Source organism: Streptomyces sp. NPDC093252, from assembly GCF_040683675.1.
Classification (GTDB): Bacteria; Actinomycetota; Actinomycetes; order Streptomycetales; family Streptomycetaceae; genus Streptomyces.
Map to the genome: position 1 here is coordinate 172,220 of NZ_JBFBEM010000017.1, position 42,734 is coordinate 214,953.

Annotated in this window: 36 protein-coding genes (1 of these 36 cut by a window edge); 14 read left to right on the forward strand and 22 right to left on the reverse strand. The window is 73.1% G+C overall.

The window, feature by feature from the left end; all coding sequences use genetic code 11:
• From gnd to AB0O01_RS31260, 5 genes are all read right to left on the reverse strand, one after another.
• A protein-coding gene (gene gnd / locus AB0O01_RS31240; protein ID WP_365318619.1) for a phosphogluconate dehydrogenase (NAD(+)-dependent, decarboxylating) crosses the window boundary here: on the reverse strand, nucleotides 1-90 show its start. The gene continues 804 nt to the left of window position 1, outside the view; the window shows 90 of its 894 coding nt (coding positions 1-90); its start codon is at nucleotides 88-90; its stop codon lies beyond the left edge, outside the window.
• Between the two features lie 131 nt (nucleotides 91-221).
• Nucleotides 222-1,160 carry a glucose-6-phosphate dehydrogenase assembly protein OpcA gene (gene opcA / locus AB0O01_RS31245; protein WP_365318621.1) on the reverse strand — a complete coding sequence of 313 codons (939 nt, stop codon included), beginning with the start codon at nucleotides 1,158-1,160 and terminating at the stop codon, nucleotides 222-224.
• Nucleotides 1,157-2,716, reverse strand: a complete 1,560-nt coding sequence (zwf, locus tag AB0O01_RS31250) for a glucose-6-phosphate dehydrogenase (protein WP_365318623.1) — start codon at nucleotides 2,714-2,716, stop codon at nucleotides 1,157-1,159. Before zwf ends, opcA begins: the two co-directional genes overlap by 4 nt.
• A 92-nt stretch (nucleotides 2,717-2,808) precedes the next feature.
• Entirely contained in the window at nucleotides 2,809-4,059 is a 1,251-nt protein-coding gene (locus AB0O01_RS31255; RefSeq protein WP_365318624.1) for an Ig-like domain-containing protein, read from the reverse strand.
• A 768-nt stretch (nucleotides 4,060-4,827) separates the two neighbouring features.
• Nucleotides 4,828-6,924 (reverse strand): MMPL family transporter, encoded by a 2,097-nt coding sequence (locus AB0O01_RS31260; protein ID WP_365318626.1) that lies wholly within the window; start codon nucleotides 6,922-6,924, stop codon nucleotides 4,828-4,830.
• A 338-nt stretch (nucleotides 6,925-7,262) separates the two neighbouring features.
• Here AB0O01_RS31260 and AB0O01_RS31265 point away from each other — a divergent pair, with 338 nt between their 5' ends.
• Entirely contained in the window at nucleotides 7,263-7,724 is a 462-nt protein-coding gene (locus AB0O01_RS31265) for a VOC family protein (RefSeq protein WP_365318628.1), read from the forward strand.
• Between the two features lie 51 nt (nucleotides 7,725-7,775).
• Here AB0O01_RS31265 and AB0O01_RS31270 read toward each other — a convergent pair whose 3' ends face one another.
• Together AB0O01_RS31270 and AB0O01_RS31275 are read right to left on the reverse strand one after the other, a co-directional pair.
• A complete protein-coding gene (locus AB0O01_RS31270; RefSeq protein ID WP_365318629.1) occupies nucleotides 7,776-8,447 on the reverse strand; it encodes a response regulator transcription factor in 672 nt (223 codons plus the stop codon).
• Nucleotides 8,444-9,835, reverse strand: a complete 1,392-nt coding sequence (locus AB0O01_RS31275; RefSeq protein WP_365318630.1) for a histidine kinase — start codon at nucleotides 9,833-9,835, stop codon at nucleotides 8,444-8,446. Before AB0O01_RS31275 ends, AB0O01_RS31270 begins: the two co-directional genes overlap by 4 nt.
• A gap of 257 nt (nucleotides 9,836-10,092) precedes the next feature.
• On the opposite strand from AB0O01_RS31275, the gene AB0O01_RS31280 reads away from it, so the two are divergent.
• Both AB0O01_RS31280 and AB0O01_RS31285 read left to right on the forward strand, forming a co-directional pair.
• The gene (locus AB0O01_RS31280) at nucleotides 10,093-11,433 is read left to right on the forward strand and encodes a 6-phospho-beta-glucosidase (RefSeq protein ID WP_365318632.1); all 1,341 of its coding nucleotides are present in this window, start codon (nucleotides 10,093-10,095) and stop codon (nucleotides 11,431-11,433) included.
• 204 nt (nucleotides 11,434-11,637) lie between these two features.
• Nucleotides 11,638-12,531 (forward strand): sulfotransferase, encoded by an 894-nt coding sequence (locus tag AB0O01_RS31285; RefSeq protein WP_365318634.1) that lies wholly within the window; start codon nucleotides 11,638-11,640, stop codon nucleotides 12,529-12,531.
• A gap of 133 nt (nucleotides 12,532-12,664) precedes the next feature.
• On the opposite strand, the gene AB0O01_RS31290 is transcribed toward AB0O01_RS31285, so the two are convergent.
• Both AB0O01_RS31290 and AB0O01_RS31295 read right to left on the reverse strand, forming a co-directional pair.
• The gene (locus tag AB0O01_RS31290) at nucleotides 12,665-14,344 is read right to left on the reverse strand and encodes a carbohydrate binding domain-containing protein (protein WP_365318636.1); all 1,680 of its coding nucleotides are present in this window, start codon (nucleotides 14,342-14,344) and stop codon (nucleotides 12,665-12,667) included.
• Nucleotides 14,345-14,415: 71 nt separating this feature from the next.
• Nucleotides 14,416-15,558 (reverse strand): ATP-grasp domain-containing protein, encoded by a 1,143-nt coding sequence (locus tag AB0O01_RS31295; RefSeq protein ID WP_365318638.1) that lies wholly within the window; start codon nucleotides 15,556-15,558, stop codon nucleotides 14,416-14,418.
• A gap of 341 nt (nucleotides 15,559-15,899) precedes the next feature.
• Here AB0O01_RS31295 and AB0O01_RS31300 point away from each other — a divergent pair, with 341 nt between their 5' ends.
• Both AB0O01_RS31300 and AB0O01_RS31305 read left to right on the forward strand, forming a co-directional pair.
• Nucleotides 15,900-16,760 carry a metallophosphoesterase gene (locus AB0O01_RS31300; protein WP_365318640.1) on the forward strand — a complete coding sequence of 287 codons (861 nt, stop codon included), beginning with the start codon at nucleotides 15,900-15,902 and terminating at the stop codon, nucleotides 16,758-16,760.
• Nucleotides 16,757-17,512 (forward strand): 4'-phosphopantetheinyl transferase superfamily protein, encoded by a 756-nt coding sequence (locus tag AB0O01_RS31305; protein WP_365318642.1) that lies wholly within the window; start codon nucleotides 16,757-16,759, stop codon nucleotides 17,510-17,512. The genes AB0O01_RS31300 and AB0O01_RS31305 overlap by 4 nt, the downstream gene beginning before the upstream one ends.
• A 125-nt stretch (nucleotides 17,513-17,637) precedes the next feature.
• On the opposite strand, the gene AB0O01_RS31310 is transcribed toward AB0O01_RS31305, so the two are convergent.
• The 3 genes from AB0O01_RS31310 to AB0O01_RS31320 all read right to left on the reverse strand — a co-directional run bounded on the left by AB0O01_RS31310 (nucleotide 17,638) and on the right by AB0O01_RS31320 (nucleotide 19,412).
• Nucleotides 17,638-17,889 carry a hypothetical protein gene (locus tag AB0O01_RS31310; RefSeq protein WP_365318644.1) on the reverse strand — a complete coding sequence of 84 codons (252 nt, stop codon included), beginning with the start codon at nucleotides 17,887-17,889 and terminating at the stop codon, nucleotides 17,638-17,640.
• Nucleotides 17,890-18,177: 288 nt separating this feature from the next.
• Entirely contained in the window at nucleotides 18,178-18,699 is a 522-nt protein-coding gene (locus AB0O01_RS31315; protein WP_365318697.1) for a toxin-antitoxin system, toxin component, read from the reverse strand.
• Between the two features lie 50 nt (nucleotides 18,700-18,749).
• On the reverse strand, nucleotides 18,750-19,412 hold the full coding sequence (locus tag AB0O01_RS31320; protein ID WP_365318646.1) for a helix-turn-helix transcriptional regulator: 663 nt from the start codon (nucleotides 19,410-19,412) through the stop codon (nucleotides 18,750-18,752).
• A gap of 223 nt (nucleotides 19,413-19,635) precedes the next feature.
• On the opposite strand from AB0O01_RS31320, the gene AB0O01_RS31325 reads away from it, so the two are divergent.
• The 7 genes from AB0O01_RS31325 to AB0O01_RS31355 all read left to right on the forward strand — a co-directional run bounded on the left by AB0O01_RS31325 (nucleotide 19,636) and on the right by AB0O01_RS31355 (nucleotide 29,073).
• A complete protein-coding gene (locus AB0O01_RS31325; protein WP_365318648.1) occupies nucleotides 19,636-20,310 on the forward strand; it encodes a hypothetical protein in 675 nt (224 codons plus the stop codon).
• 374 nt (nucleotides 20,311-20,684) lie between these two features.
• Nucleotides 20,685-21,686 (forward strand): LacI family DNA-binding transcriptional regulator, encoded by a 1,002-nt coding sequence (locus AB0O01_RS31330; RefSeq protein ID WP_365318650.1) that lies wholly within the window; start codon nucleotides 20,685-20,687, stop codon nucleotides 21,684-21,686.
• 143 nt (nucleotides 21,687-21,829) lie between these two features.
• Nucleotides 21,830-23,185, forward strand: a complete 1,356-nt coding sequence (locus tag AB0O01_RS31335; protein ID WP_365318651.1) for a sugar ABC transporter substrate-binding protein — start codon at nucleotides 21,830-21,832, stop codon at nucleotides 23,183-23,185.
• A 6-nt stretch (nucleotides 23,186-23,191) separates the two neighbouring features.
• Nucleotides 23,192-24,148, forward strand: a complete 957-nt coding sequence (locus tag AB0O01_RS31340) for a sugar ABC transporter permease (protein WP_365318652.1) — start codon at nucleotides 23,192-23,194, stop codon at nucleotides 24,146-24,148.
• Entirely contained in the window at nucleotides 24,145-25,005 is an 861-nt protein-coding gene (locus AB0O01_RS31345; protein ID WP_365318654.1) for a carbohydrate ABC transporter permease, read from the forward strand. The genes AB0O01_RS31340 and AB0O01_RS31345 overlap by 4 nt, the downstream gene beginning before the upstream one ends.
• A 39-nt stretch (nucleotides 25,006-25,044) precedes the next feature.
• Complete coding sequence (locus tag AB0O01_RS31350; RefSeq protein ID WP_365318656.1) at nucleotides 25,045-26,652, forward strand: glycoside hydrolase family 13 protein; 1,608 nt, start codon at nucleotides 25,045-25,047, stop codon at nucleotides 26,650-26,652.
• Between the two features lie 369 nt (nucleotides 26,653-27,021).
• Nucleotides 27,022-29,073 carry a phosphocholine-specific phospholipase C gene (locus tag AB0O01_RS31355; RefSeq protein WP_365318658.1) on the forward strand — a complete coding sequence of 684 codons (2,052 nt, stop codon included), beginning with the start codon at nucleotides 27,022-27,024 and terminating at the stop codon, nucleotides 29,071-29,073.
• Here the strand turns inward: AB0O01_RS31355 and AB0O01_RS31360 are convergent.
• Both AB0O01_RS31360 and AB0O01_RS31365 read right to left on the reverse strand, forming a co-directional pair.
• Nucleotides 29,063-29,998, reverse strand: coding sequence for a DMT family transporter (locus tag AB0O01_RS31360; RefSeq protein WP_365318660.1), 936 nt, complete (start codon nucleotides 29,996-29,998; stop codon nucleotides 29,063-29,065). The two genes, AB0O01_RS31355 and AB0O01_RS31360, sit on opposite strands and share 11 nt — an antisense overlap.
• Nucleotides 29,995-30,795: a phosphatase PAP2 family protein gene (locus AB0O01_RS31365; RefSeq protein WP_365318661.1), complete on the reverse strand. Its 801-nt coding sequence runs from the start codon at nucleotides 30,793-30,795 to the stop codon at nucleotides 29,995-29,997. Before AB0O01_RS31365 ends, AB0O01_RS31360 begins: the two co-directional genes overlap by 4 nt.
• A gap of 237 nt (nucleotides 30,796-31,032) precedes the next feature.
• Here AB0O01_RS31365 and AB0O01_RS31370 point away from each other — a divergent pair, with 237 nt between their 5' ends.
• The gene (locus tag AB0O01_RS31370) at nucleotides 31,033-31,674 is read left to right on the forward strand and encodes a TetR/AcrR family transcriptional regulator (protein ID WP_365318662.1); all 642 of its coding nucleotides are present in this window, start codon (nucleotides 31,033-31,035) and stop codon (nucleotides 31,672-31,674) included.
• A 174-nt stretch (nucleotides 31,675-31,848) separates the two neighbouring features.
• Here the strand turns inward: AB0O01_RS31370 and AB0O01_RS31375 are convergent, their stop codons facing one another.
• From AB0O01_RS31375 to AB0O01_RS31385, 3 genes are all read right to left on the reverse strand, one after another.
• Nucleotides 31,849-33,189, reverse strand: coding sequence for a DUF2510 domain-containing protein (locus AB0O01_RS31375; protein WP_365318664.1), 1,341 nt, complete (start codon nucleotides 33,187-33,189; stop codon nucleotides 31,849-31,851).
• A gap of 68 nt (nucleotides 33,190-33,257) precedes the next feature.
• Nucleotides 33,258-34,424 (reverse strand): anhydro-N-acetylmuramic acid kinase, encoded by a 1,167-nt coding sequence (locus AB0O01_RS31380; RefSeq protein WP_365318665.1) that lies wholly within the window; start codon nucleotides 34,422-34,424, stop codon nucleotides 33,258-33,260.
• A 20-nt stretch (nucleotides 34,425-34,444) separates the two neighbouring features.
• Entirely contained in the window at nucleotides 34,445-35,779 is a 1,335-nt protein-coding gene (locus tag AB0O01_RS31385) for an MFS transporter (RefSeq protein WP_365318698.1), read from the reverse strand.
• Nucleotides 35,780-36,037: 258 nt separating this feature from the next.
• Between AB0O01_RS31385 and AB0O01_RS31390 the strand changes: the two genes are divergently transcribed.
• On the forward strand, nucleotides 36,038-38,716 hold the full coding sequence (locus tag AB0O01_RS31390; protein WP_365318666.1) for an AAA family ATPase: 2,679 nt from the start codon (nucleotides 36,038-36,040) through the stop codon (nucleotides 38,714-38,716).
• A 51-nt stretch (nucleotides 38,717-38,767) separates the two neighbouring features.
• Here the strand turns inward: AB0O01_RS31390 and pcaD are convergent, their stop codons facing one another.
• From pcaD to AB0O01_RS31415, 5 genes are all read right to left on the reverse strand, one after another.
• The gene (gene pcaD, locus AB0O01_RS31395; protein ID WP_365318668.1) at nucleotides 38,768-39,904 is read right to left on the reverse strand and encodes a 3-oxoadipate enol-lactonase; all 1,137 of its coding nucleotides are present in this window, start codon (nucleotides 39,902-39,904) and stop codon (nucleotides 38,768-38,770) included.
• Nucleotides 39,901-41,214: a 3-carboxy-cis,cis-muconate cycloisomerase gene (pcaB, locus tag AB0O01_RS31400; protein WP_365318669.1), complete on the reverse strand. Its 1,314-nt coding sequence runs from the start codon at nucleotides 41,212-41,214 to the stop codon at nucleotides 39,901-39,903. Before pcaB ends, pcaD begins: the two co-directional genes overlap by 4 nt.
• Nucleotides 41,211-41,816: a protocatechuate 3,4-dioxygenase subunit alpha gene (pcaG, locus tag AB0O01_RS31405; RefSeq protein WP_365318670.1), complete on the reverse strand. Its 606-nt coding sequence runs from the start codon at nucleotides 41,814-41,816 to the stop codon at nucleotides 41,211-41,213. The genes pcaB and pcaG overlap by 4 nt, the downstream gene beginning before the upstream one ends.
• A 5-nt stretch (nucleotides 41,817-41,821) precedes the next feature.
• A complete protein-coding gene (pcaH, locus tag AB0O01_RS31410) occupies nucleotides 41,822-42,595 on the reverse strand; it encodes a protocatechuate 3,4-dioxygenase subunit beta (RefSeq protein WP_365318700.1) in 774 nt (257 codons plus the stop codon).
• A 38-nt stretch (nucleotides 42,596-42,633) separates the two neighbouring features.
• Nucleotides 42,634-42,734: hypothetical protein (locus AB0O01_RS31415; RefSeq protein ID WP_365318702.1), on the reverse strand; the 101-nt coding region annotated here is incomplete at its 5' end.

Consider the following 42,734-nt stretch of genomic DNA (forward strand, 5'->3'; position numbering starts at 1 on the left):
GTCGTAGCCGACGACGGTGTGGCCCGCACGGCGGATCCGCTCGCGCATGTTGCCGCCCATCTTGCCCAGACCGATCAGACCCAGTTGCATGTCAGTTCGCTTTCCGTGAGTTCCATCAGTGCGGTGGTGGGGGTGGGGTGGGTGCGGGGGTGGGATGGGTGCGGGGTTCTGTCCCGTCTCGTCTCGTCCCGTCCCGTCTCGTTTCGTCTCGTTTCGGTTCGTCAGACGGATGCTCCGGTCTGTGCCGTCCGGGTCCCGCCGCGCAGGGCGACGGCGTACATCTCGTCGGCGTCGAGGCGGCGCAGTTCCTCGGCGATGAGTTCGGAGGTGGGCCGCACCTTCAGGGCGAGGGTGCGCGGGGGCTGGCCCGGCAGGGTGAGGGTGGCGAGCGGGCCCTCGGGGCGGTCGATGACGATGTCGCCGCCCGCCGTGCCCAGCCGTACCGCCGTCACCACCGGACCGCCGGTCACCACCCGGTCCACACTCACCCCGAGCCGGGCCTCCAGCCAGCGGGCGAGCAGTTCCGCCGCCGGGTTCTCCGCCTCCGCCTCCACCGCCGCCGACACGATGTCCACCCGCCCCTGGTCCAGGGCCGCGGCCAGCATCGAACGCCAAGGGGTGAGCCGGGTCCAGGCGAGATCGGTGTCACCGGGCGCGTAGGACCGCTTGCGGGTCTCCATCACCCGCATCGGGTTCTCCACCGCGTACAGATCGGTGATCCGGCGCTGCGCGAGCGCGCCCAGCGGGTCCTTGGCGGGGTTGTCGGGCGCGTCCGCCGGCCACCACACCACCACCGGCGCGTCCGGCAGCAGCAGCGGCAGCACCACGCTGTCGGCGTGGTCGGACACCTCGCCGTAGGTGCGCAGCACCACCGTCTCCCCGGTCCCGGCGTCGGCGCCCACCCGGACCTCCGCGTCCAGCCTGGACCGGGTGCGGTCGCGCGGGCTGCGGGCGTGCCGCTTGATCACCACCAGGGTGCGCGAGGGATGCTCGTGGGACGCCTCCTCGGCGGCCCGGATCGCGTCGTAGGCGTTCTCCTCGTCCGTGACGATCACCATCGTCAGGACCATGCCCACGGCCGGTGTCCCGATGGCGCGGCGGCCCTCCACCAACGCCTTGTTGATCTTGCTTGCCGTGGTGTCGGTCAGGTCGATCTTCATGGCCTGCGCCAGCTCCGTCCGTCTTGTGCGAGCATCTCGTCGGCTTCCGCGGGGCCCCAGGTGCCCGACGCGTAGCGCGCCGGGCGGCCGTGGGACGTCCAGTACTCCTCGACCGGGTCGAGGATCTTCCAGGACTCTTCCACCTCCTGGTGGCGGGGGAACAGATTGGCGTCGCCGAGCAGCACATCCAGGATCAGCCGCTCGTACGCCTCCGGGCTGGACTCGGTGAACGACTCGCCGTACGCGAAGTCCATCGTCACGTCCCGGATCTCCATCAAGGTCCCCGGCACCTTCGAGCCGAACCGGACCGTGACGCCCTCGTCCGGCTGGACCCGGATCACGATCGCGTTGCGGCCCAGCTCCTCGGTGGCCGTCGCGTCGAACGGGGAGTGCGGGGCGCCCTGGAACACCACCGCGATCTCCGTCACCCGCCGCCCCAGCCGCTTGCCGGTGCGCAGATAGAAGGGGACGCCCGCCCAGCGCCGGTTGTCGACCGCCAGCTTCAGGGCCGCGTAGGTGTCGGTGACCGAGGCGGGGTCCGTGCCGTCCTCGTCCAGATACCCGGGCACCCGTTCGCCGCCCTGCCAGCCCGCCGTGTACTGGGCGCGCACGGTGTGCCGCCCCAGGTCCCCCGGCAGCCGCACCGCCTTCAGCACCTTCAGCTTCTCCGCGAGCAGCGACTCCGCGTCGAACGCGGCGGGCTCCTCCATCGCGGTGAGCGCGAGGAGCTGGAGGAGGTGGTTCTGGATGACGTCCCGGGCCGAACCGATGCCGTCGTAGTAGCCGGCCCGGCCGCCGATGCCGATGTCCTCGGCCATGGTGATCTGCACATGGTCCACGAAACTGCGGTTCCAGATCGGTTCGAACAACTGATTGGCGAAGCGCAGGGCCAGAATGTTCTGGACGGTCTCCTTGCCGAGGTAGTGATCGATCCGGAACACCTGGTCGGGCTCGAACACATCGTGCACGATCGCGTTCAGTTCCCGGGCGCTCGCCAGATCGTGTCCGAACGGTTTCTCGATCACCGCCCGCCGCCACGCCCCCTCCGGCGCGTCCGCCAGCCCGTGCTTCTTCAGTTGCCGGACCACCTTGGGGAAGAACTTCGGCGGTACGGAGAGATAGAAGGCGTAGTTGCCGCTGGTCCCCCGGGAGGCGTCCAGCTCCTCGACCGCCGAGCGCAGCTCCTTGAACGCGATGTCGTCGTCGAAGTCGCCGGGGATGAACCGCATGCCCTCGGCGAGCTGCTGCCAGACCTCCTCGCGGAACGGGGTGCGCGAGTGCTCCGCGACGGCGTCGTGGACGACCTGCGCGAAATCCTCGTCGGCCCAGTCCCGCCGGGCGAACCCGATGAGCGAGAAGCCGGGCGGCAGCAGCCCCCGGTTGGCCAGGTCGTACACGGCCGGCATCAGCTTCTTGCGGGACAGATCGCCGGTCACCCCGAAGATGACCAGCCCGGACGGACCGGCGATCCTGGGCAGCCGCCGGTCGCGCGGATCGCGCAGCGGGTTGACCCACGCTTCCTGACGCTGCGTCTGCCTGCTCTGCGCGCTGCTCATCTGACGCCGGTCCCCTCACATCTCGCCGGAAGCGGTGACGACCGCTCGGTCCGATGTGTTCGACCTCAAAAGTCAGACCTTTATTCCCCCCGCTACAGGGCGCTGCCCGCCCGCCAGTCCGCCCAGGACAGGTTCCAGCCGTTGAGCCCGTTGGCCGGGTCGACCGTCACCTCACCGGAGTTCTCGACGATCACCACATCCCCGAGCATCGAGCTGTCGTAGAACCGGTAGCCGTCGGCGCGGGTGTCGTCGGCGCCCCGGGTGTCGTCCAGCGAGACACAGCCGTGGCTGGTGTTCTCGCTGCCGAACACCGAGGACGCGGCCCAGTAGTTGCCGTGCACGAAGGTGCCGGAGGTGGTGAGCCGCTGCGCGTGCGGTACGTCCGGGATGTCGTACTCGTCGCCGAGCCCGACCGTGGAGGACTCCATCCGGGTCTCCTTGGACCGCTCGCTGATCACCATGATCCCGGACCAGGTCAGATGATCGGGATCGCCGCCGGTGACCGGATAGGTGGCGAAGGTCTCACCGTCCCGGCGAACCGTCATCTCCCTGGCCGCCAGATCGACCGTGCTGATCTGCTCCCGCCCGATGTGGAAGGTGACGTCCTTGGCCTGGGTGCCGTACACCCCGTCCGCGCCCGCCACGTCCCGCAGCCGCAGCCCGAGGGTGATGGTGGTGCCGGAGGCCCAGTAGGTCTCGGGGCGGAAGTCGAGCCGGGTGTCGCTGAACCAGTGGCCGACGATCTCGACGGGCGGCTCGGCGGACACCGTGATCGCCCGCTGCACCGCCGCGCGGTCGGTGACGGCATGGGTGAAGTTCAGCGACACGGGCATGCCGACGCCGGAGGTCGAACCGTCCTCGGGCGTGAAGTAACCGAGGAAGGTCTCGCCGGGCCGGGTGGTGGTGAAGACGGCGACCGACTCCGTCCCGTCGTCGGCCACCGCCGTGACCGTGTACTCCGTCCCCGACAGCGGATTCCCGTCCGAGGTCCACGTCGTACGGTCCGCGCCGAACGACCCGGCCAGGGTGCTGCCGTCGCCGCCCGCCACCCGTACGGACGTCAGCGCGGCCCCGCCGTTGCGGACCGCCACCTCGACGGGACTGACGAAGGACGCCGCGGTGGTGCCGTCGGCCGGGATGACCGTGATCTCGGGGCGTTGCGCCGCGGACTCGGCGGTGGTGGCGTCTCCCGACCCCGTTGAGCCGGTGCCGCTCGCGTCCGCCGAGCCGGTGCACCCGGCGAGGGCGGCGGCTCCCGCCGCGCCCAGCAGGGAGATCACTCCCCGCCGCGACCACTCCTGCGGCTGCCGTCCGGACCGGTTCGGTATGTGCGGGACACCCACGGTGAGCCTTCCTGTTCGTACGACTCGTGCGAGTGCATGGTGCGTTGCTTGGCTGGGGGGAGGCTGTGAAGGGGGTTCCCTCCGGGGGTTCGGGGGCTTTTCCTGCTGGGGTGCTGGGGTGCTGGGGTGCTGGGGTGCTGGGGTGCTGGGGTGCTGGGGTGCCGGGTGAGGTGGGGGCGGGCGGGTGGGTGGTGTGAGGCGGAGAGGTGGGGGCGGGTGGTGAAGGGGGCGGGGGATGGGGTCGGGCGAGGGGGTGGGGGCGGCGAGAGGGGTGGGTCGGTGCGGGCGGGGGGAGCCGGTGGGTTCCCACCCCCGTGGGGGACCCACCGGGGGCATGGGCGTCGGCGAGGGGGCGCTCCGCCGTCCGGTCCACCGTTCCCGCCTCCCGCCTCCCGCTGCGGATGTGCGGATGTGCGGATCTCCGGGTCCCGGGACGGTCGCTCCAGTGCCCGACGGCGACCGGGAGCGCCGTACCGGTGACTGCGGCCGGAGTTACAGCTCCGGCGCTCCTTGCCGTGGGCGCCGACCGAACCCGGCGCACCTGCCGTGCCGCCGCGCAGGCACTCGGTGACGACCAGCGCGGGCCCCGCCTCCACCGCCGTGTGGGTGGCCCCCAGCCCCGGCGCCCGGCCTGACCCGCGCTCCGGCCCGCCAAGGCTCCCGCCCCGGCCTCTGCTCCCGGCCCGGCACCCCTGCCCTTGACCCGGCACTTCTGCCCCTACCCCCCACCCCCTACCTCCTGCCCCCGGCCCCTCCCCCTCCCCCCGGTTACAGCCGGGCCGGCTCCCGCTGTGGGGGTGCTTCGGTCAGGGCGATGCGGTCGTGGGCCCTGCGCAGAGGCCGGGGGGCCCACCAGGCGTAGCGGCCCAGCAGGGCCATCGTCGCCGGGACCAGGAGCATCCGGACGATCGTCGCGTCGATCAGGACCGCCAGGGTCAGGCCCAGGCCGATCTGGAGGATGGGGGCGAAACCGCCGGTCATGAACGCGCCGAAGACGATCGCCAGCAGCAGCGCGGCACAGGTCACCACCCGGCCCGAGCGGGCGAGCCCGGTGATCACGGCCTCCCGGTCGTCCCCGGAACGCGCCCGCGCCTCCCGCATCCGCGCCAGGATGAACAACTCGTAGTCCATGGCCAGTCCGAACGCGATCGCGATGATCAGCGGGGGCGCGGTGAGACTGAGCGCACCGAGTTCCTGCGAGCCGAGCAGCCCGGCCAGATGCCCGTCCTGGAAGACCCAGACGACGACCCCCAGCGCCGCGCCCAGACTGAGCAGCGTGGTGGCGATGGTGCGCAGCGGCAGCAGTACCGAACCGGTGAAGGCGAACAGCAGCGCGAAGATACCCGCCAGGACGGTCAGCGCGGCCCAGGGCGCCCGTTCGGCCAGCATCTCCCGGAAGTCGACCAGCCGTGCCGCCGTGCCGGTCACCGTCACCGGCTCCTCCCCGCGCAGCTCCCGTACCCGCTCGACGAGGGCGGTGGCCCCGTCGCCGTCGACCGGGCCGGGCGGGGGGAGTTCCACGACCGTGGCGCCGCCCGGCAGTTCCCTGCTCCCGGCGCGGGACGACAGCGCGCGGATCCGGTCGGCGGTCGCCGGGTCGGTGCCGGGCTCCATGACGACGGTGACGGGGGCCACCCCGGTACCGGGCGGGAAGTGCGCGCCGAGCGTGTCGTGGAGCTGCCGGGCCTCGGTGTCGGCGGGAAGCTGGGTCGCGTCACCGATGTTGATCCGCAGCCCGGAAACCGGCAGCGCCAGCACCAGCAGCGCCGGGACGGTCACCGCGATCACGGCCACCCTGCGCCGCGCGGCGAACCGGGCCAGCCGCGCGAACACCCGCCCCTCCGCGCCGTCCGGCCGCTCCTTCGCCGCCGGGATCCTCGCCCCGAACCGGGCCAGCAGCGCCGGCAGCAGGGTCAGCGCGGCCAGCATGTCGATGACGACGACGGCCGCCACCGCCAGCCCCATACTGCGCAGGAACACGCTCGGGAACACCAGCAGCCCGGTCAGGCTCACCGCCACCGTCAGCCCCGAGAACAGCACGGTCCGCCCGGCCGCCGCCACCGTCCGGTGCACCGCCTCCGTCACATCCGGTGTCGTCCGGCGCTCCTCACGGAACCGGACCAGCATCAGCAGCGCGTAGTCCACCGCGAGACCGAGGCCCAGCATGGTGGTGACCTGGATCGCGTACACCGAGATGTCGGTGACCTGGCTGAACACGAACAGCGCCAGGAACGCCCCGGCGATCCCGCTGACCGCGACCACCAGCGGCAGCCCCGCCGCGCGCAGCCCGCCGAAGATCACCAGCAGCAGCGCCAGCACCACCGGCAGCGAGATCAGCTCCGCGTTGCGCACATCCTCCTGCGCCTGACCGCCCAACTGGGTGCCCAGCAGCGGGCCGCCGCTGACATGCACCTCGGGCGCCTCGATCGCGTGGAGGCGCTCGGCCGTGGCGTCGATGACCCGTTCCTCGGCATCGTCGTCCAGCCCGCCGTCGAAGGTGACCGGGATCAGCAGCGCCCGCCCGTCCTCGGAGGCCAGCCCCGGCGTGGCGTACGGGTCGGGGACGGCGGCCACCCCGGAGAGCGACCGCAGCTCAGCCACCGCCCGCCCCACCTCCTCGCGCAGCGCGGGGCCGTCGACGGCGGGCCCCTTCACCACGGCGGTGATCGACTCGCCGTCGGGATCGGCCCGGTCGAGATACTGAGCCGCCGCCTCCGACTCGGTGCCCGGTACCTCCGGGACATTGTCGGAGAGCCGGGCGAACACCCCCGTACCGAGCCCGAAGCCGAGCAGCAGGAACAGCGCCCAGAGCGCTATCACGGTGAGTGGGCGGCGGGTCGCCGTCCGGGCGAGTGCGGTCAACACGGTGCCTCCCGGCAGATCGTGGACTGGATGCCCACAGCCTCCCGGCGCACCCGGTCCGCCCGGATCGCCGGGACGAGCGGTTTCCCCGACTCGCCCGCATGGGGGAGGAGACGGCCCGGCTCACTCCTGCGAGGGAGACCGGGGGAGGCCGGGGGAGGCCGGAAGGGGATCGGCAAGGGACCGGCAAGGGACCGGAAAGGGACCGACCGCATGGGGACCGGAAGGAGACGGCGGGAGGTCGAGGACGGCGACCAAACCACGGCCCGCCGCCCCGGTCAGGAATGGACACCGGCGCTCGCGGGTTGAGGTGATCGTCCGTGCCCAGCGAAGGAGCTCCGATGCCCGCCGACCCCACCGTCCCCGCCCCCGACCCTTCCCCCGCCTCCGCCTCCGCCCCCTCCCCGGTCCGCGAACTGCGTCTGGTCGTCACCGCCGAGGACTACGACGCCGCCCTGCACTTCTACCGGGACGTGCTGGGGCTGCCCGAGCAGGCCGCGTTCTCCTCCGAGGGCGGACACGTCACCATCCTGGACGCGGGCCGGGCCACCCTGGAGATCACCGACCCGAAGCACGCCGCGTTCATCGACGACGTCGAGGTCGGCCGACGTGTCGCCGGGCCGATCCGGGTGGCCTTCCAGGTCGACGACTCCACCGCCGCCACGGCTCGGCTCGCCGCCGCCGGGGCAGAGATCGTCGCCGAGCCCACCCGCACCCCCTGGAACTCCCTCAACTCCCGCCTGGAAGCCCCCGGCGCCCTCCAATTGACCCTCTTCGAGGAACTGGACGAGGCCAAGCGCTGACCCGATCCAGGGTCCTGGCACCCCAGGGCCCCGCGCCCCAGGGCCCGGGGCCTACCCGGCGCCCCCCGGCGCCACCAACCCCGTCTCGTAGGCGCAGATCACCGCCTGCACCCGGTCCCGCAGACCCAGCTTGCTCAGCACATTGCTGACATGGGTCTTCACCGTGTGCTCGCTCACGAACAGCGTCGTGGCGATCTCGGCGTTGGACAGCCCCCGGGCCAGCAGCCGCAGGGTCTCCACCTCGCGCGCGGTGAGCACGTCCAGCCGCCGCGGGGTGGCCTCGGCCGCCGCCTCCGCACGGCGGCGCCGCACGATGTCCGCGACCAGCCGCCGGGTCACCGCCGGGGCCAGCAGCGAATCACCCGCCGCCACCACCCGCACCGCGTGCACCAGATCGTCCCGGCGGACGTCCTTCAGCAGAAAGCCGCTCGCCCCCGCGTACAGCGCCTCGTACACATACTCGTCCAGATCGAACGTGGTCAGCATCACCACCTTGCAGCCGGACCCCGCGCACACCCGGCGCGCCGCCTCCAGGCCGTCCATCACCGGCATCCGGATGTCCAGCAGCAGCACATCGGGCGCGTGGGCGCGCACCGCCGCCACCGCCTCGGCGCCGTCCCCGGCCTCCGCCACCACCTCGATGTCCGGCTGCGCCTCCAGGATCATGCTGAAGCCGCTGCGGACCAGTTCCTGATCGTCGGCCACGACCACCCGTACGCTCACCCGACGGCCGCCTCCCGCTCGGCGGCGGCCACCGGCAGCCGCACCAGCACCCGGAACCCGCCGCGCGGTCCGAGCCCGCTCTCGGCGGTCCCGCCGCAGGCCGAGGCCCGCTCCCGGATGCCGATCAGCCCCTGACCGCCACCGGGTTCACCCCCCGGTCTCCCGGCCGGGCCGGCTACCCCCGGTCCACCCGGCCGGACCTCACCGCCCGGCCGGACCTGTCTGCCCGGTCCACCCGGCCGGACCTGTCCGCCCTGCCCGCCGGGCCGGACCACACCGCCCTGCCCGCCTTGCCCGCCCTGTACGTACTGCCCGCCCTGCCCGCCGGAGAGCCCCGCAGGGCCCCGTCCGTCGTCCGTCACCGTCAGGGTCAAGGCGTCCTCCGTCCAGTCCAGCGCGACCGTGGCGGACGAAGCGTACGCGTGTTTGACCGTGTTGGTGAGGGCCTCCTGCACCACCCGGAACGCGGCCACATCGGTGTCCGGCGGCAGCGCCCGCGGCTCGCCCGACGTGCGCATCTCCACCCGCAGCCCGGTGGACTCCCGTACCTGACGCACCAGTTCCGGCAGGGTCACCACCCCCGGCTGCGGCAGCCGCTCCGCCCCCACCCCCGCGGCCCGCTCCTCCGCCAGCACCCCCAGGATCCGCCGCAACTGCCCCATGGCGTCCCGCCCGCTGGCCGCGATGGCGTCGAACGCGGCCTCCGCCCGCTCCGGATCCCGGCGCACCACCACCGGCCCGGCCTCCGCCTGGACCACCATCAGACTCACCGCGTGCGCCAGCACATCGTGCATGTCCCGGGCGATCCGGGACCGCTCCTGGGCGCGGGCCCGCTGGGTGTCGGCGGTCCGCTCCCGCTCCAGCCGCAGCGCCCGGTCCTCCAGTTGGGCCGTGTACGCCCGCTGGAGCCGGGCCAGCATGCCCAGCGCGTACGCGCACACCACGGTCATCAGATGGAACGCGTACTCATAGGGCTTCGGCACCTCGAAGTGGTTCATCGTGGCCGCCACCCCGAGCAGCCAGCCCACCAGCAGGATCCGCCGCTGCACGGGCGGGCAGAGCGCGGCCACCGTGTACAGCGCCACGGCCCCGCCGTACACCACGTCCGGCGGCGGCGCGTGATGGATCGCCATCGCCGGGGTCACCACCGACACCGCGCAGGCCGTCAGGAACGGCGCCCGCCGCCGCCACACCAGCGGCACTGCGGTGGCCGCTCCCAGCGCGAACCCCTGCCAGGTCAGATGCTCGGACTTCTCGCCGGGAAAGATCCACTGGAGGGTGGTCGCGAACAGCACCAGCGCCGCGAGCGCCGCGTCCACCACATACGGATGCGTGGTGCGCAGCCGGGTGACGACGGGGGCGATCCAGGACGGGACGACGACGGACATGGGCGGCTCCTCGGGACGGGACCGGGGCAATCCAGTATCGGCCGCGCCCCTCCCACCGGTCCTCACCGACAAGAGGGATATCCGGGCCTCCCACCTGAGAGCCACCACCCCCGTACCGGGGAGCCACCACCCTCCCACCCGGGAGCCACCCTGCTCCCGCCCGGGAGCCACCCTCCCCCCTGGCAGCCATCCCCGTGGTACCCCTTGATCCATCGCCCGTCACAGGAGCGACGGACCGGAGAGACGGAGAAGACAGCGTGAGGCTGACGATTCTGGGTGGCGGCGGGTTCCGCGTACCGCTGGTGTACGGGGCGCTGCTCGGCGACCGGGGCGAGGGGCGGGTCGGCGAGGTCGTGCTGCACGATCCGGACGCCGGCCGGCTCTCCGCCGTCACCCGGGTCCTCGCCGAGCAGGCCGAGGGCGTCCCCGGCGCCCCGGCCGTCACCGCGACCACCGACCTGGACGAGGCCCTGCGCGGTGCCGACTTCGTGTTCTCCGCGATCCGCGTCGGCGGTCTGGAGGGCCGGGCGCAGGACGAGCGGGTGGCGCTCGCCGAGGGGGTCCTCGGTCAGGAGACCGTCGGCGCGGGCGGGATCGCCTACGGGCTGCGGACCGTACCGGTGGCCATGGACATCGCCCGCCGGGTCGCCCGGCTCGCCCCCGACGCCTGGGTCATCAACTTCACCAACCCGGCCGGACTGGTCACCGAGGCCATGTCCCGCCACCTCGGCGACCGGGTCATCGGCATCTGCGACTCACCGGTCGGCCTCGGCCGCCGCATCGCCCGGGTGCTGGGCGTCACGGACCCGGCCGCGGCCTGGATCGACTACGTCGGCCTCAACCATCTCGGCTGGGTGCGCGGCCTGCGCGTCGCCGGGCGGGACGAACTGCCGCGGCTGCTGGCCGACCGCGCGCTGCTCGGCTCGTTCGAGGAGGGCCGCCTCTTCGGCCCCGACTGGCTCCGCTCGCTCGGCGCGGTCCCCAACGAGTATCTCCACTACTACTACTTCAACCGCGAGACCGTGGCCGCCTACCGGGCGGCCGAGCGGACCCGCGGCGCCTTCCTCCGCGACCAGCAGGCGGGGTTCTACGCCGAACTGGGCGACCCCGCCGCCCCCGCCCTCGCCGCCTGGCACCGCACCCGCGCCGAGCGCGAGGCCACCTACATGGCGGAGAACCGGGAGAGCGCCGGAGCCGGTGAGCGCGAGCCCGAGGACCTGTCGGGCGGGTACGAGCAGGTCGCCCTGGCCCTGATGCGGGCCATCGCCCGGGACGAGCGCGCCACCCTGATCCTCAACGTCCGCAACCGCACCACCCTGGCGGCCCTGGATGCCGAAGCGGTCATCGAGGTGCCGTGTCTGGTGGACGCGAACGGCGCGCACCCGGTCGCCGTCGATCCGCTGCCGCTGCACGCGACCGGGCTGGTGTGCGCGGTGAAGGCGGTCGAACGGGAGGTGCTGGCGGCGGCGGCCTCCGGCTCCCGGGCGACGGCCGTGAAGGCGTTCGCCCTGCACCCGCTGGTCGACTCGGTCGAGGTGGCCCGACGGCTGGTCGACGGGTACCGGGCCGTCCATCCGGGCCTGGCGTACCTCACCTGACCCCGGGTGCGGTCGCGCCCCTTCCCATCAAGAATGGTCGCGCCCATTCCCATCAAGAATTAAGGAACGGGCGAAGGCGCTGATCAAGCCCGATGACCGAGCGGCGATGACACGGACCGGTCGTCTCGCGGACATCTGGCGTTCGCCTGCCGCCCCTGAGATGCGGAGCACCCAGACGGACAGTCCAGTGAGAAGAGGTGCACCGTGCGGGATCCGCGTATGGCCGCGATCGGCAAGGGGCTCAGGAGGCGCGGCCGGCTGCTCGCCGAGGCGGTCGGCCCGCCCCGCGGCCGGCCGACCGCGCTCCCGGCCCCGCGCGGGGACGGTCCCACCACCCCGGCCCGCGACGGCGGCTACGTCGCCCCGCTCGCCCCGCGCCTGGTGGACTCCCCGGTCTTCATACTCTCCTCGGTCCGCTCCGGCTCCACCCTGCTCCGGGTGCTGCTCAACAGCCACAGCCGGATCCGCGCCCCGCACGAGATGCATCTGCGCACCCTCGGCGTCCGGCTCGGCCGGGACTTCACCGCCGCCGCCATGAAGGAACTGGCGCTGGACAGGCAGGAACTGGAGCACGTCCTGTGGGACCGCGTCCTGCATCTGGAACTGCACCGCAGCGGCAAGGAGGTCATCGTCGACAAGACCCCCGCCAACACCCTCATCTGGCCCCGGCTGCACCGATGTTGGCCCGACGCCCGCTACATCCTGCTGCTGCGCCACCCCGGCGCGGTGATCACCTCCCTCACCAGCCGCCGCACCGACCCCGACCCCGACCGGATCCGCGCGGAGGTGCTCGGCTACAGCGAGAAACTCGAAGAGGCCCGCACCGCACTCCCGCGGGCCCATGTCATCCGCTACGAGCACCTCACCGCCGAACCCGAGGCCGCCACCCGCGACCTGTGCGCCCATCTCGGCGTCGACTGGGAGCCCTCGATGCTGGACTACGGACGCCAGGACCACGGAGTCTTCCGGCCCCAGCTCGGCGACTGGAGCAGCACCATCAAGTCCGGCCGCATCCAGTCCGCCCGCCCCGCCACGCCCGGCCTCGACCTCCCGCCCCGGCTGACCGAGCTGGCGAGGACGTGGGGGTACCCGGGTTAGGTCCGGTCGGTCGGACCAGGGGCGTGGGTACGAGGACACCGGGCACCCCCACGCGGTCTGTGTGTGCGTACCGTGAAGTCGCGCCAGCACCGGCGAGGCGAAGTCGCCCCGACCGGCGCCGCGCGCACCCCCGCTACCCCGTGAACCCGGCCGTGACCGAAGTGAACTGCCAGTTGTTCTGGGCGATGCCCGAGCAGTTGCTGGTCACCCCGCCACCCGGGCAGGGCCGGTCGCGGTTGACGGACCAGAAGGCGAGCCGTGCCAGATGCCGGGCGTTGGCCCAGTCACGGATCTGCGTCCAGGTCTGCACCGAGGTCAGCTCCTGCTGGTCGCTGAGCCCGTTCATGCCGGAGATGCCCATATGGGCGTAGGCGGTGGCGTCGTCCCAGCCGAAGACCGACTTCAGCTTGTTCTTGAGCCCTTCCGACGCGTTCACCGTGTTGCCGTACATGTCGGCGCCGCCGCCGAAGTCGAACGGCATGATGGTGAAGACGTCGATATTGGCGTTCAGCGCCCGCGCCTGCTCGATCAGCCGGTTGCCCCAGGAGGTGGGCCCGGTGGTCGTCGTCCCGAAGGTGATGATGGTCCGCAGCCCGGGGTTGTTGGCCTTGACGATCCGCAGCGCGTTCAGGATCCGGTCCTGGACGACCGCGTTCTCGAACTCGTCGGTGTTCTCGATGTCGACGTCGATCGCCTTGAGGGCGTACGCGTCGATGACCCGCTGATAGGCGCCCGCGAGGGCCTCGGCGGTGGCGCAGTTCGGGCCGAGCTTGTTGCCGCTCCAGCCGCCGATCGACGGGACGATGTCCCCGCCGGCCGCCCGGATGGAGTTGATGACCGCCTGGTCGTTGCCGCCGGTCAGCGGCCGGCTGCCGTCCCACGCCGGGTTGCAGCCGCCGGAGGAGAGGATGAACGCCATCGTGAACCACTTGATCCCGGTCGCGCTCATCACCGTCGGCGCGCTCGGCGGGTCACCCCAGCCGAGGTACAGATAGGGCGCGGCCTGCTTGAACCCGGGGTCGGGGTTGCCCGGCCCGGTGGTCACGGACAGCGCGTTGGACGCCCCCGACGTGTTCCCCGCGAGGTCCCGGGCCCGGACCGTGAAGGTGTACGTCGTACTGGGCGCGAGCCCGGTCACCGTGGCCGTGGTCCCGGACACGCTGAGCACCGGACCGGCCGCGCTGGAGATGTCGTACGCGGTGACCCCCACATTGTCGGTGGAGGCGTTCCAGGCGAGGCTGACGCTGGTCGCGGTCTGGGCGGTGGCACGCAGGCTGCCGGGGACGGTCGGCGCCTGGGTGTCGTTGCCGCCGCCCGGTCCGTCCAGGCTGATGTCGTCGGCCTGGTAGGTGCCCTGCCCGTACCAGCCGTGCACATAGACCGTGGCGCTGGTCTGGGTGGCGCCGGTGGTGAACGAGACGCTGAGCTGGGCGTACCCGGACGGCGAGGTCGTCCAGGCCGAACCGCCGCCGTCGACACCGAGATAGACGTACGACCCGCGGACCCAGCCCGTCAGGGCGTAGGTGGTGGACGGCTGGACGGCGACGGTCTGGCTGCACCGGGCGTTGTCACTCGTGCTCGCCGCGCCCTGGAGCGCGCGCGAGCCGCCGTGCACGGGGGTGGAGACGACCGACCCGAGGTTCCCGGAGCAGGTCCAGGGCGCGAGCGCGCCGGACTCGAACCCCGGGTTGGTCAGCACATTGGCCGCATGGGCCGTACCGGGCAGGGCGACCGCCCCGGCGAGGGCCAGGGCGGCGGCCCCGAACAGGGCGAGCAGACGTCTGCGGGCACGTCTGAGAGGTAGGTTGCGCACGCGATCTCCCTGGGATGGTGTGGGGTGTTCGGGAGTACGAGTGGTGCGCCACCCAAGTTGGTATGGACCAATTACGGTGTCAAGGGCTGGAGCGGCAGCACCTCGGCCGCTGTCTGCACCGGGTGCGCCGACCGGGGCGCGGGCGGCGCGGCCCGCACCGGCTCCGGTTCCTCCGCACGCTGCGCCGGTACGGAATCCAGCAGCGGACGCGGCCCCGAGACCACGGTGTAGTCCTGCCCGAGGAACGGCGGCGTGATCTCCCCGGGATCCTCGCCGAGCGCCAACTGCACCGCCGCCCAGGGCGCGTTGATCCCGCACAGCGAGAGCTGGTGCAGCCCGCCCGCCGGACGTGCGTTGACATCCATCAGCACCGGACGGTCACCGAACATCCGGAACTGGATGTTCGACAGATAATGCAGCCCGAAGCCCTCCGCGGTCAGCCGCGCCGGACCCACCCACTCCTCGCTCAGGGTGAACCCGCGCCGCCGCCCGTTCTTGGTCCGGCCCACCGCCAGCCGCACCCGGTTGTCCGGCCCGGTCAGACAGTCCACCGACACCTCCGGCTGCTCCAGCCGGGGCATCACCAGCCAGTCCACCGGCTCCTCGGCCGCCCGCAGCGCCTCCAGCACCAGATCGAGCTGCACGTACGGGGTCGGGAAGCCGTTGAGATGCAGCAGGGAGAACGGCGCCCGGGTGATCATCCGGAACCCGACCCCGCCCGCGCCGGACGCCGGCTTGAAGCACGCCTTGTGCCCGCCCGCCTCCAACTCCTCGACGGCGGCGAGGAGTTCGTCCGCGCCGCGCACCCGCCACCACGGCGGCACCGGCACCCCGATCGCCTGCACGGCCTCGTAGGCGATCACCTTGTCCCGGAACACCGCGACGGCCTCCGGCGGCGGCGCCAGCAGCGCGGTCCCGGCCGCCGCGAACTCGGCGCGGTGCGCCACGATCGCCGACTGGTTCAGCCGGGGCACGAACACATCGATGCCCCGGCGCCTGCACTGGTCGAGCGCGTACTCCACATACCCGGCCGGGGACAGCCCCTCCGGCTCCAGCTCGGCGGTGTCGGCGGCGGCCAGCACGGGGGAGTCGGGGTCACCGTGGGTGGCATGGATCTCGACGGCCCGGTCGCTCGGATTTCGGCGGAGCTGATCCATGAAGAACACGTTCTCCGCGTACGTGCGGTTGAGCCAGACGCGTACGCGAGAGACCATGCAGGGCCGTCCTTCCACGGTTCGCGGGCACGACGGGACACGTCCGTACCCGGACAGGGGGAAATGGTGAGATGCACCGAGCCACCTGCGGGGCCGAGGTTCGCGGTGGGTGGTGTCGGGGCGATCATACGGGTTTGAAGGAACCCCGCGTGCAACATGCGTGTTACGGATTTTCCGATGATGTCCCCCCGGAACGCAGGCTCCCGTTCACCACCGCGACGCACCCGTCCGCCAGGGCCGCGACCCGCCCGGGTGCCCCTTGCCCGCCACCTGGGGAGTGTGTTCTCGTGGTGACCTTCGGATGATCCACGCGCATTCAGGGCGTATTCAGGGGGGTACGGGTGACATCCACGGCCGCCGGCACCGGTCAACTGCTGGCCATCAGCGATCTGCACATCGGGTACGCGGAGAACCGGGCCCTGGTCGAGCGGATGCGCCCGGTGACGGACGACGACTGGCTCCTGGTGGCCGGTGATGTCGCCGAGACCGTCGCCGACATCGAATGGGCCCTGCGGACCCTCGCCGGCCGCTTCCGCAAGGTCGTCTGGGCCCCCGGCAACCATGAGCTGTGGACCCACCCCAAGGACCCCGTCACCCTGCGCGGCGTCCAGCGCTACGAGCATCTCGTCGCCCTCTGCCGCGACCTCGGCGTCGTCACCCCCGAGGACCCCTACCCCCTCTGGCAGACCCCCGAGGGCCCGGTCGCCGTCGCCCCCCTCTTCCTCCTCTACGACTACTCCTGGCTCCCCGCCGGCAGCACCACCAAGGACCAGGGACTGGAGTACGCCCACTCCACCGGGATCGTCTGCACCGACGAGTTCCTCCTCCACCCCGACCCGCACCCCACCCGCGAGGCATGGTGCCGCGCCCGGGTCGCGCACACCGAGGCCCGCCTCGCCGCACTTCCCGAGGACCTGCCCACCGTCCTCGTCAACCACTACCCCCTGGACCGCCACCCGACCGAGGTGCTCTGGCATCCCGAGTTCGCCATGTGGTGCGGCACCGCCCTCACCGCCGACTGGCACCACCGCTTCCGCGTCCGCACCATGGTCTACGGCCATCTGCACATCCCGCGCACCACCTTCCACGACGGTGTCCGCTTCGAGGAGGTCTCCGTGGGCTACCCGCGCGAGTGGCGCCAGCGCGACGAACCCCCCGGCAGGCTGCGCCGGATCCTGACCGAGGAGGTCGCCGCCCGGTGATCGAGGAACTGCTGCCCGCGTCCGTGGCCGCGGTGGAGACCTTCGGCCACGACGACACCGCCGAGGCGGCCCTCTACCCCGAGGAGGCGGCCCTCGTCGAGCGGGCCGTGACCAAGCGGCGCCGCGAGTTCGCCACCGTGCGGGTCTGCGCGCGGGCCGCGATGGAACGGCTCGGCGTCCCGCCCCACCCCGTCCTCACGGGCGAGCGGGGCGCACCCAACTGGCCCGGGGGGCTGGTCGGCAGCATGACCCACTGCGAGGGCTACGCCGCCGCCGCCCTCGCCCGCGCCGGTGACCTCGCCTCGCTCGGCGTCGACGCCGAACCCCACGGCCCGCTCCCCGACGGCGTACTGGAGGCGGTGGCCCTGCCCGCCGAGCGCGCCCGGCTGGCCAGGCTGACCGCCCACCGCCCCGACCTGCACTGGGACCGGCTGCTGTTCAGCGCGAAGGAGTCCGTCTACAAGGCGTGGTTCCCCCTGACGGGCGCCTGGCTCGACTTCTCCGAAGCGGACATCGACCTGACCCCCGCCCCCGACACGGAGACTTCCGACGCGGTGGCCGCTGACAGGGCAGCCCCCGACGCGGGGGCCCCGGGCACGGCAGCCTCCGGCGCGGTGGTCTCCGGCACCCTGCGCGCCGAACTCCTCGTCCCCGGCCCACTGGTCGCCGGTCACCGCCTGGGGCACTTCGAGGGCCGCTGGACGATCCAGCGGGGGTTGGCCGTGACGGTGGTTGTGGTGCCGGTGGGTTGAGTGGAAGTGGGGGTGGGGGGCGGCTGTAGTTGTGGTGGGCGGTCCCTGGGAGGGGTCCGGCACGGGGTGGCGCGTGGCGCCGGGTGGCGCTCCCGGCGCGGGCCGCCCTCGTCGCCGCGAGGGCATCACGCCGGTGGCCCCCCGGACGGCGGGCACCAGCTTCCCAGCATCCGGAACAGCGCCTCCTCGTTGCCGCTCAGCCCCGCCTCCGCGAGCGCCCGGTCGGCCTCGGCGAGCACGGCCGGGGGCACCAGGGGCGGTCGGCCCGTCCCGGGTGGTCCGGCGGTCAGGTCGCAGGCCGCCCTGACCGTGTGCAGCAGGCGCAGATACGCCTGGAGGGCGGCGCGTTCACGATCGGTCAGCAGTGCGGTCCCCATGGGGTGGCTCTCCCTCGTCCGGATCCGCGCACCCGGACATCCCGGGACGCAACCTCCAGCTTGCCAACCGCCACTGACAATCCGTCCGGACCACACGAGAGGCGCTCCCGGAAGTCAGCCCTGGAGCCCGGCAAGGGCCCTTGGGGCAGACTCTTTGGACAGCCCCCTCAGCCCCCTCAGCCCCCTCAGCCCCCCTCAGCCCCCCTCAGCCCCCTGGAGCCCCCTGGAGCCCCCTGGAGCCCCCTGGAGCCCCCTGCGGGAGGGAGCCCATACCCCCGGAGGGGCGCCCTACTCCCGCCCCAAGTACCCCAGCGACGCCTCGATCCGCCCCGCCAGGTCGTCGCGTCGGCCGCGTGGGGTGGAGCCGCCCAGCCAGGCGCGGCAGCGGCTGGCCAGGAGGAGACCGAAGGTCTCGGCGTCCTTCTCCTCCGCGAGGTCGAAGCGGGTGCGGGCGGCGACCGCGCGGACCGTCGCTTCGAGGTCTGCCTCGTCCCGCAGCAGCCGCGCGGCGACCGCCGCACCCTCCAGCGGGTGCCCGGCGTGGCCTGCGGCCATGTGCCAGAGTTCGTGGCCCAGGATGACCAACTGGTGGTCCGGCGCGGTGCGTTCCTCGACCACCACCAGGTCCTGGTCGGCCAGATCGATCCACAGCCCGCTGGCCGCGCTGCGCGGGAACGCCGCCGTGCGGAAGAGGACGGGGCGGCCCCGGCGGCGGCTCATCGCGTCGCACAGGGCCGTGTGGAGATCGGCGGGCGCGGCGGGCACGGGGAGAGCCAACTCCTCGATCAGTGCGCCGCACAGACGGCGCATGTCCTTACCGATGCGCACAGACTCTCCCCACGGTCCCGACTCTCACCTGCTCACGACTCGGGCCGTTTGACACTCTCCAGCAGCATGTCCAGCCACTCGGCGACCTTGTCGCGGTGCTGGTCGGTGGGGAGTTGGGCGGCACGCCAGGCGATGCCCCGCACGCCGTGGTCCTGGAGCAGCTTCTCCAGGGGGTCCTCGGTGGCGATCCGGGCCGCCGCCGCGCGGTCCCGGTCGGCGAGCCGCTGGAGCAGTTCCTGCTCGGTGCGCTGGAGGGTGTCGGCGAGTGCCTCGGGGTCGTCGGCGGTGAGGAATCCGGCGTGCACCCGGAAGAACCGCTGGATGGCGTCGCAGTGCTCCATCGTGGGCCGCCGGTCGCCGTTGATGAGGGCGCCCGCCTGCTGCCGGGACATCCCGGCGCCGTCCGCGATCTCCTGCTGGGTGTGGCGGCGGCCGTTGGGCTTGAGGCGGGTGCGGCGCAGCAGGTCGAGGCGCTGGAGGAAGCGCGCCTGCACATCGGGTTCCCCGGCGGCCCGCCCGGCGAGCAGCTCCTGCACCACGGGCTCGGGGACCCCGCAGGCCACCGAGAGCCGGGCGGGGTCGAAGATCTCGGCGTGCGGGATGCCCAGCCGGTCGGTGAGCGCGGTCACGCGGTCGACGACGGCCGACAGCACCGCCGACGCGGCGGCGTCCTGAACCTCGTAGCCATCCGTCACCGACGTGTCTCCTACGTTTCTCACAGCCATCTCTCAAGCGGTTGCCGTGAACTTCCCGGAGCGTAGCGGTTCGTTCGAACTCACATCCAGGTCTCGCCACAACTGTGGCCTATTTCAGCCGTCAACCGTCGCAGAATGCCACGATAGTTGACACAGCAAGGTTTTGGGCAGCAGGATCAATGCGCCGCGAGAAGGCCGCATAGGCAAGAGGGGTGACCTCCCGATGGCGAACCAGGCAGGTGGGCAGCGGTCCGCACCGCAGTCCCTCCCCGCGAGCCGTGAGGCCCAGGCGTATCTCCAGGACTACGCCTCGCTCCTCGACGCCCTCTCCTTCCCGTCCTTCGTGGTGGACCGAAGCTGGGACGTGGTCCTGGCGAACAGCGCGTTCGAGACACTTTTCCGCGAGGTCGGCCCCCATCCGACGGCCATGCCGCACGACAATTTCCTGCGGTTCGTCCTCTTCCACCCGGACGCGCACACCGTGCTCGGCGACCACGAGCCGCAGTGGTGCCTGCCGATGCTGGCCCAGTTCGCGTCGTCGGTCGAGCGCCACAACCATGACCACCAGCTCCAGTCCATCCGCCGGGACATCGCACAGGACCCGATCATGGAGGCGGCCTTCCGCCAGGGCCTGCCGCACTGGATCCGGGCGATGGGGGAGTACGCCTTCGAGCACGACGGCGCGGTCCGGCCGCTGCTCCACCCCGACCCCCGCTGGGGCGCCACCGACTGCCGGGTGGTCGGCGAGACCCCCCGGGCGCTGCGGGAGCTGGGCTGCACCCGGCTGACCCTGGTCCTGCGCGAGACCCGCAAGCAGGCCGCCGCACCCCGGCGCCACCGCCGGGAGCGGCGGGTCGGCGCCGGCCATCTGAGCGTGGTCCGCACCCCCGAAATCTGACCGGGCACCGTCGGCGTTCAGGTCGCCGACGGCGCCTCGGTCGAAAACCCCGGCCGCCTCCTCCCGCGCGCTGTCCCCGTCCGCTCACCCCTGCCCGGCCGCTGCCGCGCCCGGCTCCCACCGTCCCGGTCCGGTTCCCGTTCCCGGCGGCGGCCCGCCTCCCGCCGTCCCGTTCCCGTTCCCGGCGACCGATGCCGACCCCGGCCCCTCCGTCCCCGCACCCGCACCCCTTCCCTCCCCCTCGTCCCCCTCCCCCCGCCCTACGCAATCGCGCAAGCGCGCGTCTTCGGCCGTCGGCACCCCGCCCCACCCCCCGCCTCAAAACCACTCCCGCTACGCAAGCCGCTTGCGTACCTTGCGCTATTCTTGCGGACATGACGCGACGACTTGCTGAAGTGGCGAAGAAGGTCGGGGTCAGCGAGGCGACGGTGAGCCGGGTGCTGAACGGCAAGCCGGGAGTCTCCGAGGCCACCCGGCAGTCGGTGCTGTCCGCGCTCGACGTGCTCGGCTACGAGCGCCCCACCCAACTGCGCGGCGAGCGCGCCCGGCTGGTCGGACTGGTCCTGCCGGAACTCCAGAACCCGATCTTCCCCGCGTTCGCGGAGGTGATCGGCGGGGCCCTCGCCCAGCTCGGGCTGACCCCGGTGCTGTGCACCCAGACCAAGGGCGGCGTCTCCGAGGCGGACTACGTGGAGCTGCTGCTCCAGCAGCAGGTCTCCGGCGTGGTCTTCGCCGGCGGGCTCTTCGCGCAGGAGGACGCCCCGCACGACCACTACCGGCTGCTCGCCGACCGCAACATCCCGGTCGTGCTGGTCAACGCCGCCATAGAGCATCTCGGCTTCCCCGGCGTCTCCTGCGACGACGCCGTGGCGGTGCAGCAGGCGTGGCGGCATCTCGCCTCTCTCGGGCACCAGCGGATCGGCCTGGTGCTGGGCCCCGGCGACCACGTGCCCTCGGCCCGCAAGCTGGCCGCCGCCCGCGAGGTGGCGGGCGGTGACCTGCCCGACGAGCACGTGGCGCGGGCCATGTTCTCCATCGAGGGCGGGCACGCCGCCGCGGCCAAGCTCATCGACCGTGGGGTGACCGGCTTCATCTGCGCCAGCGACCCCCTCGCCCTCGGTGTGGTCCGGGCCGCCCGGCGCAAGGGTCTCGATGTGCCCACGCGGATCTCCGTGGTCGGCTACGACGACTCCGCGCTGATGAACTGCACCGAGCCCCCGCTGACCACCGTCCGCCAGCCCATCGAGTCGATGGGGCGGGCCGTGGTGGAGCTTCTCAACGCGCAGATCGGCGGCAGCGCCGTGCCCACCGAGGAACTGCTGTTCGAGCCGGAGCTGGTGGTGCGCGGTTCCACCGCGCAAGCGCCGCGCGATTGATCTTCGCCAGCGGAGGCTTGGCTGTCAATTTATTGCAATCTCTGCGTGACATCTTGCGTGGCGATGCTGTCGGTGCTTGAGTGTGCGACGCCCACCCGCTCCGCCCGATGGGGCTCAGCGCTCCTGCCCAAAGGGGTCCACCGATGAGAAGCTCCGGGTTCCGCCGCACCTTTGTCACCCTCGCCGCCGGCGCCATGTCCCTCACCGCCCTGACCGCGTGCGGTTCGGGCGACGAGGAGGGCGCCGCGAGCGGCAAGACCCAGATCACGGTCAACTGCATGCCGCCCAAGAGCGCCAAGGTCGACCGCAAGTTCTTCGAGGACGATGTCGCCGCCTTCGAGAAGGCCAACCCGGACATCGACGTCGTCCCGCACGACGGCTTCCCCTGTCAGGACCCGAAGACCTTCGACGCCAAGCTCGCCGGTGGCCAGATGGAGGACGTGTTCTACACGTACTTCACCGACGCCAAGCACGTCGTCGACATCAACCAGGCCGCGGACCTCACCCCGTACATCAAGGAACTGGCGAGCTACGAGACCATCCAGCAGCAGCTCCGGGACATCTACACCGTCGACGGCAAGATCTACGGCGTCCCGCGCACCGGCTACTCGATGGGGCTGATCTACAACAAGGCGCTCTTCGAGGAGGCCGGACTCGACCCCGACCAGCCGCCCGCCACCTGGGACGAGGTCCGCACCGCCGCCAAGAAGATCGCCGACCTCGGCGACGGCACCGTCGGCTACGCCGACTACAGCGCCCAGAACCAGGGCGGCTGGCACTTCACCGCCGAGCTGTACTCCCAGGGCGGCGACGTGGTCAGCGCGGACGGCAAGACGGCCACCATCGACACCCCCGAGGGCAAGGCCGTCCTCCAGACCCTGCACGACATGCGCTGGGCCGACGAGTCCATGGGCACCAAGCAGTTGCTCGTCATCAACGACGTCCAGCAGATGATGGGCTCCGGCAAGCTCGGCATGTACCTCGCCGCCCCCGACAACATCCCGATCCTGGTCAAGGAGAAGGGCGCCACCTACGAGGACATGGCCATCGCGCCCATGCCCGGCGGCAACGGCACCCTCATCGGCGGCGACGGCTACATGTTCAACAAGAAGGCCAGCCCCGAGGAGATCCGGGCCGGGCTGAAGTGGCTCGACTTCATGTTCCTCACCCCCGGCGACGGCTTCCTCGGCGACTACGCCCGCGCCAAGGAGAACGACGCCCCGGTCGGGCTGCCCGAGCCCCGGCTGTTCACCGGCGCCGCCGACGAGAAGGACCAGCAGGTCAAGGAAGCCAACGCCAATGTCCCGGTGGAGAACTACCAGCCCTTCCTGGACGGCAACCAGAGCCTCGACATGAAGATCGAGCCGCCGAGCGCCCAGCAGATCTACTCCGTCCTGGACGGTGTCGTCTCCGCCGTCCTCACCAAGGAGGACGCCGACATCGACGGACTGCTGAAGGACGCCTCCGGCAAGATCGACGACATCCTCGCCCGGGGCTGACCCGCGATGACCAAGACGGCACAACGGCGGACCGCGGCCGAGGTCGCGGTCCGCCCGGTCGAGGCGCCGCCCCCGGCAGGGGACCGGGGGCGGCGCCGCCTCACCGACCAGGTCCGCGCCTACGGCTTCCTCGTCGGCGGACTGATCTGCTTCGCGCTGTTCTCCTGGTGGCCGGCGATCCGCGCCGTCGTGATCGCCTTCCAGAAGTACACGCCCGGATCGGCGCCCGAGTGGGTCGGCACGGAGAACTTCACCCGGGTCTGGGGCGACCCGGAGTTCGCCGCGGCCTGGAAGAACACCTTCACCTTCACCGTGCTCGCCCTGCTCATCGGCTTCGCCATCCCGTTCGTGCTCGCCCTGGTGCTGAACGAACTCCGGCACGCCAAATCGTTCTTCCGGGTCGTGGTCTACCTCCCGGTGATGATCCCGCCGGTGGTCTCCGCCCTGCTGTGGAAGTGGTTCTACGACCCCGGCACCGGCCTCGCCAACGAGGCCCTGCGCTTTCTCCACCTGCCGACCTCGAACTGGTCCAACGGCGCCGACACCGCCCTCGTCTCCCTGGTCATCGTCGCCACCTGGGCCAACATGGGCGGCACCGTCCTGATCTATCTCGCCGCCCTCCAGTCCATCCCGGGCGAGCTGTACGAGGCGGCCGAACTCGACGGCGCCAACATCTTCCAGCGCGTCCGCCATGTCACGATCCCGCAGACCCGGTTCGTGATCCTGATGCTGATGCTGCTCCAGATCATCGCCACCATGCAGGTGTTCACCGAACCCTTCGTCATCACCGGCGGCGGCCCCGAGAACTCCACAGTGACGGTGCTCTATCTCATCTACAAGTACGCCTTTCTCTACAACGACTTCGGCGGCGCCTGCGCGCTGAGCGTGCTGCTCCTGCTCTTCCTCGGCGCCTTCTCCGCGATCTATCTGCGGCTCACCCGCTCGGAGGGGGACAGCGCATGAGCACCCGTACCCTCGTCTCCCCGGCGTCCCTGGCCCGCCCGCGCGGCCGGGCCGTCTACTGGGGCGTCTTCACCGGGGTCGTCCTGCTGTTCGCGCTGGCGTTCCTGTTCCCCGTCTACTGGATGGTGACGGGCGCCATGAAGTCACCGGACGAGGTCGCCCGGACGCCCCCCACCCTGATCCCCGAGAACTGGGAGATCACCGGGTACACCGACGCCTGGGAACTGATGGACCTGCCCACCCATCTGTGGAACACGGTGGTGCAGGCGGCCGGCGCCTGGTTCTTCCAGATCGTGCTCTGCACCGCCGCCGCCTACGCCCTGTCCAAACTGCGGCCGGTTTTCGGCAAGATCATCCTCGGCGGCATCCTGGCCACCCTGATGGTCCCGGCGCAGGCCCTCGTCGTACCGAAGTACCTCACCGTCGCCGATCTCGGGCTGCTCAACGATCCGCTGGCGATCTGGCTGCCCGCCGTCGCCAACGCCTTCAACCTCTATCTGCTCAAACGGTTCTTCGACCAGATCCCCCGCGATGTGCTGGAGGCGGCCGAGATCGACGGCGCCGGAAAGCTGCGCATCCTCTGGTCGATCGTCCTGCCCATGTCCCGGCCGGTGCTCGGCGTCGTGTCGATCTTCGCCCTGGTCGCCGTCTGGCAGGACTTCCTCTGGCCGCTGATGGTCTTCTCCGACACCGGCAAGCAGCCCATCAGCGTGGCACTGGTCCAGCTCTCGCAGAACATCCAGCTCACCGTACTGATCGCCGCCATGGTGATCGCGAGTATCCCGATGGTCGCGATGTTCCTGATCTTCCAGCGCCACATCATCGCCGGGATCAGCGCGGGCAGCACCAAGGGCTGACACCCGCCGCCCCCCACGACCGACAGAAAGGCCAGCATCGTGGCACAGCCCACCCCTGCCCGGACACACTCCGACTGGTGGCGCTCCGCCGTCATCTACCAGGTGTACGTGCGCAGCTTCGCGGACGGCGACGGCGACGGCACCGGCGATCTCGCCGGGGTCCGCGCCCGGCTGCCGTACCTCGCCGAACTCGGCGTCGACGCCCTCTGGTTCACCCCGTGGTACCTCTCACCACTGAAGGACGGCGGCTACGACGTCGCCGACTACCGGACCATCGACCCGGCCTTCGGCACCCTCGCCGAGGCCGAGAAGCTCATCGCCGAGGCGCGTGAGCTGGGCATCCGCACCATCGTGGACATCGTGCCCAACCATGTCTCCGACCAGCACCCCTGGTTCCGGGCGGCGCTGGCCGCCGGGCCCGGCAGCCCCGAGCGCGAGCTGTTCCACTTCCGGCCCGGCCGCGGCGAGCACGGCGAGATCCCGCCCAACGACTGGCCCTCCCAGTTCGCCGGCTCCACCGAACCGGTCTGGACCCGGCTGCCCGACGGCGAGTGGTACCTGCATCTGTTCACCCCCGAACAGCCCGACCTCAACTGGGACCACCCGGCGGTCCGCCGCGAGCACGAGGACGTACTGCGCTTCTGGTTCGAGCGGGGCGTGACCGGGGTGCGCATCGACTCCGCCGCCCTCCTCGCCAAGGATCCCGAACTCCCCGACTTCGTCGAGGGCGTGGACCCCAACCCGTTCGTCGACCGCGACGAACTCCACGACATCTACCGCTCCTGGCGCGAGGTCGCCGACGACTACGACGGCATCTTCGTCGGCGAGGTCTGGCTCCCCGACACCGAGCGCTTCGCCCGCTACCTCCGCCCCGACGAACTGCACACCGCGTTCAACTTCTCCTTCCTGTCCTGCCCCTGGGACCCGGCGAAGCTGCGCTCCTCCATCGACGAGACCCTCGCCGAACACGCCCCCGTCGGCGCCCCCGCCACCTGGGTCCTCTGCAACCACGACATCACCCGTACCGCCACCCGCTACGGCCGTGCGGACACCGCCTTCGCCTTCGCCACCAAGACCTTCGGCACCCCCACCGACCTGGCCCTCGGCACCCGCCGCGCCCGCGCCGCCGCCCTGCTCTCGCTGGCCCTGCCCGGCGCGGTCTACCTCTACCAGGGCGAGGAACTGGGCCTGCCCGAGGCGGACATCCCGCTGGACCGCATCGAGGACCCGATGCACTTCCGCTCCGGCGGCGTCGACCCCGGCCGCGACGGCTGCCGGGTCCCGCTGCCCTGGACCGCCGACCAGCCGTACGCCGGTTTCGGCTCCCGGCAGGAGCCCTGGCTGCCCCAGCCGGCCGGCTGGGCGACCTACGCCGCCGATCTCCAGGACGGTGACCCGGGGTCGATGCTGCGGCTGTACCGCGAGGCGATCCGGCTCCGCCCGGTGTTCGGCGAGACGCCGCTGACCTGGCAGGACGCCCCGGACGGGGTACTGCACTTCCGCCGCGCGGACGGCGCCCACTGCGTGGTCAACCTCGGCGCCGACCCCGTCGCGCTGCCCGCGCACACCGAACTCCTGCTCGTCAGCGGCCCGCTGGACGACGAGGGCCGCCTGCCGCAGGACACGGCGGCCTGGCTCCGCACCTGAGCCCGCGCCGCCACCCGGTCCAGGGCCCCTCGTCCCCCCGTCGGGCCCTGGACCGCCCGCGCCTTTCGGACGGGCCTTTCCTTCTGACCATCCGGGAACACGCGCCCAGGCCCTGTCCACGACGCCGTGCCCGACTCCCCGTGCCGGACCGCGTGACCGCTCCCGCGGCCCGGCACGGGGCTCCAGCCGCGCCCCCTCGACGCCCCCGCGCCCCCCTCGACGCCCTGCCGCACCTCGCGTACCGCCGAGTTTCACACCCGCGCCATCGCACCCTTCCCTGACGTTTGGTGCTCTTGGAACACTCCTTCCGCGCGCAAATCATCACCATCCGGCCGGTCGCGGCTCACCAGGACGAGAGGTCGTTCCGTCATGTCCGAAGTCAATCGGCGCAGATTCCTCCAGATCGCGGGCGCCACCACGGCGTTCTCCGCGCTGTCGAGCAGCATCGAGCGCGCCGCCGCGCTCCCGGCGCACCACCGCACGGGCACCATCGAGGACGTCGAGCACATCGTCGTCCTGATGCAGGAGAACCGCTCCTTCGACCACTACTACGGCGCCCTGCGCGGAGTGCGCGGCTTCGGCGACCCCCGCCCGGTCGTCCTCGACAGCGGCAAGTCGGTGTGGCACCAGACACAGGGCGGCACCGAGGTGCTGCCCTTCCACCCGGACGCCGACGACCTCGGCATGCAGTTCCTGGAGGGCCTGCCGCACGCCTGGACCGACGGCCAGCACGCCTACAACGGCGGCAAGTACGACAAGTGGCTGCCCGCCAAGGGCACCACCACCATGGCGTACCTGACCCGCGAGGACATCCCCTTCCACTACGCCCTCGCCGACCGCTTCACCGTCTGCGACGCCTACCACTGCTCGTTCATCGGCTCGACCGACCCCAACCGCTACTACCTGTGGTCCGGCTACACCGGAAACGACGGCAAGGGCGGCGGCCCCGTCCTCGGCAACGAGGAACTCGGCTACGGCTGGACCACCTACCCGGAGCGCCTGGAGGAGGCCGGGATCTCCTGGAAGATCTACCAGGACATCGGCGACGGCCTGGACGCGGCCGGCCGCTGGGGCTGGATCCCCGACGCCTACCGGGGCAACTACGGCGACAACTCCCTCCTCTACTTCGACCGGTACCGCACCGCCCGGCCCGGCGACCCCTGGTACGACAAGGCCCGCACCGGCACCGACGTCAAGAACGGCGACGGCTACTTCGACCGGCTGCGCGCCGACGTCACGGCGGGCACCCTCCCGCAGATCTCCTGGATCGCCGCCCCCGAGGCGTTCTCCGAGCACTCCAACTGGCCCACGAACTACGGCGCCTGGTACATAGCCCAGGTCCTGGACGCCCTCACCGCCAACCCGGCGGTCTGGGCGAAGACGGCCCTGTTCATCACCTATGACGAGAACGACGGCTTCTTCGACCACGTCGTGCCGCCGCTGCCGCCGAAGTCGGCCGCCCAGGGCAAGTCCACCGTCGATGTCTCCCCGGACCTCTTCCGGGGCGGCGGCGGCCGGGCGGCCGGACCCTACGGCCTCGGCCCCCGCGTCCCCATGCTGGTCGTCTCCCCCTGGAGCAAGGGCGGGTACGTCTGCTCAGAGACCCTCGACCACACCTCCATCGTCCGCTTCATGGAGCGCCGTTTCGGCGTCGAGGAGCCGAACATCTCGCCCTGGCGGCGCGCGATCTGCGGTGATCTGACCGCCGCCTTCGACTTCTCCCGCAAGGACACCCGGCCCGCCCGGCTGCCGGACACCGACGCCTACGAGCCCCCGGACCGCGACCGCCACCCCGACTACCGGCCCACCCCGCCCGCCGACCCCGACATGCCGAGGCAGGAGCGCGGCTCGCGCCCCACCCGCCCGCTGAAGTACGCCCCGCTGGTCGACGGCTCCGCCGACACCGCCGCCGGGACGTTCACCCTGAGCCTCGCCTCCGGCGCCCGCGCCGGGGCCGCCTTCCTGGTCACCTCCGGCAACCGCACCGACGGCCCCTGGCAGTACACCACCGAGGCCGGCAAGACCCTCGCCGACACCTGGAACTCCGCCTACTCCGGCGGCTCCTACGATCTGACCGCGCACGGCCCCAACGGCTTCCTGCGCACCTTCCGGGGCGGCAACGCGGCACCCGGCCCCGAGGTCACCGCCCGCCACGACGGCGACGGCCTCGCACTGACCCTCACCCACCGCGGCACCACCCCGGTCACCCTGAGGATCACCAGCGCCTACGGCGACCGGGACCGCACCGTCCGGCTCCGGCCCGGCGCGCGCACCACCCTCACCGTGGACCTGGGGCGCAGCCGCCGCTGGTACGACCTCACCGTCACCTCGGCCGCCGACCCCGCGTTCCTGCGGCGCTTCGCCGGTCATGTCGAGAACGGCCGCCCGGGAGTGAGCGACCCGGCGATCATCACTGACTAGGCGCGCTCACGGGGGTGTCCGGTGCCCCGGTCCGGTGTCCGGTCTCCGGGACCTGCCGGGGTGTCGGCAGCCCCGGGAGGCCCGCCGGGGCGGCGGCGGCCGTGCGCCGGGCCTCGGCGCGGGAGAGCTGGATCACGCCCCAGGCGGCCAGGCCCGCGCCCCCGACGGCGAGCACCACCCCGGCCGCGCCGCCCCGGAACCGCTCGCCCAGCAGGGTCAGCCCGATCGCGGCGGCGGCCACCGGGTTGGCGAGGGTGACGAGGGCGAGCGGGGCGCCGAGCCCGTCGCGGTAGGCGGTCTGGGACAGCAGCAGCCCGCCGGTCGCCAGCGCCGCGACCAGGACGGCGACCCCGGCGACCTGGAGGCCGAACGGCGACGCGGAGCCGTCGGTGGCGGCCACCGTCACGGTCTGGGTGAGCGCCGAGGCGACCCCGGAGGCGACGCCGGACGCGGTGGCGTGCCGCAGACCGGGCCGGACGCCCGGGTGGCACAGGGCGCCGATGAACACCGCCGTCGCGGCGGAGACGAGCAGGGCCTCGCGGACGCTGAGCACATCGTCGGGGGCCGGGCCGGTCGCCGCCACCAGCAGCGCGGCGAGGCCGGTCAGGGTCAGCGCGGTGCCCCGCCACTCGGTCGCGCTGACCCGCCGCCCCGCCAGCTTCGCCCCGAGCGGGACGGCGGCCACCAGGGTCAGCGCCCCGAGCGGCTGGACGACGGTCAGCGGGCCGTAGCGCAGGGCCACCACGTGCAGCAGCGCGCCGGAGGCGTTCAGCAGCACCGAGCCCCACCAGGCGCCGCCGCGCAGCAGCCGCAGCAGTCCGGTGCCCGGGGAGCGGGCGGCGAGCCGCTCCTGCGCGACGGCCGCCGCCGCGTAGCCGACGGCGGACAGCAGGGAGAGGACGACGGCCAGCAGAGAGGCGTTCACCGGCCCGCCCCGACCAGCGGCGGACGCTCGGCGGCCCGCCCCGCACGGGCCGTACGGCGGGGGCGGCGCCGGGGTGCCGCGCGCGGGACGCGGACGGCGAGCAGCGCGGCGGCGAGCAGGACCCCGGCGACGGCGGCGTCCAGCCAGTAGTGGTTGGCGGTGGCGACGATCACCAGCAGGGTGAGCAGCGGATGCAGCAGCCACAGCCAGCGCCAGCGGGTCCGGGTGGCCGCGATCAGACCGACGGCCACCATCAGGGCCCAGCCGAAGTGCAGGGAGGGCATCGCCGCGAACTGGTTGGAGAGGGTGTCGGTGGCGGGCGGGCCGTAGACGGACGGGCCGTAGACGCGGCCGGTGTCGACGAGGCCGGTCCCGGCCAGCATCCGGGGCGGGGCCAGCGGGAACGCCAGATGCAGCACGAGGGCGGCGGCGGTGAGGGTGGCGAGCGCCCGGCGGGCCCAGACGTAGTGGCCGGGGCGGCGCCAGTAGAGCCAGACCAGGAAGGCGATCGTGGCGGGGAAGTGGACGGTGGCGTAGAAGGTGTTGACGGCCCGTATCAGGGTGTCGCCGTGCAGGAACAGGGACTGCACCGAGGCTTCGTCGGGCAGCCCCAGCACCCGCTCCCACCGCCACACGTCCCGGGCGTTGCGGAACGCCTCGGCGGTGTGGCCGTCGGCGAGATGCCGGCCGAGCTTGTAGACGAGGAAGAGCCCTGCGACGAGCAGCAGCTCCCGGACTATCGGCGGGCGTTGCGGAGGATCGGACTCCGCCCCGGCAGGCTCGGCTGCTTCACGCATCCCCCGGCCCCTCACTCATGGCGCTCATGGTGCGCGCGCACCTGATGCATGCCTGTTGCATCGACACTGGTTCGTATCGATACGCCAGTGTACCGATACGAGTTAGTACCGGTACACTGGCGTACCGGTGGCATTCGGCACACCTGGTTTTCGCACCACTGGATCGACGCCGGACCGCAGGTGGTCCGCCGGGGGATCGCAGCCGGATCGAGGCAGTCGGCGAGGAGGAGAAGAGCCATGACGTCGCAGGCCGCGGACCGATCGGAGACGGTCGGCGCCTCGCCGCGCTCCAAGCTGACGCCCGAGCGTGAGCAGGAGTTCTACGACGCCGTGATCCAGCAGCTCCGCCAGTGCGGATACGACGCGGTCACCATGGAGGGCATCGCCGCCAGCACCCGGTGCAGCAAATCCACGCTCTACCGGCAGTGGCGGACCAAACCGGAGTTCGTCGCGGCGGCCCTGCGCGCCCGGCGCCAGACGCGGTTCGCCGGGGTCGACACCGGCGCCCTCGTCACCGATCTGCTGCTGGCCGCCCAACTGGCGGGGGAGGAGTCCGCCGACGACACCCGGCTGTTCCAGGCCCTCGGGCACGCCGTCGTCCAGGACCGGCGGCTCGGCCAGGCACTGCGCGAGGCCGTGGTGGAACCGGAGCTGGCCGCGCTCCGGGAGCTCCTGCGGCGCGGGGTGGCCCGCGGGGAGGTCCCCGAGGGGCATCCGGCACTGGAGTACGTACCGGCGATGATGCTGGGGGTGCTGCGCGCCCGCCCGGTCCTGGAGGGGCGGCACGCGGACCCGGACTATCTCGTGCGGTTCGTGGAGGTCGCGGTGCTGCCGTCACTGGGGCTCACGGCACCGGACGGAACGGACCTTCGGCCCTGACGTCCCTCCTCGCCGACGACCATCGGCCCACCGACACAGGTGGCCGTCCCGGCACGACCGGGCGGTGACCTGTCCGCGCCGCACCGTGGGGACGGGGGCGGCGCACCCCCCGGCCGGGTGGGGTTCCTCCGGAGCGGAGAGGAACCCCACCCGGCCGAACCGGGGCCGGGCGGCTCAGACCCCCTGACCGGCGGTGCCGCCGCCCGCGGACTCCTTGATGCCCTTGGCTATCTCGTCCAGCACGGCGTCGTTCTCGCCCGCGTCGACACCGATACGGACGATCACCAACTGCTCCGGGTTGGCCGGGGACGGGAACACCAGCGACTCGACGATCCCGTCGGCGCCCTTGCTGGTGACCGCCTTCCAGCGGACCTGGTAGCCCTTCTGCCCGGCCACCGTGACCGCCTCGGACGCCAGCACCTCGTGCGAGGTGATCGCGCCGTAGGTGGTGCCGCCGTAGGACTCCTCGGCGTTGGCCTCGATGTCCGCCTTCGCGACCTCCTCCGGGGTGGTGCCCTCGGTGCCGTGCGCGATGGCGGGGGCCGAGTAGGCGCCGCCCTTGGTGCAGCTCTTGGCGGGGTCGCCGGGGCAGTCGTAGGTGTCGTCGGAGGTGATCTGGGCGCCGACGCTCATCGCCTGCCCGGTCCAGCCCTCCGGCACCTCGAAGCTGATGGCGTTGATCGGGTCGGAGACCGTGCCCCCGGCCTCGACCTCCGGCGGCGCGGACTGCTGCGGCGGGGCCGACTGGCCGCCGTCCCCGCCACCGGGCCCGCCCTCGCCCTCACCGAAGGGGGCGCCGTCCCGGTTGGGGCCGCTCGGGCTCGGCGCGCTGTTCCCCGCCCGGTCGCTGCCGCCGTCGTTGCCGGTCAGGGCGTAGACGCCGACACCGATGCTGGCGAGCACGGCGGCGGCGACGCCGACCGCGATTCCGATCCGCAGCCCCTTGCGGCGCGGCGGCACGGGCTGCCCCGGGTACCCGGGATAGGCCGGGTGGCCGCCGAGGTATTCGGGCTGGCTGAGCTGCCCGTACTGACCGGGCTGCCCCGGCTGGAGGGGCTGGCCGGGGGGCGGATAGCCGGTCCCCGGGTACCCCTGCTGCCCCGGGTACCCCTGCTGCCCCGGGTACGCCTGCTGGCCCGGGTACGCGGGGTAGGCGGGCGGCGGCACGGGAGGGGCGGCGGCCGGATCGTGGGGGCCCGCCGGGAAGGCGGCGGGAGCGGGGGAGTCCGCCGGAGGGTCGGCGGGCTGCTTGCCGAGCGGCACGGCGGTGGCCGTCGGCGCTTCGGGAGCGGCGTCGGAGGCGCCGGGGGCCTCGGGCGCGGGCGCCGGGTCCGCGCCCTCGGCCGGGGTGTCATCGTCCGCCGCCCGCTGCCCCGGGGGACCCCACGCGGCGGCCGGGGCCGCGGGACGGGTCCGCTCCGTCCATGCCTTGCCGTCCCACCAGCGCTCGGTGGGCGGACCGTCACTTGTCTGCCCCGGGTCGGCGTACCACCCGGGAGGAGTCACCTGCGTCATGACCCAACCGTATGAGGCATCTGTGAAAGCGGGATGAGAGGGACCGGTCACAAGTGGCCGAACCTTTCTCAGGCGGGTTCCACCACCAGCCGCCGCGGCCCCCCGCCCGCCACCGGCGCCCGGTACGGGAACCCCCGCGCGCCCGGCGTCACGGAGCCCAGGACGCTCGGGTGGCGGGCGCCGGTCCCGGCCGGGGTCGTGCCGGGCAGGCCATGGACGGTGAGATGGCCGAGGACGGCGAAGGCGTACGCCTCCTTGGCGGCGGACGGCAGGCCCAGCGCGTCCGAGGGGCGCACCGGGACGCCGGGCAGGGCATCCGCCAGCATCGCCGTCAGGACCGGGTTGCGGGTGCCGCCGCCGGAGGCCAGCACCTCCGTGGCCCCCACCGCGCGGACCGCGTCCGCCACCGTGCGCGCGGTCAGCGCGGTGAGCGTGGCGATGACATCCTGCGCCGGGAGCGTGGCCCCGGCCCCGGCCAGCGCGTCCCGCAGATAGCCGGGGTGGAAGAGTTCCTTTCCGGTCGTCTTCGGCGGGGGCGCGGCGTAGTACGGCTCCGTCAGCAGGAGGTCCAGCAGCCCGGAGTGGACACGTCCCGCCGCCGCGAGGCGGCCCTCCGCGTCGTACTCCAGCCGCCCCCCGCTGAACCCCCGGGCCGCCGCGTCGATCAGGGCGCAGCCGGGGCCGGTGTCGAAGGCGGTGCCGTCGGGGGCGGTGAGGTTGGCGATCCCGCCCACGTTCAGGGCGACCGGGGTGCCGGGACGGCCGCGCAGCCACAGGGTGTCGACCAGACCGACCAGCGGGGCGCCCTGGCCGCCGGCGGCGATGTCCCGGGGGCGGAAGTCCGCGACGACCGGCAGCCCGGTCGCCTCCGCGATCCAGGCGGGCTGGCCCAGTTGCAGGGTGCCGCGCGCCCGGGTGCCGTCCGTCCAGTGGTAGACCGTCTGGCCGTGCGACGCCACCAGGTCCGCCCGCCCGCCGCACAGTTCCCGGTCCGCGTGGACGGCCGCCGCCGCGAACACCTGTCCGATCCGGGTGTCCAGCCGGCACACCTCGGCCAGCGTCACCGCCGACGGCGGCAGCGCCCCCGCGAGCAACTCGCGCACCTCCTCCGGGTAGCGCTCGCTCACCATCCCGAGGGGCCGCAGCCGCAGTACGTCCCCGTCCAGCCGGATCTCGGCCGCCGCCGCGTCCACCGCGTCGTACGACGTCCCCGACATCAGCCCGATCACCCGCATGGCCCTCGCCTCGCCCCGGTTCACTCCGCCTCCGCCTGTCCGCGCGCGCGTGCGGCGCCCGGCAGTGACGCCAGCGCGCACGCGCTCAGCGCGCAGGCCGCCGCCGCGTAGTACGCCGGGACATCGGCGTTGCCGGTGCGCTCGACGGTCTCCGTGATGATGAGGCCCGCGCAGCCGGAGAAGACGGCGTTCGACAGGGCGTAGGCCAGTCCGAGTCCGGTGTGGCGGACCGTGGTCGGGAACATCTCCGCCAGCATCGCCGGGCCCGGCCCCGCCAGCAGCCCCACCACCGCGCCCGCCCCGCACACCGCCGCCCCCTTCACCGCCGCGGACGTCCCCGGGTCCTGGAGGACACCGAGCAGCGGCAGTGCCAGCACCACCACCAGCAGCGCCCCGGCCAGCATCACCGGGCGCCGCCCGATCCGGTCGCTGAGCAGCCCGGCGGGCAGGATCACCACCGCGAAGCCCAGATTGGCCAGCACGGTGACGGCCAGCGCCTGCTCGAAACTCGCGCCCAGTGTGCTCTGGAGGTACGACGGCAGCACCACCAGGAAGGTGTACCCGGCCGCCGACCACCCCATCACCCGCCCGGCCCCGAGCACGACGGCACCGAAGACCTCCCGCCGGGGCGGGGTGCGGGTCTCGTGGGCCGGGGTCCCCTGGGCCGGGGTTTCTTTGACCGGGGTCTCCTGGGCCGGTGTTTCGGGGGTCGTCAACTCCCGCGCCCCCACCCCCCGAACCGCCCGGAACGACGGGGTCTCCTCCAGGCCCAGCCGCAGCCACAGGGCCACCACCCCCAGTGGCACCGCCAGCAGGAACGGCACCCGCCAGCCCCACGCGTGCACCTGAGCCTCCGTCAGCGCCCCCGCCAGCACCGCCGCCACCCCGGCCCCGCCCAGCAGCCCCAGCGCCACCGTGAACGACTGCCACGCCCCGTACAGCCCCCGCCGCCCCGGTGGCGCGAACTCCGTCATCAGGGCCACCGCCCCGCCGAACTCCCCGCCCGCCGACAGCCCCTGCACCACCCGCGCCAGCGTCAGCAGCCAGGGCGCGAGCGCGCCGGCCGTCGCGTACGTCGGCAGCAGCCCGATCGACGCGGTCGCCACCGTCATCAGCGACACCACCAGGATCAGCACCGGGCGGCGCCCGATCCGGTCCCCCAGCCGTCCGAACACCGCCGCGCCGACCGGCCGGAAGAAGAACGCCAGCGCGAACGACGCGTAGGTGCGCACCAGCGCCTCCGCGTCGCCCCCGCCCTCCGGGGTGAAGAACCGCGCGGCGATGACGGTGGCGAAGTAGCCGTAGACGCCGAACTCGTACCACTCGATGAAGTTGCCCACCGAACCCGCCACCACGGCCCGTCTGCCGGGCCGTCGCGAGAGGGGTGGGAGGGGAGGGAGGGGGCCGGACGCCGGGCGGGGGGTGTCGTTCACTCCAGGGCTGTTGACCGGCGGGGCGCCCCGCAAACCCCGTCGCGCGCCCCGCGCGTCGCCCGGCGGTACACCCGTTCACCCGACCCGGCACGAGGTGCCCGATACCGGCCACCACGAGGTGCGCCGGAGGGCTACGCTCAATCTCTGTACGTCGTTCGGGCGACTTGGGGAGGTAGCGGGATGACGGAGGCACGGCCCACGGCGGGCGCCCCGGCGGCACCGCTGTGGGAGCGGGACGAAGAGGTCGCCGCCCTCCGGCAGGCCGTGGAGAGCGTGCGCGCCGAGCGCTCCTCCACCGGCCGTCTGCTGATGCTGCGCGGCGACGCCGGACTGGGCAAGACCGCCCTGCTCACCCGCACCCGCAGGATCGCCGAGGGCCTCGGCTGCACCGTCTGGTCCGCCCGCGGCGGCGAGACCCTGCGCACGGTCCCCTACAACGTGGTCCGCCAGCTCCTCCAGCCCGCGCTGATCTCCCTGCACCCCGAGGAGGCCCGCGACTATCTCGGCGACTGGTTCGACGCCGCCGGCCCCGCCCTCGGCATAGCGGAACCCGGCGGGATCGAGCCACAACCGCAGGGCGTCTGCGACGGCCTGGTCCTCGCCGTCCGCCGGCTCGCCGACCGCGAATGGCCCCTGGTGCTGCTGATCGACGACGCCCACTGGGCCGACCAGGAGACCCTGCGCTGGCTCCGCGCCTTCGCCGAGCGCCTCGACGATCTGCCCGTCCTCGTCGTGGTCGCCCGCAGACCCGGCGACGTCAGCGGCGACACCGCCCGCCACCTCGACCGGATCGCCGAGCTGAGCGACCGCGTCACCGACCTCAGCGCGCTCACCCCGGACGCCACCGCCGACCTGACCCGCGCCACCGTCGGCCAGCACGCCGACGGACCCTTCTGCCGCCAGGTCTGGGCGGTCACCGCGGGCAACCCCTACGAGACCGTGGAACTCCTCGCCAAGGTCCGCGACAGCGAGATGGAACCCGTCGAGTCCTCCGCCGACGAACTGCGCGACCTCAACCGCTCGGCCCGCGGCGGCGGCCTCGCCAACCGCCTCGGCGAACTCGGCATCAACGCCACCCGCTTCGCCTGGGCCGCCGCCATCCTCGGCACCGGCATCACCGTCGACCTCGTCGCCGAACTGATCACCGTGGAGCGCCCGGAGGCCCTGCGCTGCGCCGAACTGCTGCGCGGCGCCCGGATCCTCACCGCGCCCGACCCGGCCAACGCCACCGCGGCCGGCGGCGATCTGGAGTTCGTCCACCCGCTGATCGCCTCCGCCGTCTACCACTCCATCCCCGAGGCCCTGCGCACCGCCATGCACGGCATGGCCGCCGAACTGGTCATCGAGTCCGGGCTCGGCGCCGCCGCGGCCTCCCGCCATCTGCTGCACCTCCACCCCGAGGACGACGCCGAGATCGTCGAACAACTGCGCGGCGCGGCCCGTGAGCATCTCGCCGTCGGCGCCCCGGACGCCGCCCGCGACTGCCTGGAACGCGCCCTGCGCGAACCGCCCCGCGCCGAGGTGCACGCCCAGGTCCTCTACGAACTCGGCTGCGCCACCCACCTCACCGCGCCCGCCACCACCATCGACCACCTCCAGACCGCGCTGGCCATGCCAGGGCTGGAGGGCCCCGCCCGCGTCGACGCCGTCTTCCGCCTGTCGCAGGCCCTGCTCCACAACGACCAGCTCGACCAGGCCGTCCGCACCGTCGAGGCGGAGGCCGCCCGGCACCCCGAGGGACCGGCCCGGATGCGGTTGCAGGCCGTGCAGTACATGTGGGAGGGCATCTACGGCGAGATAGCCACCCCCGGCCGCTCCGAACGGCTCGCCGGCCTCGCCCGCCCCCTCACCGGCCGCGACAACGCCGAACGCGCCCTGCTCATCCTGCGCGCCTTCGACGCCATGACCCACGGCGAGAGCGCCACCGAGGTCGTCGAGTACTGCGACCGCGCCCTCGTCAACGAACGGCTCGCACCCGGTCTCGGCTGGACGGACGCCGAATGGGGCATAGAGCTGCTGATGATGCTCGGCAGCAGCTACGCCTACGCCGACCGGCTCGACCGCGCCGAGAGCCTGTTCACCGAGGCGCTGCGCGCCTACACCACCGCCGGCTGGAGCGGCGGCCACCTCGCCCTCGCCAACGCCTTCCTCGGCCTGGCCCACCGCAGACGCGGCCGGCTCCGCGAGGCCGAGGAGGTGCTGCGGGAGTCGCTCCGGCTCGCCGAGCGCGTCGGCCGACGGCTGCCCCTGCACTGGTCGGCCACCTGCGGGCTCGTCGACACCCTGCTGGCCCGCGGCCATGTCGACGAGGCCTGGACGATCGCCGAGCGCTACGGCTTCTCCCCGCCCTACCCGACCACGATCGTGCTGCCCGACCCGCGCACCGTACGGGGCCGTCTGCTGCTCGCCGTCGGCCGCACCAAGGAGGGCGTCAACGAACTCGAAGCGGCCGAGAAGGCGGCGACGGCACGCGGCGGCCACAACCCGGTGCACGCGCCCTGGACCGCCGAACTGGCGCTGGCCCTCGCCACCGAGGACCCGGCCCGCGCCGCCCGGCTCGCCTCCGACGCCCGCCGCCAGGCCGAACGCTTCGGCACCGACACCGCGATCGGCGAGGCCCTGCGCTGCGCCGCCGCCCTGGAGACCGGCCAGCGCAGGGTCCGGCTCGCCGCGCAGGCGGTCACCTATCTGGCGTCCTCACCCTGCCAGTACGAGCACGCCGAGGCCGTCGTCGACCACGGCATCGCCATCCGCTCCGCCGCCGAGATCGAACGCGGCCTGACCCTGGCCCGCTCCTGCGGCGCGGACGGCCTGGTCCAGCGCGCCGAAGCGGCCCTGCACGGCGGCCTCACGGCGTGAGACGGCGACCCGGCGGGTGACGGCAGGCGGGGGCGGCACCGACCGCGCGGTTCACCCTGCGGGCGCCGCCGCCCCCGCCCCCTCCTCCTCCGCCAGCACCCGCTGGGCCGCCGCGAACGCCGAGTTGGCCGCCGGGACCCCGCAGTACACCGCCGTCTGGAGCAGCACCGCGCCGATCTCCTCCGGGGTGAGGCCGTTGCGGCGGGCCGCGCGGACATGCATGGCGAGTTCGTCGTAGTGGCCGTGGGCGACCAGCGCGGTCAGGGTGATCATGCTGCGCTCACGGCGGCTGAGCGTGGGGTCGGTCCAGATCTCGCCCCAGGCGTAGCGCGAGATGAAGTCCTGGAAGCGGGCGGTGAACGGGGTCTGCCGGGCCTGGGCGCGGTCCACATGGGCGTCGCCGAGCACCTCCCGCCGGACCTCCATGCCCCGCGCCGCCGGGCCGTCGAGATGGGTGCGGAGCGCGGCCAGCACCGCCTCGGGGCGCTGCGCGGGCGCCAGATGCGCGGCGCCGGGGAGTTCCACCAGCGCCGCGCCCGGCACGGCGTCCGCGATCTCCCGCAGATGCGCGGGCGGGGTCGCCCGGTCCTCGCGCCCGGCGACCAGCAGCGCCGGGGCGGTGACCGCGCCGAGCCGGTCGCGCAGATCGAACGCGGCGAGCGCGTCGCAGCAGGCCGCGTACGCCTCCGGGTCGGCGTCCCGGTGGTCCCGCACCAGTCGGGGCACCGTGAAGTCACCCGCGAACCAGCGCGCGTCCGCGCTCTCCACCAGCCAGTCCAGCCCCTCGGCCCGGACCCGCGCGGCCCGCTCCCGGAAGGGCCGCTCCCCGTTGAAGTGCGCGGAGGTGCAGATCCCCGCGAGGGAGGTGATCCGCTCGGGATGGTGCACCGCCAGATACAGCCCCACCGCCCCGCCCAGCGACACCCCGGCGTACGCGAACCGGTCGATGCCCAGGGTGTCCGCGAGCGCCAGCACCAGCGCGGCCAGGTCCCCGACCGTCGCCCCGGCCGAGATCAGCTCCGGCGCCGAACCGCCGTGACCGGGCAGATCCCAGCGGACCACCCGATGCGTCACCGACAGCTCCGGCGCCACCCGGTCCCACAGCGCGTACGACGTCCCCAGCGAGGGCCCCAGCAGCAGCGGGGGAGCGGAAGCGGACCCTTCCGTACGGTGGTTGAGCAGGGTCACGGTCGCTCCAGTGCTCGGTCGGTGAGGGCTCCGGCGGAGCCGGTGTAGTGGGCGGGGTCGAGATCGGCGCCGGACAGCTCGGGTGCCTCGTCCAGCGGCCGTCCCTCCGCCGCCAGGCGGGTGAGCAGCTCCTTCGCGGCGGCCCGGCCCAGGGTCCCGGCGAGTTCGGCGGAGAGCCGCTCGGAGACGATCGCCCCCCGGGTCAGCGCCAGATGCTCCCGCATGGCGTCCGGCCGCACCCGCAGGCCCGCCGCCAGCTCGGCCGCGTCGCGGGCCGCCCCGCCGGTCAGCCGCAGCAGCTCCCGCAGCGGCTCCCACTCGGCGTGCCAGGCCCCGGCGGGGCGTTCGTCCTCGGCGACCAGCGACCCGTACAGCACCGCGGCGAGCTGCGGCGCCCGCCGCGCCGCCGCCACGATCAGCGTGGACCGCACGGGATTGGACTTGTGCGGCATCGCCGACGAGCCGCCGCCCCCGCCCTCGGCGACCTCCGCGATCTCGGTCCGCGACAGGGTCAGCACATCCACCCCGAGCTTGCCCAGCGCCCCCGCCGTGAAGGCCAGCGCCCCGGCGAGATCGGCGACCGGGGTGCGCAGGGTGTGCCAGGGCAGCCCCGGTGCCGTCAGCCCGAGTTCCCGGGCGTACGCCGCCGGCAGCGCGACCGGGTCGGCGGCGCCGTACGCGCCGAACGCGGCCAGTGTGCCGGCCGCGCCCCCCAACTGCGCGGGCAGCGCCTCCCGGACCGCCGTCAGCCGGTCGCGGGCGTCCAGCACCAGCGACCGCCACCCGGCCGCCTTCAGCCCGAACGTGGTCGGCACGGCGTGCTGGGTGAGGGTGCGGCCGGGCAGCGCGGTGTCCCGGTGGGCGGCGGCGAGCCGGGCCAGCGCCCGCGCGGTGCGGTCCAGGTCGGCGAGGACGGGGCCGAGGGTGCGGTGGGCGACCAGCATGGCCGCCGTGTCCAGGATGTCCTGGCTGGTCGCGCCCCGGTGGACGTACGGCCCGAACTCGGGGCCGACCGCCGCCGTCAGATCGGCCACCAGCGGGATCACCGGATTGCCGCCGCCGCGCGCCCGCGCCGCGAGGGACGCCAGGTCGAAGCGGGCGGTGTCGGCTGCCCCGGTGACTGCGCCCGCCGCCCCGGCCGGGACGAGCCCCAGCGCGGCCTGCGCCCGGGTCAGGGCGGCCTCGGCGTCCAGCATGGCCCGGAGGTAGGCCGGGTCACCGGTCGTGGCCGCGGCGGGGGAGCCCGCCCAGCCGGGGGCGAGCAGCTCGCCGGGGGAGGGGGAGGGAGTGGGGGATGCCGCTGATGTCACCTGAACTCCAGGAAGACCGTCTCGCCCTCGCCCTGAAGGCGGATGTCGAAACGGTAGGCGCCGGGGGCCTCCGGGCGGGCGATCAGCGTGTCCCGGCGCGTGTCGGGCAGCGCCGACAGCAGCGGGTCCGCGGCGAGCGCCGCCTCGTCGCCGGGCAGATAGACCCGGGTGAACAGATGCACCAGCAGCCCCCGCGCGAACACGCACACACTCAGATACGGGGCACTGCTCCCGCGCGCGCCCGGCCGGAGCGTCCGTACGTACCAGTGGCCGTCGGCGTCGGTCTGGACGCGGCCCCAGCCGGTGAACTCCACCCCGTTGCGGCCCGCGTAGCCGCCGGAGGCCGCGTCCCGCCGGATCGAACCGTCGGTCCGGGAGATCCGGCCGTCCGGGTCCGGCCCCCAGATCTCCACCAGGGCGTCGGGCAGCGGCTGCCCCTCACCGTCCGTCACATATCCGTGCACGGTGAGGGTGTCGGGATGCCCGAGCGGCGCGATCTCCGCTCCGCCGGTGAACGGCAGCGCGTAGCCGTAGAACGGGCCGACCGTGTGCGACGGGGTCGGCAGCACCTGTTCGGGGCGGCCGGTGTCGATCTTCGTCATGGTGGTCAGCGTCCTTCTTCGATCCAGGTGGCGTGCGGGCCGTCGAGGACGATGTCCCAGTGGTAGCCCATCGAGAACTCCGGCACCGACAGACCGTGGTCGTACGTGGCGACCAGCCGCGCCCGCGCCGCCTCGTCGGTGACGGACTGGAGGATCGGGTCGTAGGGGAAGAGCGGGTCGGCGGGGAAGTACATCTGGGTCACCAGCCGCTGGGTGAACGCCGTCCCGAAGAGGGAGAAGTGGATGTGCGCCGGGCGCCAGGCGTTGTCGTGGTTGCGCCAGGGGTAGGGGCCGGGCTGGACGGTGGTGAACCGGTAGCCCCCGTCGGCGTCGGTGAGGGTGCGGCCGACGCCGGTGAAGTTCGGGTCGAGCGGGGCGTCGTGCTTCTCCCGCTGGTGGGCGTAGCGGCCGGCGGAGTTCGCCTGCCAGATCTCGATGAGCTGGCCGCGCACCGGGCGCCCGTCCCGGTCCAGCAGCCGCCCGGAGACGGTGATCCGCTCCCCGATCGGCTCACCGCTGTGCTGGATCGTCAGATCGCTGTCGCTCTCGGTGATGTCCCGCTCCCCGAACGCGGGCGAGGCCAGCTCCACCAGCTCCGGGTCCGCCCGCACATCGATCGCGACCGGCGGCTGCTTGGGGTGCCGCAGGGCCGAGGACCGGTACGGGGCGTAGTCGCGGCGCGGGTGGTGCTCGACCGGGGCGCCGTCGGCGACCCCCTTCTCGTAGGCGGAGCGCAGGGCCGCGATCTCCTGGTCGATGGTGTGCTGGGTGAGGGTCATGGCGGCGGCGGTCCTGTCGGCGGTCATATCGGATGCTCCTAGCGTTCCAGGACGAGGGCGAGGCCCTGGCCGACGCCGATGCAGAGGGTGGCGATGCCGGTGCCGGTGCCGTGGCGGGCGAGTTGGTGGGCGACGGTCC

Coding starts and splice junctions, on each gene's coding strand:
- opcA (WP_365318621.1), bottom strand. CDS start 1,160: ATGAAGATCGACCTGACCGACACCACGGCAAGCAAGATCAACAAGGCG.
- zwf (WP_365318623.1), bottom strand. CDS start 2,716: ATGAGCAGCGCGCAGAGCAGGCAGACGCAGCGTCAGGAAGCGTGGGTC.
- AB0O01_RS31265 (WP_365318628.1), top strand. CDS start 7,263: ATGCCCGCCGACCCCACCGTCCCCGCCCCCGACCCTTCCCCCGCCTCC.
- AB0O01_RS31275 (WP_365318630.1), bottom strand. CDS start 9,835: ATGTCCGTCGTCGTCCCGTCCTGGATCGCCCCCGTCGTCACCCGGCTG.
- AB0O01_RS31295 (WP_365318638.1), bottom strand. CDS start 15,558: ATGGTCTCTCGCGTACGCGTCTGGCTCAACCGCACGTACGCGGAGAAC.
- AB0O01_RS31310 (WP_365318644.1), bottom strand. CDS start 17,889: ATGGGGACCGCACTGCTGACCGATCGTGAACGCGCCGCCCTCCAGGCG.
- AB0O01_RS31315 (WP_365318697.1), bottom strand. CDS start 18,699: ATGCGCCGTCTGTGCGGCGCACTGATCGAGGAGTTGGCTCTCCCCGTG.
- AB0O01_RS31325 (WP_365318648.1), top strand. CDS start 19,636: ATGGCGAACCAGGCAGGTGGGCAGCGGTCCGCACCGCAGTCCCTCCCC.
- AB0O01_RS31330 (WP_365318650.1), top strand. CDS start 20,685: ATGACGCGACGACTTGCTGAAGTGGCGAAGAAGGTCGGGGTCAGCGAG.
- AB0O01_RS31335 (WP_365318651.1), top strand. CDS start 21,830: ATGAGAAGCTCCGGGTTCCGCCGCACCTTTGTCACCCTCGCCGCCGGC.
- AB0O01_RS31340 (WP_365318652.1), top strand. CDS start 23,192: ATGACCAAGACGGCACAACGGCGGACCGCGGCCGAGGTCGCGGTCCGC.
- AB0O01_RS31345 (WP_365318654.1), top strand. CDS start 24,145: ATGAGCACCCGTACCCTCGTCTCCCCGGCGTCCCTGGCCCGCCCGCGC.
- AB0O01_RS31355 (WP_365318658.1), top strand. CDS start 27,022: ATGTCCGAAGTCAATCGGCGCAGATTCCTCCAGATCGCGGGCGCCACC.
- AB0O01_RS31365 (WP_365318661.1), bottom strand. CDS start 30,795: ATGCGTGAAGCAGCCGAGCCTGCCGGGGCGGAGTCCGATCCTCCGCAA.
- AB0O01_RS31370 (WP_365318662.1), top strand. CDS start 31,033: ATGACGTCGCAGGCCGCGGACCGATCGGAGACGGTCGGCGCCTCGCCG.
- AB0O01_RS31375 (WP_365318664.1), bottom strand. CDS start 33,189: ATGACGCAGGTGACTCCTCCCGGGTGGTACGCCGACCCGGGGCAGACA.
- AB0O01_RS31380 (WP_365318665.1), bottom strand. CDS start 34,424: ATGCGGGTGATCGGGCTGATGTCGGGGACGTCGTACGACGCGGTGGAC.
- AB0O01_RS31390 (WP_365318666.1), top strand. CDS start 36,038: ATGACGGAGGCACGGCCCACGGCGGGCGCCCCGGCGGCACCGCTGTGG.
- pcaG (WP_365318670.1), bottom strand. CDS start 41,816: ATGACGAAGATCGACACCGGCCGCCCCGAACAGGTGCTGCCGACCCCG.
- pcaH (WP_365318700.1), bottom strand. CDS start 42,595: ATGACCCTCACCCAGCACACCATCGACCAGGAGATCGCGGCCCTGCGC.